The sequence below is a fragment of the Pseudomonas sp. Kh14 genome, from assembly GCF_900291005.1.
GTDB classification, from domain to species: domain Bacteria; phylum Pseudomonadota; class Gammaproteobacteria; order Pseudomonadales; family Pseudomonadaceae; genus Aquipseudomonas; species Aquipseudomonas alloputida.
This window is the reverse complement of the sequence record NZ_OLKJ01000004.1, coordinates 57,317-114,987: the sequence shown is the minus strand read 5'-3', so window position 1 is coordinate 114,987 and position 57,671 is coordinate 57,317. Positions and strand designations below refer to the sequence as shown.

The window sequence follows — 57,671 nt, the reverse complement described above, 5'->3', positions numbered from 1 at the left end:
TGATGCACCGTGACGAGGTGTACCACGTGGTCGACCTCGACGATTGCCGCATGGGCCCAGCGGTGCAAGACCTGTGGATGATGCTGGCCGGCAACCGTGAGGAGCGCCTGGGGCAACTGGCCGAGCTGATCGACGGCTACAACGAGTTCCACGACTTCGACCCGCGCGAACTGGCCCTGATCGAGCCCCTGCGCGCCCTGCGCCAGCTGCACTATAGCGCCTGGCTGGCAAGGCGCTGGGACGACCCGGCGTTCCCGCCCAGCTTCCCTTGGTTCGGCCAGCCACGCTACTGGGGCGACCAGATTCTCGCCTTGCGCGAACAGATGGCTGCGCTGGATGAAGCTCCGCTGAAATTGTTCTAGAAGCACGCCCGCCTCTGTCTACAATAGGCGTCGCTTTATTTAGCAACCTAAGCAAGGATTCTGCATGCACGCCGCAAACCCGCGTCGCGGGTACATACTGGGCTTGAGCGCCTACATCATCTGGGGCCTTTTCCCCCTCTACTTCAAGGCAATCCAGAGCGTCCCGGCGGTGGAGATCATTGTCCACCGGGTGCTCTGGTCAGCACTGTTCGGCTCGCTGCTGCTACTGGTGTGGAAACACCCCGGCTGGTGGCGTGAACTGCGCAACAACCCGCGCCGGCTGGGCATCCTGGCACTGAGCGGGGCACTGATCGCCGGTAACTGGCTGACCTACGTGTGGTCGGTGAACAACGGCCGTATGCTCGAGGCCAGCCTGGGCTATTACATCAACCCGCTGATCAATGTACTGCTGGGCATGCTGATTCTTGGTGAGCGCCTGCGCCGCCTGCAATGGCTGGCGGTGGGCATGGCTACCGTGGGTGTGGCGCAGCAGGTGTGGCAAGTGGGCAGCCTGCCGTGGGTGTCGCTGGTGCTGGCGTTGAGCTTCGGCTTCTATGGGCTGATCCGTAAGCAGGCGCCGGTGGCTGCGCTGCCCGGCCTGGTGGTGGAAACCTGGATGCTGGTACCGCTGGCCCTTGGCTGGCTGCTACTGCACCCGGCAGCGATGAGTGCCCAGGGCGCGTTCTATACCAGCAGCGAGGCGCTGTGGCTGATGGCGGCCGGGCCGGTGACGCTGGTGCCGCTGGTATGCTTCAACGCCGCCGCACGGCACCTGCCGTACACCACGCTGGGCTTCCTGCAGTACCTGGCGCCGACCTTGGTGCTGTTGCAGGCCGTAGTGCTGTTCGACGAGCATTTGTCGTCGAGCACCCTGGCGGCCTTCATGTTCATTTGGGCAGGTTTGGCGATTTACAGCGTCGATGCATGGCTGAACTTGCGCAAACGTAGCTGATCAGAAAACGATCAAAACTCTGCAGGTCATGTAGCGCCTGGCCTGCAGAGACATCTCCATAGGTTATCCACACCCTCGTCCCCGCACTTTGTGCACAAGCCGCTGATAATTGGGCATTTTTTGAGCAAAACAGTACAAGGCACGTGATACCTGGGCTGGAGAGGTACACCCCCAGGTTATCCACAGGGCCTTCCCCGTGATATCGGGATAACCGCAGATGGCCGCTTCGCGACACAAGACCGACATTTGTCCGGTGTACACAGGAACCTGAGGGAGCGGCCTTGTGTCGCGATTGGGCCGCAAAGCGGCCTCGGCAGCCTCTGTTCAATCCTCTGCCCGCAGCTTCAACTCCACCATCAAGTCATCCGCCAAGCTCTCTAGCTTCTGCTGCAGTTCATCCAGCGGCAAGGTCAGCGGCAGCGCCAGCAACGCGTCAGCGTGGAACAACGGCTCACTGCTCATCGGCGCCGGCCGCACTTCTGTGGAAAACCGCTCGACGTTTACCTGCAACTCGGCCAGCAAGCGGGTAATGTCCCGCACGATACCCGGCCGGTCGTTACCCACCAGCTCCATGGCAATCGGCTTCCAGGTGCACGACGGCTCGATCCCGCTCTCGGCAATCAGCACGCGAATGTCATACCTGGCCAGCCCCTGCAGCGAGGCCACAAGCTCGGCGTAATTCTCTGCCGGCACCGCCACCCGCAGAATCCCAGCAAACTGCCCGGCCATACGCGACATGCGGCTTTCCAGCCAGTTACCACTGTGGTCGGCAATGCACTGGGCAATACGTTCGACCTGGCCGGCCTTGTCAGGGGCAATTACAGTCAGTACAAGATGATCCACAAGCCCTTCCTCGTGTCGGACCGCGCCGGGCGGCAGAAAATCGGGGGATCGAGTCAGTATAGGCAAGGCGCGGCAACCTGCCGCAGGGCAATCTGCACAGCCAATCGTGTACTGTTTCAAGATTTATCTGGAACAATCCACCTGTTTTTTGCGAACATACCTACTCCCAGCGTGACCATACGCGACCAACGGGTCGCATAACGGCGCTTTTAGTCTGATTTTGCCCCGCCTACTGCTTCATGTAGTATCCCGTGGCGCGGACTACAAAACGTCGTTTGGATGTCTGCCAAGGCGCCTGTGAAAATACGCACACTGCCCGCCAGCCTGTCTGGCAGGCCGCACCCAGCCGCCCCCGAGCAACCCCGGAGGCATGCACTGGTGCCGTGTTTAGAGAAGCGCTACAGGCTTAATACAGAAGAGCGAAATAGCTGAGCAGAGTGAGGCAAGCAATGACTGGATACGTTCAAGTCGGTGGCCTTCAGGTCGCCAAGGTCCTGTACGACTTCGTGAACAACGAAGCCATCCCCGGGACCGGCATCGTCGCCGAGCAGTTCTGGGCGGGTGCAGAGAAGATCATCAATGACCTCGCTCCAAAGAACAAAGCCCTGCTCGCCAAGCGCGACGAGCTGCAAGCCAAGATCGACGCCTGGCACCAGGCACGCAAAGGCCAGGCCCACGACGCCGCAGCCTACAAAGCATTCCTCCAGGAAATCGGCTACCTGCTGCCACAAGCCGACGATTTCCAGGCCACCACCCAGAATGTGGACGAAGAAATCGCCCACATGGCCGGTCCACAACTGGTCGTGCCGGTGATGAACGCCCGCTTCGCCCTGAACGCCGCCAACGCCCGCTGGGGTTCGCTGTACGATGCCCTGTACGGCACCGACGCCATCAGCGATGAAGGCGGCGCCGAAAAAGGCCAGGGTTACAACAAGATACGCGGCGACAAGGTCATCGCCTTCGCCCGCGCCTTCCTCGACGAAGCCGCGCCACTGGCCGCCGGCTCGCACGTCGACTCCACGGGCTATCGCATCGAAGGCGGCAAGCTGGTTGTTGCCCTGAAAGGCGGCAGCAACACTGGCCTACGCGACGATGCGCAACTGATTGGCTTCCACGGCGACGCCGCCGCGCCCACTGCTGTGCTGCTCAAGCACAACGGCCTGCACTTCGAAATCCAGGTCGATGCCAGCACCCCGGTCGGCAGCACCGACGCCGCTGGCGTCAAAGACATCCTGATGGAGTCGGCACTGACCACCATCATGGACTGCGAAGACTCGGTTGCAGCCGTCGACGCTGACGACAAAGTCATCGTCTACCGCAACTGGCTGGGCTTGATGAAAGGCGACCTGGCCGAAAGCGTGAGCAAGGGTGGCAAAACCTTCACCCGCACCATGAACCCGGACCGCGAGTACGCTGCGCCTAACGGCGGCAGCGTGACCCTGCACGGTCGTTCGTTGCTGTTCGTGCGCAACGTTGGCCACCTGATGACCAACCCGGCGATCCTCGATGCCCAGGGCAACGAAATCCCCGAAGGTATCCAGGACGGGCTGTTCACCAACCTGATCGCCCTGCACAATCTCAACGGTAACACTAGCCGCAAGAATACCCGCAGCGGCAGCGTGTACATCGTCAAGCCGAAGATGCACGGCCCTGAGGAAGTGGCCTTCGCCGCCGAGATCTTCAGCCAGGTCGAAGACCTGCTGGGCATGCCACGCAACACCGTCAAGGTCGGCATCATGGACGAGGAACGCCGTACCACGGTCAACCTCAAATCCTGCATCAAGGCAGCCGCCGAGCGCGTGGCGTTCATCAATACCGGCTTCCTTGACCGCACTGGCGATGAAATCCACACCTCGATGGAAGCCGGCGCCGTGGTGCGCAAAGGTGCCATGAAGAACGAGAAGTGGATCGGCGCCTACGAAAACAACAACGTCGACGTTGGCCTGGCCACCGGCCTGCAAGGCCGTGCGCAGATCGGCAAAGGCATGTGGGCCATGCCTGACCTGATGGCCGCCATGCTCGAGCAGAAGATCGCCCACCCACTGGCCGGTGCCAACACCGCCTGGGTACCGTCGCCAACTGCCGCCACCCTGCACGCCCTGCACTACCACAAGGTGGACGTACAGGCGCGCCAGCGTGAACTGGCTTCACGTACCCCGGCGTCGGTGGATGACATTCTGGCCATTCCGCTGGCTGCCGACACCAACTGGTCGGCCGAAGAGATCCGCAACGAGCTGGACAACAACGCCCAGGGCATTCTCGGCTACGTGGTGCGCTGGATCGACCAGGGCGTGGGTTGCTCGAAGGTGCCGGACATCAACAACGTCGGCCTGATGGAAGACCGTGCCACCCTGCGCATCTCCGCCCAGCTGCTGGCCAACTGGCTGCGCCACGGCGTGGTCAGCCAGGAACAGGTGCTGGAAAGCCTCAAGCGCATGGCCGTGGTGGTCGATCAGCAGAACGCTGGCGACCCACTGTACCGCCCAATGGCGCCGAACTTCGACGACAACGTGGCGTTCCAGGCGGCTGTGGAACTGGTAGTGGAAGGTGGCAAGCAACCGAACGGTTATACCGAGCCGGTACTGCACCGCCGTCGCCGCGAGTTCAAGGCGCGTAACGGGTTGTAAGCAGCATCTGCGCCAGGGGGGCCGTTTTACGGTCCCCCCTGCGCATCATCCAATTTTCAGTTCTTTGTTCACCAGCTCCAACAGCTTGCCCAGATCCACCGGCTTGAGCAGGAAGTCCACCACCCCCAGGTGCATCACATCCACTGCCTCTTCCACATCGGTGTCGCCCGACACCACAATGATCGACAACGCCGCCCGCTCCGACGCACGAATCGTCCTGATCAAGTCCAGTCCACTTTCAGGCTGCATGCGCAAATCGGTAATCATCAAGCCGATACGCTTCTGGTAGTGCAGGTACAACCTGGCTTCCTCGGCCCCATCCGCGCCCACCGCATCGATGCCCCGGCTTTTCAGGTACAGAATCAGCGCCTCGCGGTTAACCGCGTTGTCATCCACCACCAGCACCAACGGTCTGGCTGCCACAGGCGCATTTTGGTTTATCACAGCCAAGGCCTCGCGCTCGGCGTCGCTCAGGATGTCGGTGTGCTCAGGCATGCTCATCTCGTCAAAAAAATTCCGCTTCAGCATTAGGACCGCATTACTCGCGTAACCCGTTTCGCCTTTCGTCGGGTCTTTGACAAGGGCGCTCATAGACTTACGTCCAATGGGCACCACCCCGCCGCAAGCCGACCATGGAGGCAGAGAACAACATGGCCGGTACCTATATATAGATATATATAGTTCGGCATAGCGATACGGTCAGTTTCATGAGCAAAAAGGACGCCTACAGCCAGGCGGGCAAGACAGCGGTACTGCAAAACATTCAAGGCACATTGCAGTTCCTGCAGCGCTTTCCGCCGTTCAACCAGATGGAGCACAGCCACCTGGCCTTCTTGGTCGAGCAGTGCCAGCTGCGCTTCTACGCCTGCGGTGAAAGCATCGTCAAACCTGCCGACGGGCCGGTCGAGCACTTCTACATCGTCAAGCAGGGCCGCGTGGTTGGCGAGCGCCAGCACCTGGCCAAACCAGGTGTCGAGACCACGTTCGAGATCACCAGCGGCGAGTGCTTCCCGCTGGCAGCCCTGCTGGGTGAGCGAGCAACCCGCACCGAGCACCTGGCCGGGGAAGACACCTTCTGCCTGCAACTGAACAAGGCCGCATTCATCCGCGTGTTCTCGATGTCTGAAGTGTTTCGGGATTTTGCCCTGCGCGGTGTCAGCAGCCTGCTTGATCAGGTCAATCAGCAAGTACGCCAGCGCGCTGTGGAAACCCTCGGCACCCAATACTCGCTGAACACCCCCCTGGGTGAACTGGCCATGCGTCACCCGGTGGTGTGCAGCGCCAATACGCCCCTGCGCGAGGCCGTGCGGCTGATGCACGAGCAACAGGTGGGCAGCATCGTGGTGGTCGACCCGCAGCGCTACCCCATCGGTATCTTCACCTTGCGCGACCTGCGCCAGGTGGTGGCGACAATAGATGCAGACCTGGGCGCCGCCATCGACCGGCACATGACGGCCAAACCGTTCTACCTCCCACCCCAGGCCAGCGCCTTTGATGCCGCCATGGCCATGACCGAGCGGCATATTGCCCATGTATGCCTGGTGGAAAACCGGCGCCTGTGCGGGGTGGTTTCCGAGCGCGACCTGTTTTCCCTGCAACGGGTCGATCTGGTTCACCTGGCACGCACCATACGCCATGCGCCCCGCCTGGATACGCTGGTTTCACTGCGGGGCGAAATCAGCCAGCTTGTAGAACGCATGCTGGCCCATGGCGCATCGTCGACGCAGATCACCCAGATCATTACCTTGCTCAACGACCATACCGTGTGCCGAGTCATCGAACTGGCCCTGGCCGAACGTGGCGACCCGGGCGTGCCGTTCAGCTGGCTGTGCTTTGGCAGCGAAGGACGACGCGAGCAGACCCTGCACACGGACCAGGACAACGGCATCCTCTTCGAAGCAGTCGACAGCGCCGAGGCCGACGCCATCCGCGCTCGCCTGCTGCCGCTGGCGCAATACATCAACCAGTGCCTGGCCCAGTGCGGTTTTACCCTGTGCATGGGTAACGTCATGGCCGGCAACCCAGAACTGTGCCTGTCGCGCAGCGAGTGGGCGCGACGCTTTGCCGGGTTTGTTCGCGAAGCCAGCCCGGAGAACCTGCTGGGCTCGAGCATCTACTTCGACCTACGGGTAGTGTGGGGCGACGAGCAAGGCTGCGAGCAACTGCGCCAGGGCCTGCTGGCACAGGTAGCCGACAACCGCATCTTCCAGCGCATGATGGCTGACAACGCCCTGCGCCAACGCCCGCCGGTGGGCCGGTTGCGCGAGTTCGTGCTGACACGCCAGGGCAACGACAAGGCGGCGACTCTCGACCTCAAGGTCCAGGGCCTGACGCCCTTCGTGGATGGTGCCCGTTTGCTCGCTCTGGCCAATGGCATAGCTGCCTGCAATACCCTGGAGCGCCTGCGCCAACTGGTAGCCAAGGGCGTGATCGAACCGTTGGACGGCGCCGCCTATGAAGAGGCCTACCACTTCATCCAGCAAACCCGCATGCAGCAGCACCAGCGCCAGATACGCGACAACCTGCCTTACTCCAACCGGCTCGACCCGGACAGCCTCAACCACCTGGACCGGCGCATCCTGCGCGAGTCGCTGCGCCAGGCCCAGCGCCTGCAAAGCAGCCTGGCCTTGAGGTACCAGTTGTGAGCCTGTTCGCCTGGCTGCGCCCCAGCGCGCCCGAGCTGGACCACGCCACACGCCAGCGCCTGGCCCGGTTGCCCAAGCCCGTGCCGCTGGGGGTATGTACCCTGCGCGAGCAGCGCTGGGTGGTGCTGGACCTGGAAACCAGCGGGCTCAACCCCAACCGTGATCAGGTACTGTCGATCGGGGCGGTGGCCATCGAAGACGGTGCCATCGACTTTGCCCAGCAGTTCGAACGCACATTGCACCGCCCTTTGCAGAAGACCAACGCCAGCGTACTGATCCACGGCTTGGGCCCCAGCGCCCTGGCTGCCGGTTGCGACCCGGCCGAGGCCCTGCTGGATTTGCTCGATTTCATTGGCAACAGCCCGGTGCTGGCGTTTCACGCGCCATTCGACCAACGCATGCTGGCCCGTGCGCTGAAAGAGAGCCTGGGTTACCGCTTGCAGTCGCCGTTTCTCGATATTGCCGAACTGGCGCCGATGCTCAACCCCGACACAGTGCTGCGCGAGGCCGGGCTGGATGACTGGGTAGCGCGGTTTGGCTTGCAGGTTGAAGAACGCCATCATGCCAGTGCCGATGCCCAGGTGACCGCAGAACTGGCGCTGATCCTGTTCAGCCAGGCCCGGCGCCAGCAACTGGACAGCCCGCTGCAGCTGGAGCAACGGTTGCGCGGGTGGCGACGGCGCAAGATGCAGAGTCATGGTTTGTAGGGATAGGCACTGAAAATTCCAAGGCATACCCTTCAGCCTTTTCCATGATGGCAATCCGATAAGCGTCCATTGCACCCACCCCCTCCCCTCTGCAACAATCGCGAATAATTATCGTTAGTTAATGCATTCGTTCCGGGGGGACGCTGCTTGTCTTCTGCACAAAGCCCACACGCCGATCTGGTCGGTGCGCTGTACCGCGACCACCGCGGCTGGCTGCTCGCCTGGCTGCAACGCAGCATGGCCTGCCGCCAACGTGCTGAAGACCTGAGCCAGGACACCTTCGTGCGCCTGCTTGGTCGTGAGCAACTGGACACCCCCCGCGAACCCCGCGCGTTTCTGGCCGCCGTGGCCAAGGGGCTGATGTTCGACCACTTCCGCCGCGCTGCGCTGGAGCAGGCCTACCTGGCCGAGCTGGCACTGATCCCTGAAGCTGAACAGCCCTCGCCAGAAATGCAGCACCTGATCCTTGAAGACCTCAAAGCCATTGACCGCCTGCTCGGCAAGCTGTCGAGCAAGGCTCGCGCGGCGTTTCTGCACAGCCGTCTGGACGGCATGGGCCATGCCGAAATTGCCGAGCGCCTTGGCGTTTCGGTATCGCGGGTGCGCCAGTACATCGCCCAAGGGATGCGCCAGTGCTACGTGGCCTTGTACGGGGAGCCGACGTGAGCAACCTCCCGGTTTCGTCCCGGGTCCTGGAAGCCGCGATTGCCTGGAAACTCAGCCTCGGCGACAGCAGCGGCACGCCTGATGAACGCAGTGAATTCATGCGCTGGCATGCCGCCAGCGAAGAGCACGCACGTGCCTGGCGCCAGCTCGGCGCCATGGACCAGCGCGTTAGCGCGGCGGCTGGCCCGGCACGCCAGGCGCTGCTGCAATCGCGCGCCAGCCTGCGGCGACGCATTGGCAAGGTTGGCGGCGGGCTGGCCGGTACGTTTCTGCTCGGCGCGCTGCTGGCATGGGTCGGCGCCCCGTCGCTGGCACCCAGCTACTGGTTGGCCGACCAGCGCACCGCCACGGGAGAGTTGCGTACCTTGCGCCTGGAAGACGGCACACTGCTGAGCCTGAACACCCACACCGCCGTGGACATCGACTACGCCGGCGCGCAACGGGTGATCGTGCTGCACCAGGGCGAAATCTCGGTCGAAACCGGCCACCAGGACCCGCGCCCGCTGCTGGTACGCACTGAAGACGGTCGCTTGCGGCCACTGGGCACGCGCTTCCTGGTGCGCCGCGAAGCCGGCGGTACGCGCCTGGAAGTGCTGCAGGCCTCGGTCGCCGCCATGCCGCATGACAGCGGCGACGAACAGGTGCTGCGCGAAGGCCAGCAGGTGTTGATGAACGCCAACGGCCTCGGCGAGGTTGGCACGGTGCCTGCCGGTGCCGATGCCTGGACCCGCGGCATGCTGGTGGTCGACAACGTACGGCTGGGCGACCTGCTCGCCACATTGGGCCAGTACCGCAGCGGCTACCTCGGGGTGGATGCCAAGGTCGCCGACCTGCGCGTGACCGGCAGCTTCCCGCTGACCAACACCGACCTGGCACTCGCCTCACTGGTGCCAGCGTTGCCGGTGAAGATCGAGCGGCATACCCAGTGGTGGGTGAACGTCACGTCCAAATAGGCCGGGCCTGCTGGCCAATCTCCACTAGCCGTTCAGCGTTGCCGCCGCCACCGTATTCGCGGGTAAACCCGATCCTACCACGGTGGTGGGCACACATCGGGGTCGTCGTAGGAACGGGTTCACCCGCGAAGAGGCCGGTGCTGGCAAAATACCTTTTTAATAATTCTCAATATTTTTCAGATTCACCCTGACACTTTTCAGATCTCGCTCGGCAAGGAAGCAGCAAGCACTTACCCGTCGAGGAACCGCCGCATGTCCCGTGCCGTTGATCATATCCTGCGCCCCAGCCTGATGGCCCTGGCCATCGGCCTGGCTGCCCCGCTGACCAGCCCTGCCTTGTTCGCCGCCGAGCAATCCACCTCGCGCGCCTACAACCTGCCCAGCGCGCCACTGGCCACCACCCTCAACCAGATCGCCAGCCAGGCCGGCATTGCCTTGGCCATCGACCCGGCACTGGTCAGCGGCCGCACCTCGGCCCCGGTCAGCGGCCAATACGACGGCCTGGGCGCCCTGCAAGCCGCCCTGAGCGGTACCGGCCTACAGTTGCAGCAGAGCACTGCGGGCAGCTACAGCCTGGTGGCCGTGCCGGATGGCACCCTGGCCTTGCCGGAAACCACCGTGAATGCCACCAGCACCAGCGAAAGCGCCTGGGGCCCGGTTGAAGGCTACGTGGCCAAGCGCACCGCTGCTGGCACCAAGACTGACACGGCACTTGTAGAAGTCCCCCGCTCCATCTCTGTCGCCACCCGCGAGCAAATGAAAGACCGCGGTGTACACAGCCTGGATGATGCAGTGCGCTACATGCCAGGCATCGTCTCCGCCAGCTTCGGCAGCGACACCCGTTATGACTGGATGCGCGTGCGCGGCTTCGAGCCAACGCAGTTCCTCGATGGCCTGCCGCTGCCCCGCGGCGTGTACGCCAACCCGAAAGCCGAAACCTGGAACCTCGACCGCCTCGCCCTGCTGCGCGGCCCGGCCTCTTCGATCTACGGCCAGACCCCACCTGGCGGCCTGCTGGACATGGTCAGCCGCCGCCCGCAAGCGGAAAGCGCTCACGAAATCGAGCTTCAATACGGCAGCGACAACCATCGCCAGATCAACTTCGCCAGCACCGGCAAGATCGACGATGAAGGTCGCTTTCTCTATGGCGTCAGTGGCGTTATCCGTGACAGTGGCACGCAAATTGACCACATTGACAACAAGCGCTACAACATTGCCCCAAGCCTGACCTGGAACATAGACGAAGACACGACGCTGACCTTCCTGACCCAGTTCACCCGTGACGATACCGGTGCCACCAGCCAGTTCCGGCCCATCCAGGGCACCAAGATCGACATGCCGTTCGGCAAGATCTCGCACCACAAGAACCTGGGTGACCCGGATTACGAGTTCTACGACCGCACTTACTACGCGCTGGGTTACGCCTTCGAACACCGCATCAATGACGTCTGGCAATTCCGCCAGAACCTGCGCTACACCAAGTCGGACCTGTCGTTCCAGACCATCACCCCTGGCAGCTACAACAAGAGCTCGCCGCCGGTGCAGGACGATGGCACTGTCAGCCGCATGTCCACCAACACCGATGAAGACATCAGCCAGTTCGCGGTGGACAACAACTTCCAGGCGGACTTCGCTACCGGGGATATCGACCACACGCTGTTGATCGGCCTGGACCACCAGCGCATCAACACCAACTACCTGTCGATCTTCGACTTCAACGTGCCGGACAGCAACGTCAACAACCCGGTCTACGGGCTGCCGATCACTCGCCCGGATCGCTCGACCGCGTTTTACGACTACAACCAGAAAACCCGTCAGACCGGCCTGTACGTGCAGGACCAGATGGCGCTTGGTAACTGGCGCCTGACCCTGGGCGGTCGTGAAGACTGGGTGCACACCGGCACCAAGTTCTTCAACCAGGGCGATGCCACCAATACCCAGCGGGACAAGAAGTTCAGCGGCAACGCAGCCATCAGCTATGTTTTCGACTCGGGCTTTGTGCCGTACCTGTCCTATGCCGAGTCGTTCCAGCCGTCCAGCAATGCCAGTGTGTCGGCCTCGGACTCGTTCAAGCCCACCGAAGGCAAACAGTGGGAGCTGGGCGTGAAGTATCAGCCGCCGGGGTCCAACACCCTGTTGTCGGCAGCCGTGTACGACCTGACTCAGAAAAACGTCTCGGTCACCAACACGGTCGGTGGTGTGACCATCACCAGCCAGACCGGTGAAGTGAAAGTCCGCGGCCTTGAGCTGGAAGCGGTTTCCGATGTAACCGACAACCTGAAGGTCATTGCCGCCTACACCCTGGCCAAGTCCGAGGTGCAGGATGGCGATTTCAAAGGTAACCGCCTGCAACTGATGCCTAACCAGCAAGCGTCCATCTGGGGCGACTACACCTGGCACTCAGGCTTACTCGACGGCTTCGGCATCGGCCTGGGCGCGCGTTATACCGGTAATACCTACGGTGACCAAGGCAATACCTACCTGGGCAAGGCCAAGGCCTACACCGTCTTCGACGGGTCGGTGCATTACGACCTGGGTCGCCTGAACGGCAGCCTGAAGGGCGCGTCGGTAGCAGTCACCGCCACCAACTTGCTGAACAAGGACTACCTCTCTACTTGTGACTCGTACTACTGCTACTACGGCGATGAGCGCAGCGTTGTCGCCAGCGCCACTTACAAGTTCTGAGTGAGCTGGGGTCGCCTTGCGGCCCCGGGTTCCAACCGACAACAATCGGTACCGTGATGAAGAGCCCCACCATCCGCCGCTGGTCCTTGATCCACACCTGGAGCAGCCTGGTCTGTACCCTGTTCCTGCTGTTGCTGGCAGTCACCGGCCTGCCCCTTATCTTCCACCACGAACTCGAACACCTGCTAGGCGACGCCCCTGAATTGCGTGAGATGCCGGCAGGCACCCCGCACCTCGACCTGCAGCAACTGGTGCTCAAGGCCGAACAACATCGCCCCGGCGAGGTCATGCAGTACTTCGGCTACGATGAAGACGAGCCCAACGGCGTGGTCGCCATTACCGCCGCCACGGCCGGCACCGACCCCAACCTGTCGCACACCTTCATGCTCGATGCACGCACCGGCGAGGCGGTGGCCATGCCGGCCGCCAATGGTGGATTCATGATGGTGATGCTGCGCCTGCATGTGGACATGTTCGCAGGCCTGCCGGGCAAGCTGCTGCTGGCCTTCATGGGCGTATTGTTCATTGTCGCGATTGTCTCCGGCACCGTGCTCTATGCGCCATTCATGCGCCGCCTGGAATTCGGCACCGTACGCCACAAGAAATCCCGCCGCCTGCGCTGGCTCGACCTGCACAACCTGATCGGGGTGGTCACCCTGGCCTGGGCATTGACGGTGAGCGTGACCGGGGTAATCAGCGCCCTGTCCGACCTGGTCATCGCGGCCTGGCGCAACGACAGCCTGGCTGCGATGGTTGCCCCCTACCGCGACGCCCCGCCGCTCGTCGAGCGCGCCCCAGCCACTCGCCTGCTGGACATTGCCGAACAGGCCGCGCCGGGCATGCGCCCGGACTTCATCGCGTTTCCTGGCACGCGTTTCTCCAGCGAGCACCACTATGCGGTGTTCATGAACGGTGCCACCCACCTGAGTTCGCACCTGTTCACGCCGGTACTGATCGATGCTCGCACCCTTGCAGTGACTGCCGTAGGCAACCGTCCCTGGTACATGGATGCCATGGGCCTGTCGCAGCCACTGCATTTCGGCGATTACGGCGGGCGACCGATGCAGATCCTCTGGGCGTTACTGGACGTGCTGACAATCATCGTGCTCGGCAGCGGCCTCTATCTGTGGTGGGGCAAGCAGCGCAAACCCAGGGAGGCACGCGCATGAGCCACAGGTCACAAGCCACTGCACGCCTCTTCGCCTGGCCAGCGTTGATTGCCCTGCTTGGCTTCCTGGGCCTGTTCGCCGCACTGCTCGGCGACGGTGGCTGGGACGTTCTGGCATGGGCAGGCCTGGGCCTGCCGGCCCTGCTGAGCCTGCGCGGGCTGCTCTGGCGTCGGGGGCGCTAGCCCGCTACCACCCCGCAACCGCAGGTATTGCCAAGCATGGGGTTTTCCTCAACCAAGGAACCACCCCATGCGCCCCCTCGAACAACTGGAACAGATCGACCGACAAATCGGTGACCTGCTCGACGGCATTCCGACCCTCGCCCTTCAACACCCCATCAACCCCGACACACGCACCTGGCTGCACGGCGAACTGGCCAGCTTCTGGACCACGGCCGATGAGCATGGTGAAACCCCCAGACAAAAACTGCTGGCACTGCGCAAGGCGCTGATGCTGGCCGAGGTTGAACTGCGCCTGGGCGACGAGACCTTGGGCTACCGCTCAGCCGATCAACTATGGGCCTGCCTGCAACAGCCACTCCCCTCCCAGCGCAGGCATATGCCCCTGGCCAAAAGGCCACAGGTCTACCGCGTTCTGCTGGAAGGCCTAAGGCCCAACTGGCGAAGCTACCTGCCAGGCACACTGATCATCGTTGCCGGTACCGCCGAAGGCCATATGCTTACGCCTCAGGATGCCGCAGGCGCTGCCTTGCTGTGCAGCCTGTCACAAGGCATAGAGGCTTTCGACTCCCTTGGCGCACTGCACCAGGAGCTTTGCGAACGCCTGGAAGACCCACTCCAGAGCAGACCGCTGCTGCATCTGTACACTGACACGCAGGCGGACCGCGCTCGCCGGTCACAGCGCCTGCGCTATGACTGGTACGCCGACAGCCTGCTGGAGGCCCAGATCGACAGTGTGATAGAAACCCAACGCCAACGCCTGAGTGACACCAGCTTGTGGAGCAACGGCTCACCCGACCAGCACACCCGAATACATAAAGCCCTGGCGCTATGGCCCGAAGTCGGCGCCAAACCCATCCTGCAAACACGCTACTCCCAATTGCTTGAGAAGAATCTGCCCAACTGGCTGCGCAATACATCTGCGCAAGGCCTGAGCCATATGATGCAGGCCATGCAAACGCTGGTGGCAATCGCCGAGCAGGCTGCTGCCCCGGGAGTGCTGAGCCTTAACGACTTCAAGCAACGCAATAGCCTGTTGGCCTGGGCCAACGCACGCCTTCGCGAGCGCCTGAGCCATGACCTGGGGTACGACACAGATCCTCGCGAGATCAAGATCGTCGTCGTACGCGCCCGCCGCACGGGCGCCATCATGCATCCCTTCGCCCTCTCATCCTATGTCACCTATGCAGGCATGCGACGCGTGGGCCACGAGATGGTGGAAATGGTCGAGGAAATCAACACCCTCGAAGAGATCGCCCTCAAGAACTTGCCGTGGTTCGACACCGACTACTGGCTGACTGCCCGGGTAATCCATGCCCACGGCAAAGCCATGCCCGCCGGGCTCACGCCGCAGTATGTCAAGCACATGGTCCGGGAACTGAACGTGGGTGACAGCTACGCAAAGTACCTGCACACCCAACTCATCAGTTCCAGAGCGGGCAAATGGCGCCTGACTGCGCATAGCAAGGTCAACCGTGCACGCATGCACGCTGAAGCAGTCAAGGCGCGCTACGCCGGACACTTTGGCGAAGACCCTTTCGAACATGGCTACAACTGGGTGCGCGCAGTGCTGGACCAACCACACAATGCCTTGCGTGCGCCAGTAGCAGGCTACCCGGTCACTGTTCGGCAGTTGAACATCATGGGCCATACCCTGCAGGGCGTGCTTCTGCTCAACAGCCTCCCCTACAAGTCTCCGGCATGCGTGCTGTACACCCCGGATGCCCCGGATCGCAGGGCCTGGCGCCGTTTTCGCACAACCCGCGAACTACTTCGCACATTGCGCCAACAGCCCGCGTTGAGAGCATACGTAGCCCAGCGCCTGCCATTGCTGCCTGCCGCCACGGTGCAGCGGCTGCTGGACAAGGGGCGCCTGAGCACGCATTTGACCACGCCCGAGGTCAAAGACGACCTTTTCTTCGACTACTACATGGCCGAGGCCCGGGCGCTGATCGCCCAGGCCGATGCCGACAGCATGACGACCAGCGAAGTGAATGCGGAGTCGGTCATGGCGCTGAGCTGGCGTTTGCTGGATTTCATCAGCCTGCTGCTGCCCAACCGCGCGTTGCTGGTGCTGTCGATTGGCCGCATGGCAATCGATATCCTGGACGGCATCGAGGCCTTCAACCAAGAGGATGTTGAAGGGGTGATGCGGCATTCCTATCAGGCGCTTAGCCACCTCAACGATGCAGGTACCAGTTTTCTCGGTTCCAGAGTGCTACGCCGGTCCCTGCGCGGAATACCCAAACAACCGCCACTGCCGCTGCCCGCACGCTTCCAGGCTCAACCGGACAGCAGCAGCCTCCGGTATCGCATAGACGGTATCTACGGTGAGGGTGTATACGAGCAAAGCTCGGCGTTTGGTGGGCTGTCGCTGTATTTCGTCAAGGACAGCAACAACCGCTACTACCAGGTCAGCTTCGACGGCTACCGCTGGCGGGCCATCGACCCTGACCAGCCAGATGCCTATCTGCAGCAACCGCTCAAGCGCAAAGCCGACGGGCAGTGGGTCATCGACTCACCGGTGCTCTGGTACGACGGGCTGCCCGACCTGACGCAATTACTGCAGGACTGCTATCTGCAAACGCCTGTAGCCGGCTTGCCGGTAAACATCGAACAAGGGCTTTTTCAGGCTGACGAGCAGCTGTACCTGGCGCTCGAGAACGGGCAGTTGCCTGTGCGCCGCCACTTGCTGCCGGATCATTACCACTTGCAGATTGCCGTTGCCAGCAACGCCGGCGTGGTGCCGTGGGCGGTGCTGCGCCACGAAAACGGCCAGTGGCTGATACGCGTTCGCCAGGCAGGGCGCAGCAGTGACTGGCTGACACTGCCAGATCAACCACCGCCGGCCCACTGACAGCCGGAACCGGCGGCCTCAGTCGACCAGTTTTGGCAACAACCGATCCAGCCGCTGATGCAAGGCACTGCCATTGGGCCAGTTGCGCAGCAGCCGTGCCCGGTCACGGGCATAGGCCGGGGCGAAGCTGAGCTGGGTGGCGTGCTGGCACATGGCATCGAGGTCGATCAGCGACCACTGGCCGTTGTGCCAGAACAGGTTATGGCCTTTGAAGTCGCCGTGGCTGATGCGTTCGCGAATCAGCTGCTGCATCACGTGCACCAAGGCATCCACCTGCTCCTCGGGCGCATCGCCGCTTTCGACGTAGGGCGCGAAGCATGCCGTCAGGTCCGGGCCGTCGACAAACTCGGTGACCAGGTAAGCACGGCTGCGCAGGCCCAGCACCCGCTGCTCCAGCACCGCGAGGGGGCGTGGCGTGGCGATGTCGAGGAATTCCAGGCGGTGGCCTTCAATCCAGGAATGCCAGGCTCGGCTCGGGCGCCAGAAGCGCTTGAACCAATGTGCGGTGTTCTTGATGTTATAGCGCTTGATCACCAACTGGCGACCATTGACCTCGATGCGCGCCACGCTGGCAGCGCCACCGGTCTTGTACAAATGGCCCTTGTCGATCAGCGCATCGGCCTGCTCCAGTACAGGCTGCATGGCCTGGACCTCACTGCGACGGATCGCCTGCAAGCCCGAGAGGGTGCGCTGGACGCTGAACAGGCTGCACTCGCGGCCAGCCTTGTCCAGATAGTCCTTCTGGCGCCAGTTGCGCACCTTGTCCACCTGTTTCTGCAGCGCTTCCAGCGGCAACGCATGCTCGGCATTGGCCAGCAGGTAATGCACCAGCAGCTCTTCGATGAACGGCTCCAGGCGCTTGGGCAACTGGGCGAAGAACACCCCGAGGTTTTCCAGCACGCGTGGACGCGACAACTGCTGACCGGGCGTTTCGGCCCTGATGCCTGCACCGTCGATCAAGTACAGCTTGCCGGCATGGCGCAACAGGTTGTCCAGGTGCAGGTCTTCCTGCCAAAGGCCCTGGGCGTGCATGTGCGCCACGGCCGTGAGCGCTTCGCCCAGTACCAGGTGCTGCTCGTCCGCCAGCACTGGCAGGTTTTCCACTGCGGCCCAGGCATCGGCCAGGCTTTGGGCACCGTCAAGGAACTCGAACAGCAGCCAGCCGCCCTCGCCTTCCTTGAGGCCGTCGGCCAGTAGCGTCGGTGTGGTCAGGCCTTGTTCGGCCAGCAATTTCACACCCTGCAGTTCGCGCTGGAAATGCCGCGCGGCGTTACCCCCGACCAGCAACTTCGCCAGCACCGGTGTGCCACGCCAGACACCAGCGCCCACATAACGCTGGCCCGGCAGCACGCGCAGCAGGCTGAGCAATTGCAAGTCGGCGCTGCCGGCGGCATCAACCAACGTGATACTCAGGGGCAGCGCCGGGCTGCGCCCGGCATCCTTCAGTTCAGACAAACGCATCAGCGGGCCTCTTTTTCACGACGGCGTTGCGTCAGCCGTTGCAGCCAGGTGTCGACCAGCGCGCCGTCAGCCGGCTGCCCCAGGTAGGTAGCCAGCAAAGTACGTACATCCTGCACGCGCCAGGCCTGCGCGCGGCGCAGCAGCGGTTCCAGGTCCTTGAGGCGGTCACGCATGCCGAACAGCAGCGGCCGGGTCTTTTCCAGGTCGATCAATTGCGCGTCCCAACCCTCGCGGCGTTGACGCAGGAAAATGTGCTTGGGGTAGAAGCAGCCATGCACCTGGCCGGCGCTGTGCAGGGTACGCGCCAGCTGACCACAGGCCTGCAGGATGCCAGTGCGCTCGGCTTCACCCAACCGCGGCCACTGCGCCAGCAGGCTGTCGAGGTCGGCCCACTCGTCCAGAGCGCGGGTCATCAGGATGGCCCGGTGCTTGCCGCCCTGCTTGCGCTCGCCGTAGAACACCGCCTGCAATGCCGGAATGCGCAGCCTCTGGTAGCGACTGATGTTGCGGAATTCGCGGGCGAAGGTGGGCTCGCCGAACGGCCGGTGCAAGGTACGGGTCAGGTAGTCGCTCTGGCGCTTGAGGTAGTAGCCCTTGCCTTCGAGTTCCAGACGGAAGACGCTGCTCCAGCCACCACGGCCGGTGTTGGGTTCGTCCACAGCATCAAGTTGCAGTGCCCACAGCGCCTCGAAGTTGTCCAGGCCATGGCGCTTGAGCAGCGCGAGGTCCGCGCTGGCCAGGTAATCGGTCATTCCCTTCCCTCGAAAAAGCCCAGTACCCGATGAATGCGCTTCTTGTCACGCACATTCAGGCGGTCGCGGCCACGGTATTGCAGATAGAAGCGCAGACGCTGAGTAGCTGACAGGTGGTATTTGGCCACTTTGTCCAGGCATGCCAGGTCCTTGATCATCCGGTGGCGCCACATGAAACCGCGCCAGAAGTCGCCGGTGGGGCAGTCGATGAAGAATAGCGTGCCTTGGTCATCGACCAGCAGGTTGCGCCACTTCAGGTCGTTATGGGCAAAGCGGTGTTCGTGCATGACCCGGGTATGGCGCGCCAGTTGACGGCTGACATGGTCAACCCAGGCGCGGTCGGCCAAGCGCGCATCGTTGTGTTCGGCCAGGGCCGACAGGTCTTCGGTGCGCGGCAGTTCACGGGTGATCATCGCGCCACGGCCAAAGGCCAGGCCGTTGCGCTCCAGGCCCCAGGCCACGACTTCGGCAGTGGGGATACCCCATTTGGCGAACTGCTTGAGGTTTTGCCATTCGGCCTTGATGCGTGGCCGTCCCAGGTACCGGCGCATGTGCTTGCCGGCCCCGGTGTAGCGCTTGACGTAGTAGTTGATCCCGTCACGCTCGATGCGTACCACCTCACTGAGCGGGTCGCGGGTCAGCCGTTCGCCCTGGAGGGCGAACACCGCGTCGAGGCTGCCGAAGTCCGCCGCCAGGTGTTCGTACCCCGGCGCCAGTGTCCAACTCGCCATTAGAGTGCATCCCCATAGCGTTGCTTGCGATCGTAGAGTTTCTGGGCCTTGCGCTCCAGCCAGGCGAGCAGCGCGGCTTCGTCCTTCAGCACCTGCCGCAGCGGACGCTGGAAGTAACCGCGCAGGAAGCGCAGCTTGTCGCGTTGGGTCAGGCCGATGTCCAGGGCCGAAAAGTACAGCGCAGCCAGGTCTTTGTCGCGCCAGCGGCGGCTGATTCTGGCACGGGTTTGCGCGCGGTGCAGGTCGATCACCGACAGCTTGAAGTCATCCGCCGTCACCGGTCGGTCGGTGTGCAGCAGGAAATGGCAGATGTAGCAATCGCGGTGGTTGACCCCGGCGCGGTGCATGCCGCCGGTCATCTTCGCCACCTCGGCGATAAGTGCACGCTTCAGGCGCGGCTCGGGCGGCTGTTTGACCCAGTCGATGCTGAAGTCTTCCAGGCTGATGGTCGGCGCCAGCTCTTCGGTGATGATGAACGAGTGCTGCGCGGCCGGGTTATTGCCGCGCTCGCCGTAGGCGACTGCGGTCATTGTCGGCACGCCCACTTCATGCAGGCGTTGGATCGCCCGCCATTCCTGGCCGGCTCCGAGCACCGGCAACTTGGCGGTGAACAGGTTCTTGAAGATCTCGCCCCAGCCGATGCCACGGTGGATCTTGACGAAAAAGCCCTCGCCAGCCACTTCGGTGCGCAGCGTGCGGCGCCCTTCCAGCTCGCGATAGACCTCGCCTTGCAGCGCCTCCACGGCGTCGAATGCATCACGCCCGGCCCACAGGCGTTTGAAGGGTTCGGCCAATATCAGCTTCATGCGTTTTTTTGCCCCAGGATCACGTCGGCAGCATGCTGCGGCATGCTGTACAGATCGGCGCTATCAGCAAACGCCAGGCCATTGCGCGACCAGCTGGCACGCGCCTGCGGGTCTTCGAGCATGCGCTGCAGATAGCCGTTGAGCTGGTCTTGTTCGAACGGCTCGTCCAGCACCAGGCCGCTGTCGGCCTCGGCAATGTAGTGGGCATAACCGCACACCTTGGACACCAGCACCGGCAAGCCGGCGACCAATGCTTCGAGCAGCACCGTACCGGTATTCTCGTTGTACGCCGGGTGAATCAGCAGGTCGGCGCCCAGCAGGAAGCGCGGGATGTCGCTGCGGCCCTTGAGGAACTGCACTTGGTCGCCCAAGCCCAGGGTAGCGCTTTGCAGCTGGAATACCTTGGGGTCGTCCTGGCCGATCACCATCAGCCTGGTGCGTTTGCGCAGGGCCGACGGCAGCGCAGCCAGTGCCTTGAGGCTTCGGTCCACGCCTTTGGTCTTGAAGCCTGAACCAATCTGTACCAGCAGCAGGTCGTCATCGCCCAGGTTGAATTCCTTGCGGAACTCAGCGCGGATCTCGGCGGCATTGGCCGGCGCACGGCGATCCTGGGAAATGCCTGGCGGCAGCAGGTGGAAGCGTTCTACCGGGGTGCCGTAATGCTTGATGAACAGCGGCTGCTGCACTTCGGAAATCATCAGCACTTCGGTATGGGCGTCCTTGGCGAACACCGCACGCTCGTACTCGGCAAAGTGCCGATAGCGGCCCCAGCGACGGTACAAGCCACCGCGCAGGGTCTGCGCCTTGTCCTCGAAGCAGCCGTCGGCGGCGTAGTACACGTCCAGCCCTGGCATCTTGTTGAAGCCGATCAGGCGGTCGACCGGGCGCTTGGCCAGGTCGGCGGCCATCCAGGCGCTGAGCTTCTCGTTGCGGCGGTGGTTGAAAATCGCCTTCACCGGCGCCACCAGCACTTCGAAGCCCGGCGGAATGTCACCCTCCCAGATCAGCGTATACACACGGATCTGGTGGCCCCGCTTCTGGCATTCCAGGGCAATGCGCATGAAATCGCGCTGCAGCCCGCCGAAGGGGAAATATTTGTAAAGCACGAAAGCCAGTTGCATCAACGGACATCCTCAGCCAGCAGCAACGCGCTCAAACGGCTCGCCACATGCTCGGGATTCAGGCGAGTGAAGCACAGCGGCCACTCGCGTTTCAGATCGAACCGGGCCAGGTCATCGGCGCGCGGTTTGTAGGTGCACTTCTTCTGCAGGCAGGGAGCGCAAGGCCAGTCACTGGCCTGGTGAATCTGGGTCCGTCCGTAGGCGCCAGTCAGGCCCGGGTTGGTTGGGCCAAACAGCGAAATGGTGGGCACATCGAGTGCCGCCGCCAGGTGGCCAAGGCCGGTATCGACCGCCACGCAGGCCTTTGCCGCCGCCAGAACACGAGCGACGCCGGCAAGGTTCAATTTGGGGAGCACCTGGCAGTTGTTCAAGCCTTGGGCAATTCGCTCGGCCCGCGCCTTCTCAGCCGGATTACCCCAAGGCAGGCGCACTTCCAGCTTGCGCCGGCCCATGCGCTCGGCCAGTTCGCGCCAGTAGGCTTCGGGCCAATGCTTGGTCGCCCAGGTGGTGCCATGCAGGAACACCACATAGGGCGCGGCCGGCGGCAGTTGCAGGCGGTCGAGGTCCAGGCCGTAGTTGCCGATGCCTTCTGGCAGGTCATAGGCCAGGGCCATGGCAAACAGTTGGCGTACCCGCTCCACCGCGTGCTGGCCGGTAGCGACCGACAGAGGCCGGTCGTAGAAGCGGCTGGCCCAGCCTTCGCGCGCCGAGTAGCGGTCCAGGCCGGCTACGGGCGCCTTCACGTAACGGGTCAACCAGGCCGACTTGACCAGGCCCTGGGCGTCGATCACAAGGTCGTACTTGCGCTCGCGCACGCGCTGCTTGAACGCCTTCCACTCGCCACTCTTGATGGTTTGCCAGAGGTTCTTGCGCCAGCGACGGATCGCCACCGGGATGACCTGGTCGACCGCGGGGTGCCAACTGGGGATTTCAGCGAAGCCTTCTTCCACCACCCAATCGAAACGGATGCCGGGAATGGCATGGGCGGCATCGGTAAGCGCCGGCAGGGTGTGGATGACATCCCCCAGCGACGAGGTCTTGATGATCAGTACCCGCACTTAGTCGACCTCGGCCACGGTATCGATCAGGTCCGGTCCGCTGAGGCTGTGCAGGGCGGCAATCACTTTGCCCGGTTCCAGCAGACGCAGGCAATTGTAATGGCCGAAGCGACAGGTGCGGTCAAAGCACGGGCTGCACTCGATACCGGTGCGCACCACTTCCACCTGTTCAGCCAGCGGTGGGGTAAAGCCGGGTGAAGTCGAGCCGTACACCGCCACCAACGGACGGTTCAGCGCAGCGGCCACGTGCATCAGGCCGGAGTCGTTGGACACCACGGCATGGGCGCAGGACATCAGGTCGATGGCCTCGGCCAGCGAGGTCTCACCGGCCAGGTTGGACGACTCTTCACGGAGCCCCGGAATCAGCCGGTCGCGGATCTGCTCACCGACCGGGTGATCGTTCTTCGAGCCAAAAAGCCACACTTGCCAGCCTTGGCGAATCATCGCATCGGCCACAGCGGCATAGTGCTCTGCCGGCCAGCGCTTGGCTTCGCCAAACTCGGCGCCAGGGCACAGCGCCAGTACCGGACGGTCCAGTTCCAGGCCGAACTTGGCCAGGGCGGCGTCACGGCTTTGCGCTTCGATCTGCAGGTTGGGGCGCGGGTATGGCTGCGGCAGCTCGGCGCCGGGTGCGTAAGCGAGGGCCATGAAGCGCTCGATCATCAGCGGATAGCGGGCCTTGTCCAGCTTGCGCACATCGTTCAGCAGGCCGAAGCGCATTTCACCACGCCAGCCGGTGCGTTTGGGAATGCCGGCAAAAAAGGGCACCAGCGCCGACTTGAGCGAGTTGGGCAGCAGGATGGCCTGGTCGTACTGGCCGGCCAGGGACTTGCCGATGCGCCGCCGCGTGGCCAGCTCCAGCGCGCCGTGGCCGAGCGGGAAGCTCAAGGCCTGACGCACCTCAGGCATGCGTTCGAGGATCGGCCGGCTCCATTCAGGGGCCAGCACGTCGATCACGCAGTCGGGGTGCTGCTGTTTCAGGCACTGGAACAGAGTCTGCGCCATCACCATGTCGCCGACCCAGCTGGGGCCAATGATCAGTATTCTCATGCTTAGTCCAGAAACGCTCGGGGAGGCTACAGGCTGCGGTACAGCCTGGCCTCCCCTCTTTATATTCAGGCTATGTGGCGGACAGTGTACCACTCACATGGCCTATTCGCGGGCAAGCCCGCTCCCACAGGGATTGCACACTGCTCAGGGCCTGTGCAGTACCTGTGGGAGCGGGCTTGCCCGCGAATAAGCCAACACGGTATCAGCTTAAACCCAACTCACCCCAGATCCGCCGCACTTCACGGCGTTCATCGGCAAACTGCGCCGCATCGATCACCCCGGCCTCCTTCTGCAGGGCCTGGCGGTGGGAGGCCGAGCGGAACGCCTTGTACACTTCACGCAACAGCACCGCGTCACTGGCCGGCATCAAGTTCGCCTGCTCCAGCTCTTCCAGAATGCGGATGTTATCGGTCCATCGAAGTATGGCCGGATGGTCATGGGACCAGGCCAAAGCGGCGTATTGCACCATAAATTCGATATCGACGATACCGCCGGCATCCTGCTTGATATCGAAGGGTACGCCGGCGTCGAAGGCGTTCGCCGCGGTACCGGCAGCCGTAGCCTTGGTACCGAGGTTGTCACGCATCTTGGCGCGCATTTCACTCACCTCGGCGCGCAGTTTTTCCAGGTCGCGGGCCTGGCCCAGTACCTTGGCACGCACACCTTCGAATGCCGCACCCACCTGCTTGCAACCCACCAGCACACGGGCCCGCACCAGCGCCTGGTGCTCCCATGTCCAGGCTTCGTTCTGCTGGTAGCGCTCGAAGGCGCCCAGCGAGCTGACCAGCAGGCCCGAGGCGCCGGACGGGCGCAGGCGCATATCCACGTCGTACAGTTGGCCCGAGTTGGTCTGGGTGGTCAGCAGGTGGATGATGCGCTGCCCCAGACGCGTGAAGAACTGCGCGCTGTCGATAGGCTTCGCACCGTCGGTTTCCGCCTGCGGATCGCCATCATGGATGAAGACCAGGTCCAGGTCCGAACCGTGGCCTAGCTCCAGGCCGCCCATCTTGCCGTAACCGATGATGATGAAACCCGGGTCGCACAGGCTGCCGTCGCTGCGCTTGGGTTGGCCGTGGCGAGCCACGGTCTGGCGCCAGGCCAAGGCCAGCACCTGATCGAGGATGGCTTCCGCCAGCCAGGTCAGGTAGTCGCTGACTTTCATCAACGGCAGGTTGCCGCTGATTTCCGAGGCGGCCACGCGCAGGCTGTGGGCCAGCTTGAAATGGCGCAGCGCCTCCATCTGCTGTTCCAGGTCGTCCTCGGGGATGCGCGTCAGGCGCTCGCGCAGCTCGCTGGCCAATTCTGGCGCCAAGGGCGGGCTGAACAAGCGGCCCTCATTGAGCAGTTCGTCGAGCAGCAGCGGGTAAAGGGCAATCTGCTCGGCAATCCACGGGCTGGCGGCGCACAGTGTCAGCAAACGGCGCAAGGCACCGGGGTTTTCGGTCAGCAGTACCAGATAGGCAGAACGCCTTGCCACAGCCTCGACCAATGGCAACACCCGCTCAAGCACCAGGTCGGGGTTGTCATGCTCCACCGCCTGGGCTAGCAGCCGTGGGATGAATGCGTCAAGTCGCTCACGGCCGATGCGCTGCATCGAGCGCAACTGCGGGCTGGAGCGCAGCCCGGCCAGGCGCCTCAAGGCTTCAGCGGGTTGCTTGAAGCCAGCCTCTTGCAATTGCCGGCCGGCGGCTTCTTCATCCTGCGCCTGCTCCCACAACGGCGACCACTCACCACCCACCACCAGTTCGCCTTCGCCGTCTTCATCATCCGGGTCGGCAATGACCTGGCGGAAATGCCAGTCGATACGGCCACGCCAGTACATCAACTGGTCGTGGAAGCTCTGCCAGTCGGCAAAACCGAGCACATAGGCCACACGTGCCTGATCGGTCTCACCTTCCGGCAACATTTGCGTCTGGCGGTCGGCAATGGCCTGGATGGCGTGCTCGGTATAGCGCAGGAACTCATAACCCTCGCGCAGCTCGGCGACCACTGCCGGCGGCAGGTAACCCTGGCCTTCGAGGGTGGCCAACACCTTGAGCAACGGCCGCTGCTGCAGGCTGAGGTCACGCCCGCCGTGGATCAGCTGGAAGGCTTGGGCGATGAACTCCACTTCGCGAATACCACCGGCACCCAGCTTGATGTTCTCGGCCATGCCCTTGCGCCGCACTTCCTGCTGGATCAGCTGCTTCATGGTGCGCAGCGCTTCGATTGCGGAAAAGTCCAGGTAGCGGCGGTACACGAACGGGCGCAGCATCTCCTGCAACTGCGCGCCGGCCGCCTGGTCGCCGGCCACCACCCGCGCCTTGATCATCGCGTAACGTTCCCAGTCACGGCCCTGGTCCTGGTAGTACTGCTCCAGTGCATTGAAGCTGAGCACCAGGGCACCCGCCGAACCATAGGGACGCAGGCGCATGTCTACGCGGAACACAAAGCCGTCGACGGTAACCGGGTCCAGTGCCTTGATCAGCCTTTGGCCCAGGCGCGTGAAGAACTCCTGGTTGTCCAGCGAGCGCTTCACCCCTTCGGTTTCACCGCCCTCGGGGAAACCGAAGATCAGGTCGATGTCCGACGACAGATTAAGCTCTACCGCTCCCAGCTTGCCCATGCCCAGCACCACCATGTGCTGCGGCTGGCCGCTGCGGTTGCCGATGGGCGTGCCAAATTGCTGGCAATGGCGCGGGTACAGCCATTGGTAGGCTTCGTCGATGGCCGCATCGGCAAGGTCCGACAGGTCACGGCAGGTTTCGCCAAGTTCCGCCTGACGGGTAATGTCGCGCCAGATAATGCGCAGCTGCTGGCGGTTGCGCGCGCGGCGCAGATTGCGCGCCAACTCGTCCTCGCTCTGTGCCGCCTGCGCTGTTGCGGCGATTTGCCCGCGCAGCTCGCCCGGGGCGTAACGCCGCTCCAGCTCGCCGCTGGCCAGCAGGGCGAACAGCATGGCGGGCTCGCGCTGGGCCAAACTGAGCACGAATTCACTGGCAGCAGCCACCTGGTCGAACTGCTGCCGGTGCAGCGGGCTCCAGGCCTGCAGGTCGAGTTCGGGGTGGCCGGCCACGGCGTCGCTGATGAACTGCTGGTTGCGAGTGACCAGCGGCTGCAAGGTGGCAGGCAGATCGGAGGGCAAAGGTAGGCGCATGGTCTATCCTTGATCGGCGTGAAATAGAGGGGAAAAAGCGGCCAAGGGGAAGCCGGACCACGGTTGGACTGTCGTACAAAAGTTGGAAATAGCTGAAAAAAACGAAAACTTGGCAACAAACATCAAGAACCACCCGTTCGCGACACAATGCCAACCAACATGAACGTTTTTCCTCACAAGCCAAGGTGCGACCAAACGTCGCACAAATGTAGTTTTACTACTACTCGTGTCGTGTAAAAGCATGAAATGCGAAAGCAAATGTAGTAAAACTACAACGCGCCGGAAGACACCCCGGTAATCCAAGAATTCACGACGTCTGCCCATAAGGCCAGTCGCAATCTCAGGCAATCGATTCTGGTTGCCTTTCCGCCCTGGAGCAAGCCATGCAAGACCTCGATCCAATCGAAACCCAGGAATGGCTGGATGCCCTGGAGTCGGTCCTCGACAAAGAAGGCGAAGACCGCGCTCATTACCTGATGACCCGTATGGGCGAGCTGGCCACCCGTAGTGGCTCCCAGCTGCCATATGCGATCACCACGCCATACCGCAACACCATCCCTGTCACCCACGAAGCACGCATGCCTGGCGACCTGTTCATGGAACGCCGCATTCGCTCGATGGTGCGTTGGAACGCGCTGGCCATGGTCATGCGTACCAACCTGAAAGACTCGGACCTGGGCGGACACATCTCTAGCTTCGCCTCCAGTGCCACCCTGTACGACATCGGCTTCAACTACTTCTTCCAGGCCCCTACCGAAGAACACGGCGGCGACCTGATCTTCTTCCAGGGCCACGCATCGCCAGGCGTCTACGCCCGTGCCTTCATGGAAGGCCGTATCAACGAAGACCAGATGAACAACTTCCGTCAGGAAGTGGACGGCAACGGCCTGTCTTCGTACCCGCACCCATGGTTGATGCCTGACTTCTGGCAGTTCCCGACCGTTTCGATGGGTCTGGGCCCAATCCAGGCGATCTACCAGGCACGCTTCATGAAGTACCTGGAAGCCCGTGGCTTCATCCCGGCCGGCAAGCAGAAGGTCTGGTGCTTCATGGGCGACGGTGAGTGCGACGAGCCGGAATCCCTGGGTGCAATCGCCCTGGCCGGCCGCGAGAAGCTGGACAACCTGATCTTCGTCATCAACTGCAACCTGCAGCGCCTCGACGGCCCGGTTCGCGGCAACGGCAAGATCATCCAGGAGCTCGAAGGCGTGTTCCGTGGCGGTGGCTGGAACGTCAACAAAGTCGTCTGGGGCCGCTTCTGGGACCCACTGCTGGCCAAGGACACCAACGGTGCCCTGCAGCGCCGCATGGACGAAGTCATCGACGGCGAATACCAGAACTACAAAGCCAAAGACGGCGCGTACGTTCGCGAGCACTTCTTCAACACCCCGGAACTCAAGGCCATGGTCGAAGACCTGTCCGACGAAGAGATCTGGAAGCTCAACCGTGGCGGTCACGACCCGTACAAGGTCTACGCGGCGTATCACCAGGCTGTTAATCACAAAGAGCAGCCGACCGTCATCCTGGCCAAGACCATCAAGGGTTACGGCACCGGTGCTGGCGAAGCCAAGAACACCGCGCACAACACCAAGAAGGTCGACGTCGACAGCCTGCGTCACTTCCGTGACCGCTTCGACATCCCGGTCAAGGATGCCGACCTGGAGAACCTGCCGTTCTTCAAGCCGGAAGAAGGTTCTGCCGAAGCCAAGTACCTGGCCGAGCGCCGTGCCGCCCTGGGCGGTTTCGTGCCACAGCGCCGTGCCAAGAGCTTCAGCGTGCCGACCCCGCCACTGGAAACGCTGAAAGCGATCCTGGACGGCTCGGGCGACCGCGAAATCTCCACCACCATGGCCTTCGTGCGTATTCTGGCGCAGCTGGTCAAGGACAAGGACATTGGCCAGCGCATCGTTCCGATCATCCCGGACGAAGCCCGTACCTTCGGTATGGAAGGCATGTTCCGCCAGTTGGGCATCTACTCGTCGGTCGGCCAGCTCTACGAGCCAGTCGATAAAGACCAGGTGATGTTCTACCGCGAAGACAAGAAGGGCCAGATCCTCGAGGAAGGCATCAACGAAGCCGGCGCCATGTCGTCGTTCATCGCTGCCGGCACCTCGTACAGCTGCCACAACCAGCCGATGCTGCCGTTCTACATCTTCTACTCGATGTTCGGTTTCCAGCGTATTGGCGACCTGGCCTGGGCCGCTGGCGACAGCCGCACCCGTGGCTTCCTGATCGGCGGTACCGCCGGCCGTACCACCCTCAACGGTGAAGGCCTGCAGCACGAAGACGGTCACAGCCACATGATGGCGGGCACCATCCCGAACTGCCGCACCTACGATCCGACCTACGGCTACGAGCTGGCGGTGATCATCCAGGACGGCATGAAGAAGATGACCGAAGAGCAACAGGACATCTTCTACTACATCACCGTGATGAACGAATCCTACCAGCAGCCAGCCATGCCGGCCGGTGTCGAGGAAGGCATCATCAAGGGCATGTACCTGCTGGAAGAGGACACCCGCGAAGCCGCACACCACGTACAGCTGATGGGCTCCGGCACCATCCTGCGCGAAGTCCGCGAAGCTGCGAAGATCCTGCGTGAAGAGTTCAACGTCGGTGCCGACGTGTGGAGCGTCACCAGCTTCAACGAACTGCGCCGCGACGGCCTGGCCGTGGAACGCGCCAACCGCCTGAAGCCTGGCCAGAAGCCACAGCAGACCTACGTCGAGCAGTGCCTGAACGGTCGCAAAGGCCCGGTCATCGCCTCTACCGACTACATGAAGCTGTTCGCCGAGCAGATTCGCCAGTGGGTACCGAGCAAAGAGTTCAAAGTCCTGGGTACCGACGGTTACGGTCGCAGCGACAGCCGCAAGAAGCTGCGTCACTTCTTCGAAGTCGACCGCCACTTCGTGGTGCTGGCTGCCCTGGAAGCCCTGGCTGACCGTGGCGAGATCGAACCCAAGGTTGTCGCAGACGCTATCGTCAAGTTCGGTATCGACCCGGACAAGCGCAACCCACTGGACTGCTGAGGAGTATTTTTAAGTGAGCGAACTCATTCGCGTACCTGACATCGGCAGCGGTGAAGGTGAAATCATCGAGCTGTTCGTCAAGGTCGGTGATCGTATCGAGGCTGACCAGAGCCTGCTGACCCTGGAGTCCGACAAGGCCTCCATGGAGATCCCGGCGCCCAAGGCCGGCGTCATCAAGGAGCTGAAGGTCAAGCTGGGCGACCGCCTGAAAGAAGGCGACGAGCTGCTGGTCCTGGAAGCCGAGGGCGCCGCTGCTGCAGCCCCTGAGGCACCGGCCGCTGCCGCAGCTCCGGCTGCGGCGCCAGCGCCAGCCGCTGAAGCCGCTCCTGCTGCTCCAGCCGCAGCCCCGGCTGCCGCCAGCGTGCAGGACATCCATGTGCCGGACATCGGTTCGTCGGGCAAGGCCAAGATCATCGAAGTGCTGGTCAAAGTCGGCGACACCGTCGAAGCCGACCAGTCGCTGATTACCCTGGAGTCCGACAAGGCCTCCATGGAAATCCCGTCGCCGGCCGCCGGCGTGGTCGAAGAAGTGCTGTGCAAGCTGGAAGACGAAGTCGGCACTGGCGACCTGATCTTCAAGCTGAAAGTGGCGGGTGCCGCCCCGGCTGCCGCGCCGGCACCGGCTGCTGCTCCTGCACCAGCCAAGGCTGAGGCTGCTCCGGCTGCCGCACCTGCCGCTGCCGCCCCGGCTGCTGCCCCTGCACCGGCTGCTACCGCACCGGCCGCTGGCAGCAATGCCAAGGTTCACGCAGGCCCCGCTGTTCGTCAGCTGGCCCGTGAATTCGGTGTCGAGCTGGGTGCAGTTGCTGCCACCGGCCCGCACGGTCGCATCCTGAAAGAAGACGTGCAGGTCTACGTCAAGGCCATGATGCAGAAGGCCAAGGAAGCGCCGGCAGCCGCCGGTGCGACCGGTGGTGCTGGCATCCCGCCGATCCCTGCCGTGGACTTCAGCAAGTTCGGTGAAGTGGAAGAAGTGGCCCTGACCCGCCTGATGCAGGTCGGTGCTGCCAACCTGCACCGCAGCTGGCTCAACGTGCCGCACGTGACCCAGTTCGACTCTGCCGACATCACCGAGCTGGAAGCCTTCCGCGTTGCGCAGAAGGCCGTGGCCGAGAAGGCTGGGGTGAAGCTGACCGTGCTGCCACTGCTGCTCAAGGCCTGCGCCTTCCTGCTCAAGGAACTGCCGGACTTCAACAGCTCGCTGGCGCCAAGCGGCAAGGCCATCATCCGCAAGAAGTACGTGCACATCGGCTTCGCCGTGGACACCCCGGACGGCCTGCTGGTCCCTGTGATCAAGAACGTCGACCAGAAGAGCCTGCTGCAACTGGCTGCCGAAGCCGCTGCACTGGCCGAGAAGGCGCGCACCAAGAAGCTGTCGGCTGACGAGATGCAAGGCGCTTGCTTCACCATCTCCAGCCTCGGCCACATTGGCGGCACCGGCTTCACGCCGATCGTCAATGCGCCGGAAGTGGCTATCCTGGGCGTCTCCAAGGCGACCATGCAGCCAGTCTGGGATGGCAAGGCCTTCCAGCCAAAGCTGATGCTGCCGCTGTCGCTGTCCTACGATCACCGTGTGATCAACGGCGCTGCCGCCGCGCGCTTCACCAAGCGCCTGGGCGACGTGCTGGGCGATATCCGCACCATGCTGCTGTAAGCCAGCACACTGCCCCTCCTTGCGAGGGGCAGTACCCTTTTCGAGCTGCCACGCTCGTACCTCAACCCCGTCGAATGGCGGGGCTTTTTTTTGCCTGGAAAAAGCTCGGAGGGCTTCGCCCTCCTTTCGCGACACAAGGCCGCCCCCCAGGCAATCGCAGTCTATTGTGGGAGCGGCCTTGTGTCGCGATGGGCCGCAAAGCGGCCCCAAAATCTCCAGCCAAACTACAGAATCGGCCACGTCAGCCGATAACCTGTCCACAGCATCAAGCATGGCCGCTTGCCAGTCCTCGGGACATGATGCAACCTTGCCAAATCCGCCGCAGCCACAAGGCAGCGTTCCCTCTTCAAGCGAGTCTTCGATGAAAAGCCAACCCGATGCCGCCAGCCGTGTGGCGGCCGAGGTCGTGACACAGTTACCCGTGCCCTCGCGGCTCGGCATGCTGCGTTTCGAAAGGCTCAACGAAGCCAGCTGGGCCATGCTCTACCTTGACCCAGCCTGTGAGCGCCAGTTCGGCCTGCAAACCGGCGAGCTGTGTGCCCTGATTGACGCGCCCTACGCCAGCCTGATGGAACCCGAAGCACGCTACCGGCTGCACGACGAAATCCAGTTGCAACTGGCCCAGCGCGGCTACTACCGCGTGCGCTACACCCTGCACACACCGAGCACCTCGCTGCGCCTGCTGGAAGCGGGTGAAGCCTACAAGCAACACAACCGTCAGCTGTTGCGCGGCTACCTGAGCGTGCTCGACGACCAGCAGGAAGAGACCGGCGAAACCGGCGCCAGCGACCTGGAGTCACGCAACAACCGCCTGCAGCTGGCCCTGCAGCTGAACCAGCGCACGCAGCAAGAACAGTTGGAGCACCTGGAGCGGGTGCGCGGCCAGCAGGACCTTATCCTGCGCCTCGCCCGCCATCGCTACAGCGCGGACAACTCGCTACTCGAAGCGGCCCAGCTGATCACCCAGAGCGCCTGCGAAATCTACAAGGTCGACTGCGCCAGCATCTGGCACCTGGAAGACCAACGCCTGGAACCGATCATCGCCTGGTACCGCGACGCACAGGAGCACCGCCAGCCCGAAGCCATTGATGCCAGCCGCTTCCCCGACTACCTGGATGCACTGCACGCAAGTCGCGCCATCGACGCTCACAACGCCGGCCACGACCCGCGCACCCGCGCCCTGGCGCAAAGCATGCGCCCGGAAAACAAGGCCATGCTCGACGCCAGCATCCGCGTCGATGGCCAGGTGATCGGCGTGTTGTGCCTGGAGCAAAGCGGCCAGCCAAGGGCCTGGCAGTCGGACGAGATTGCCTTTGCCGGTGAGCTGGCCGACCAGTTCGCCCAAGTGATCACAAACCACAAACGACGGGCCGCGGCCAGCGCCCTGCACCTGTTCCAGCGTGCGGTCGAGCAGAGCGCCAGTGCCTTCCTGCTGGTGAACCGCGACGGCCGGGTGGAGTACGTCAACCCCAGCTTCACTGCCATCACCCAGTACAGTACCGACGAAGTGCAGGGCCGCCAGTTGGGTGAGCTACCGGCACTGGAGAATCTCAGCGAACTGCTGTTCGACTCGCCGTCGAGCCTGGCCATGGGCAACAGTTGGCAGGGCGAGTTCAAGAGCCGGCGCAAAAACCTGGAGCCGTACTGGGGCCAGTTGTCGATTTCCAAGGTGTACGGTGACAACCGTGAGCTGACCCACTACATCGGCATCTACGAAGACGTCACCCAGACCAAGCTGGCCCAGCAACGCATCGAGCGCCTGGCTTACACCGACAACCTCACCAACCTGGGCAACCGCCCGGCGTTCATCCGCAGCCTGGACGAGCGCTTCGCCCGCGATGGCGAAAGCTCGATGTGCCTGCTGCTGGTGGACATCGACAACTTCAAGCGCATCAACGACAGCCTTGGCCACCAGACCGGCGACAAGCTGTTGATCAGCCTGGCCAGGCGTCTGCGCAACAGCCTGCACAGCGGTGGCATCCTGGCGCGCTTTGCCAGTAACGAGTTCGCCGTGCTGCTCGACGACACCAGCCTTGAAGATGGCCAAGGCGTCGCCCAGCAGTTGCTGTGCACCCTCGACAAACCGATGTTCGTCGACAACCAGCTGATCAACGTCACCGCCTCGGTAGGCCTGGCCTGTGCACCGTTGCACGGTGTCGACCCGGCCAGCCTGATGAAGAATGCCGGCCTTGCATTGCACAAGGCCAAGGCCAACGGTAAACACCAGGTACAGGTGTTTACCGAAGTGCTCAATGCCGAAGCCAGCTACAAGCTGTTCGTCGAAAACAACCTGCGCCGTGCCCTGACCCAGAACGAGCTGGACGTGTTCTACCAGCCCAAGCTGTGCCTGCGCAGCGGTCGCCTGCTGGGCCTGGAAGCGCTGCTGCGCTGGAACCACCCCGAACGCGGCATGATCCGCCCGGACCAGTTCATCAGCGTGGCCGAGGAAACCGGCCTGATCATCCCTATCGGCAAATGGGTGGTGCGCCAGGCGTGCTGCATGAGCCAGCAACTGCGCAAGGCCGGCCTGGGCAACCTGCATGTAGCCATCAACCTGTCGCCCAAACAGTTCTCCGACCCGGACCTGGTGGCATCAATCAGCACCATCCTCAAGGAAGAAGCCCTGCCCCCGCACCTGCTGGAGCTGGAGCTGACCGAAGGCCTGCTGCTGGAAGCCAGCGAAGACACCCACCGCCAGCTGGACGAACTGAAGGCCCTGGGTCTGACCTTGGCCATGGACGACTTCGGCACCGGTTATTCGTCGCTGAGCTACCTGAAGAAGTTTCCGATCGACATCCTCAAGATCGATCGCAGCTTCATCAACGAAATCCCCGACAACCAGGACGACATGGAAATCACCTCGGCGGTGGTGGCCATGGCCCACAACCTGAAGCTGAAGGTGGTGGCCGAAGGGATCGAGACGCCGGAGCAGCTGGCATTCCTGCGCCGTCACCGCTGCGACGTGGGCCAGGGCTACCTGTTCGACCGGCCGATTCCCGGGCGCGAACTGGCCGAGCGGCTGAAGCGCTATCCGCGTGGCCCGGTGGCCTGACAGCTGCGTAATCCTCGGGCACTATAGAAGCCATTCGGGCCCTTTCGCGGGCACGCCCGCTCCCACAGAAACACCACAACCTTTGAAACCTGTGCTGTACCTGTGGGAGCGGGCATGCCCGCGAAGGCCCAAACCCCTACCCCACTGAATAAACACAGAGGAACGGCCATGGTCCTGCGTTCGGAAATCCTGGTGAACAAAAACGTCATGCCCACTGCGGAACAGGCACTGCCTGGCCGCGACACGCCAATGAGCCTGCCCGAGTTCCACTACGTCTTCAAAGACACCCCACTGCTCGGCCCGTTCTTCGAAGGCGCCATCGACTTCGCCATCTTCGGCCTGGGCTGTTTCTGGGGCGCGGAGCGCCGCTTCTGGCAGCGTGAAGGTGTGGTCAGCACCGTGGTCGGCTACGCCGGCGGCTTCACCCCGCATCCTACTTACGAAGAAGTCTGCTCGGGCCTGACCGGCCACACCGAAGTGGTGCTGGTGGTGTTCGACAAGGACAAGGTCAGCTACCGCGAACTGCTGGCAATGTTCTGGGAGCTGCACAACCCCACCCAAGGCATGCGCCAGGGCAACGACATCGGCACCCAGTACCGCTCGGCCATCTACTGCACCAGCCCGGAACAGCTGGAACAGGCCAAGGCCAGCCGCGACGCCTACCAGGCCGAGCTGAGCAAGGCCGGCTTCGGTGAGATCACCACCGAAATCGACCAGGCACCGACGGTATATTTCGCCGAGGCCTACCACCAGCAGTACCTGGCCAAGAACCCGGACGGCTACTGCGGCATCGGCGGCACCGGCGTGTGCCTGCCACCCAGCCTGCAAGGTAACTGAAGCATGAGCACGATGACCCTGTTCCACTCGCCGTTGTCGCCTTTCGTGCGCAAGGTCATGGTGGTGTTGCACGAGACCGGCCAGCTTGAGCGTGTGCAGCTGCAGCCGGTGAACATCAGCCCGGTGAGCGGCGACCCGCAGCTCAACCTGGACAACCCGATCGGCAAGATCCCAGCCTTGCGCCTGGAAGACGGCACCGTGCTGCATGACAGCCGGGTAATCTGCGAGTACCTCGACATGCAGCACGTTGGCTTGCCGCTGCTGCCACGAGAAGGCTCGGCGCGCTGGCGTCGCATGACCTTGGTCTCACAGGCCGATGCGATCATGGATGCGGCGGTGTCGAGCCGTTATGAGAGCTTCCTGCGGCCAGAAGACAAGCGCTGGGATGGCTGGCTGCAGGCGCAGGGTGACAAGATCCGCCGGAGCCTGGCCAACCTTGAGCAGGAGCACTTGCCGGAGCTGATTTCCGGCTTCGACCTGGCGGCGATTGGCGTGGCCTGTGCGCTGGGCTATCTGGATTTGCGTCAGCCCGGGTTTGGCTGGCGTGAGCGCCAGCCTGGGTTGGCGGCGTGGTATGCCGAGGTGGTCAAGCGGCCATCGATGGTCGCTACAGCGCCAGTGGCCTGACAGGGCCCCTTCGCGGGTAAACCCGCTCCTACAGGTTTTCCACAGTGTTCGCTATCTGTGGTGGGCTTGTGGGAGCGGGCGTGCCCGCGAAGGCCTCACCTCGGTATCACAGGAAACAACAGCCCGATCCTGAGCGCCAACCAGCGCCCGATCTCTCTATCCTCCCTCATGCCGCCCTCCCCACACGCGCCCAGTCCAGCCGCCGGGTCAGCACCATGAACACCCCAAGCAAGCAGAAACACAACAGCGACCCCATCAGCAGCGCATAGTCTTCGGCACTCAGCAGCCCGTAGAGCAGCGCGTACAACGCCGCCAAACCCGCAGCAAAACCCACCCCTCGCCCCAGGCTGCGCAACACATGGCTCAGGTAGAAGCCGATCAGCAGCACACACGCCGAAGCTGACAACCCATAGGCCAGGCCAAAGCCAATGTGCTCGGACAACGACAACAGCAGCAGATAGAAGAACGCCAGCGCCACGCCCACCAGGATGTACTGCACCGGGTGCACACTCAGGTTCTTCATTACCTCGAACAGGAAAAAGCCGGCAAAGGTCAGGGCAATGAACAACAACGCGTATTTGATTGCCCGCTCACTCTTCAGATATTGGTCCACCGGGTCAACGAAGCTCACGCCGAAGGTGCGTTCACTGAAGTCTGCACACTGCCCACCGACAGCGCACTGGCGCAGGGCGTCTTCAAGGTTGGTAGCAAAGAACGAGGTCTGCCAGTGGGCGCTGAAGCCTTGAGCATCGATCTCGCGGCGGTTGGGCAGGTAACTGCCAACGAAGCTCGGGTGCGGCCAGTTGGCGCGCATGTTCACGCTGCTGGTACGGCCCACGGGTACCACGTGCAACTGGCCGGTACCTTGCAGCGCCAGGTCAAAGCCATAGCTGAACGCTCGCGCCTGTAGCCCGTCCAGCCCCGGCAGGCTGGCGTGCACGCCGCCGCGCATCCAGTCGAGCTGGGTGCCGGGCTCAAACGGCACTTTTTGCTCGTCCATGCTCAGCTCCAGAGCACTTTTGATACCGCGGATATCACTGATGCCCACCACCAGGAACGGCTTGTCGAAGCGGTAGTCGTCAAAGTCCTTGTCGATGCCCCAATGCGCCGGGAGCTTGAAGCGGCCGCTGATACGGCCTTTGGCGTGGAACAACCGCGCCTGGTAGATGCCGCGGGCGCGCAGTTCGGTGTCCACACCCAGGTCGGCGTCGAAGGTTTCCGGCAGGAAGTACAAGTGGCCGGTGATGGTGCTGGTTTCCTGGGTACGCGCACCGTCCTTTTCGATCCAGCGGCGCTGGTACTTGCGGTACGGTACCACCAGCAACGGGCCGCTGAGTTGCTGATCGAAGCTGGTGCTCTGGGCGATATCACGCAGCACGCCGTCGCGCATGGCCTGGCGGTCGTCAATCAGGCCGTTGATCAGCAGTAACGGGATGAGCAACAGCAACATCAGCATGGCGATCATGCCGAGTTTGAAACCGAGGGTCTTGTTCATGTGGCCTCCTGTGGCAGTGGGCGCAGTGTCTGCGCCTTGCGTGGAGGCTTTGTGGAGCGCGTGTGTGATTTACGTGTATTTGGGGTTGCTGTGCAGCCCCGGCTATCTCAGCTAATGCGCCGCAGCGGCAGCCATAACCGCACCCGTACCCCGCCATCGACGTTGTCCACCGCCAAGGCCCCGCCGTGCAGCTGCATCACCTCGGCCACGAAGTTCAGCCCCAGCCCGGTGCTCTTGCGCCCGCTCCCGGGCCGCGGCAGCGAGTAGAACCGCTCGCTGACCCGCCCGATGGCATAGGCCGGTATCGCTTGCCCCTGGTTGAACACACTCAACGCCACGCGTTCGCCAGCGCGCTCCAGGTCGAACAGCAGCGTGCCCCCTTCCGGGGTGAAGTCCAGTGCGTTGTCGAGCAGGTTGGCCAACGCCTGGCGCATCAGGAACGGATCGCAAAGCAAACGCAAAGTGGCAGGCACCCGCTGACGTACCTGCAAACCGGCGCCTTCGATACGCGCCGCATGGGCCAGCAGCAACTCATCGACCAACGCCGCCAGCGCCACCTGCTGCTCGTCCTCCAGCGCCTGCATCTGTTCGACCCTGGCCAGGTTGAGCAGCCGCTCGATCATCTGCTGCAAACGCTCGCTCTCGCGCTCGATATTGCCGGCAAAGCGCGCCCGCTGATCAGCGGGCATGTCCTCGCCCTGCAACAGCTCGGAAGCACCACGGATGGCCGCCAGCGGGCTTTTCAGCTCGTGAGTCAGGGTGTGCACGTAGCGCTCGACATAGGCCTTGCCTTCCAGCTGGGTGCGCATGCGTTCCACTGCCTGTGCCAGGTTCGCCAGCTCGCCGCCCTTGTAATGCGGAAGCTCCGCACGCTCACCTTCACTGACCGCCTGCGCATAACCTGCCAACTTGCGCAGCGAGCGCGCAAGCCACCACGACAGAGCCGCGCCGATCAGCAAGCCCAGGCCGATCAGCCCCAGCCCCAGGGTGAGCAGGCGCCGCTCGGAGCGGTCGATGTAGGGTTGTAATGAGCTATTGGGCTTGGCGACGGTGACGACGCCTATGATCTTGCCGTTGTCGATGATCGGCGCGCCAACGTGCATCACCGAGGTGCTTTCGTCGTTGGGGTCGCTGCGGGTGGAGCGGGCGCCATACTGGCCTCGCAGGGTCAGCAGCACGTCATTCCACTGCGAGTAATCCTTGCCCAGGGCCTCGCCACTGGAGTCCAACAACACGATGCCCTTGGCGTCAGTGACGTAGATGCGGTGGCTGACCTGGTTCTTGGCCAACCCCCAGATCTGTGCGCCCGGGCTGCGCGATCCGTAGGCCTCGAGCACCTCGGGCAGGCGGCCCTGGTTCAGGGTGCCGGCCTTGACGTCATCCCTCAGGATTTCTGCCAGCAGGTTGGCAGTGTCTACCAATGTTTCTTCGGAAGATTGGCGCACTACCGGGCGAATCTGTTCGCGTACGGTATTGAGCAAGAAGTAACCGGCCAAACCGACGAACAGGAAGTACACCAGGAAGATGCGGATACCCAAGCGCATCAGGCGTGCTCCGGGCTATAGCTGTAACCGAGGCCGCGATGGGTCTGGATCGGCTCGGCATCACCCGCTACCTGGCGCAGTTTGGCGCGCAGGCTCTTGATATGGCTGTCGATGGTGCGCTCATAGCCCACGTCGGAGGCCACGCCCAAAGCGTCGAGCAGCTGTTCGCGGCTGAACACCCGCTGCGGTTGTTCGAGCAGGCATTGCAGCAGGCGGAACTCATGCCGGGTCAGCGTGAGCGGCTGGCTGCGGTAGGTGATCTGCATGCGCAGGGTGTCGAGCTGGAACAAGGTGGTTCCGCCGGCAGCCTCGGCCCTCGGGGCCATGCGTTTGAGGATCGCCCGAACGCGCGCTGCCACTTCGCGAGGACTGAAAGGTTTTACCACGTAGTCGTCGGCGCCGATTTCCAGGCCTACTACGCGGTCGATTTCACCGTCCCGGGCGCTAAGAAACATCACCGGTACCTCGGTGAACCGGCGCAGCTGGCGACAGGTTTCGAAGCCACTGATGTCGGGCAGGCCGATGTCAAGGATGACCAGATCGGCCGGGCGCTGGCGCTGCTGGTCGAGGGCGGCACTGCCCAGGGTTACCCACTCGGTGCTGTGACCGTCGGCCTGCAGGGCGTAGACCAGGGTGTCGGCGATGGCAGCTTCGTCTTCGACGATGAGGATATGCGGCATGGCGTCCGGCCTTGCGATTTTGAAGGTTGGCAGTGTAGGAGCGGGCTTGCCCGCGAACACCGGCGAAGCCGGTGCCTGAGACCACATTATGTGTGTTCGCGGGCAAGCCCGCTCTACATTGTATGGCGCACGCTTCAGATCAACAGCCTGGCTTGCCAGCAGTGAACTTCTTCGCCGGGTTGACCGCCGCCTTGAACTCGCGCAGCGCCTTGGAACCCACCAGCAGCGGGTAGTTGAAGTTGCTGCGGTCCACCAGATTCACCTCGACGGTGCGCTTCACATCCCCCAGGCACAACTCCAGGTCGACCACCGGGCGCTTGGAGACCTCTGGCGCATCCCCTTCGTCCTCTTCATCGGCACGGCCCTTGATCTTGCTGATGCGCGAGACCTTGTGCTCGTACACCTTGCCGTCCGAGTCCTTGGTTGCCAGGCGGAAGCGCACCCACTCGTCGCCATCGCGGGTGAACAGCTCGATATCCTTGGCCGACAGCGACGCGGTGAAGGCGCCGGTGTCCATCTTGGCTTTCAGGGTTTCGCCCAGCTCGGGCAGGGCGATGTTCTCGTAACGGCCGTAGAGGGTGGGCTCGGCGGCCATTACCGGCAGCGCCAACAACGACAACAGGGCTAGCAGTGGTTTCACAGGCAGGCTTCCTTGGAAAGGGTCAGTGCTTAGACTGCACTGGCAAGATAGGTTCGCTTTCACAAGACTAAACAACATAACGTGAAACATTTGTTCCCGCCGCCGGGCATTGGACATTTGGCGTAGGCGACCGCCCTGCTTATCATTGCCAACCGTTTATCTCCCACAACAAGAGTCTCTTTATGCGTCGCCTGCTGACCGGCATTCTCACTACCACCCTGCTGCTGCTCAACACCGTGGTGTTGATCTGCCCGCTGCTGGTCTTCGCCCTGCTCAAGCTGGTGTTGCCAGGCCGTGGCCGCGACTACGCGTCGTGGGCGGTGATGTGGGTGGCCGAAACCTGGTCGGAAATCGACAAAGCCATCTTCGCCCTGTGCATCCCTACCCAGTGGGACATCCGCGGCGTGGAAAACCTGCGCAAAGACACCTCGTACCTGGCCGTGAGCAACCACCAGACCTGGGTCGACATCCCGGCGCTGATCGAAAGCCTCAACCGCCGTACACCGTTCTTCAAGTTCTTCCTGAAAAAGGAACTGATCTGGGTACCGTTGCTGGGCCTGGCCTGGTGGGGGCTGGATTACCCGTTCATGAAGCGCTACAGCAAGGCGTTTCTGGAAAAGCACCCGGAGCTCAAGGGCAAGGACCTGGAAATCACCAAGGCGGCTTGCGAGCTGTTCAAGCGCCAGCCGGTGACCGTGGTCAATTACCTGGAGGGCACCCGGTTTACCGAAGCCAAGCGCCAGGAGCAGCAGTCGCCGTATCGCTACCTGCTCAAGCCCAAGGCGGGTGGTGTGGCGTTTGTGCTCGCGGCATTGGGCGAACAGCTGGATGCCCTGCTGGATGTGACCATCGTGTACCCCGGTAATAAGGCGCCGGGGTTCTGGGACTTGCTCAATGGCAGCATTAGCCGGGTGATTATCGACATTCAGGTGCGGGAGCTGGACCCGGCGTTGTGGGCGGGGGATTACGAGAATGATCCTGAGTTCAGGCAGACGGTGCAGGCCTGGGTGAACCAGTTGTGGGTGGCGAAGGATCAGCGGATCGAGCAGCTGCGGGCGGAGATGGGCTGAGACCTCTGCCGCCTGAACTGGCCCATTCGCGGGTGAACCCGCTCCTACAACCGCTACATTCAGGCATGCCCCTTGTAGGAGCGGGTTCACCCACGAAGAGGCCGGACCAGCCATAGCCAGAATCCGATCAAAACCCAGGCTAATAATCAGCATAAGGATTACTTTTTTGTCTTCCCCCACCTAAGTGGATAAAAATCGACCACAGCACAACTACAAAAATGCCTGGATCGATCAATGGCCAACCCACCCAGCTCTAACTCCGCCCAGCTTCGCCGTGTTCTGGGCCTCCCCGCCCTGGTGTTCTTCGGCCTGGTGTACATGGTCCCGCTTACCATTTTCACCACCTACGGCATCGTCACCGAACTTACCGGTGGCCGCACCGCCGGCGCCTACCTGGTCACCCTGGTGGCCATGCTGTTCACCGCCGCGTCCTACAGCTTCATGGTCAAGCGCTTCCCGGTCGCGGGCTCGGCCTATTCCTATACCAACATGGCCTTCGGCCCTAATGTCGGCTTCCTGGCCGGCTGGTCGCTGTTGCTGGATTACCTTTTCCTGCCGATGATCAACTACCTGCTGATCGGCCTGTTTCTCAACATTGCGTTCCCCGCAGTGCCTGCCTGGGCCTTCGTGCTCGCATGCATCACTTTGGTGACAGTGCTGAACGTGGTCGGTATCAACTCGGTGGCCAAGACCAGCAACCTGATCGTCGGCGCGCAGATCGTGTTCATTGGCGTGTTTGTCGCGCTGTCCTGCCAGACATTGGCTGGCCAGCCGCTCGACCTGCTGTCGCCGCTAATCGGCGATGGCAGCAAACCTGGCTTTGGCCACCTGATGGCTGGCGCAGCGGTGTTGTGCTTGTCGTTCCTGGGCTTCGACGCCGTATCGACCCTGGCCGAAGAATGCCGCGACGCACGCCGCGACGTGCCACGGGCGATCATCCTCACCACCCTGTTCGCCGGGTTGCTGTTCACCGTGCTGGCTTACGTCAGCCAGTTGGTGCTGCCAGGCAGCAGCTTCGCCAATGCCGATGCAGCGGCCAACGAAGTGATGTTCAAGGCTGGCGGGCAGTTTCTCACCAACTTCTTCACCGCTGCTTATGTGGCGGGCAGCCTGGGTTCGGCGCTGGCCTCGCAGGCCGCGGTGTCGCGCATCCTGTTCACCATGGGGCGTGACAACGTGCTGCCACGGCGCAGCTTTGGTTACCTGTCGCCGCGCTTTGGTACGCCGGTGTTCGCCATTGCGCTGGTGTCGGCGTTCTCGCTGCTGGCGCTGGTAATCGACCTGTCTACCCTCGCCTCGCTGATCAGCTTTGGTGCGCTGGTGGCGTTTTCGGCGGTGAACCTGGCGGTGGTGAAAACGCACCTGATGGATGATGCCTCGCAGCGCAACTTCAAAGGCCTGCTGAGCTATGGTCTGGTGCCGCTGGTAGGGCTGGGGCTGACCTTGTGGCTGTGGACCAGCCTGTCGGCGCTGACACTGGTGATTGGCCTGTGCTGGTTTGCCTTGGGCCTTGCGTACCTGGCAGTTCTGACAGCAGGCTTCCGCCGCCCCGTCCGCCTGGTGGATTTCTCCGAAGCTGTCTGACCAGATGCAATTTCGCTTTTGTGGGGGCAGCCCTTTCGCGACACAAGGCCGCCCCTACAGAGCTCATCTCATGGCTTGAGGGCTGTCGCTAGAATCCTCAGACTGAAGGCTGGGCCAGTGGCGCTGGGGTAGTCCACAAACTCCCCAGATTCTGCAACAACGACCCGGCAATGCCCTGCTGCCCCAGATACTGCAGAATCAGTGGCGCAAACTGCCCGATCATCCCGGTATCCATCCCCAGCGCCTTGAACGCATTGTCCAGGTCGCTACGGCTTTCCACGTTGTTGCCCAGTGCGTTGCTCAACGCCGACTGGCTTTCGCTGTTCTTGCCGAGCAAATCCCCCAAACCACTCAACCCGCCCAGCGCATTTGCACCGGCCAGCAGGTCCAGGCCCGGCACCGCCTTGGTCAGTTGCCCATAGTCATCGCTGCTAAGGTTGTTGCGCGCCAGTCCCAGCATGGCTCCTGCCCCGCCTACCGCCTGCTCGGCGGTGATGTTCAACTGGCTACCCAGGGTGTTGAGCAGATTGGCCTGCGCTTCGGGTGCCTGTACCTGGCCTTGCTGTTGCTGGTTCTGCATGGCGGACACGGCGTTGGCGGCGTCGCTGAGGTTGAAGGCGAACACCGGGCTAGCGGCCAGGGTCATCAGGGTTGCCAAGGTGAATGCTTTCATCGGGATGGGACCTCGTGGCCGGGATGGCCGGGAAACGAGGGGTTTGACTCGTGGTTTGGGGTTTTGTTCCGACCGCTGATTACCTAGCAAAAATGCTAGTTGTACCATCCGGCAGCGGAGTGCAACGTACACACTCGGTGCAAAGTCTGAGGCTGGATAACATCATGGCTGAAAACGTAGACAGGAAGAATGAAAAAAATCGATCAAATACAATGCAGCCGGGAAAGGCGGCTAATCGATCCTCCATGTATTTTTACCAAACCGGTCAATTATCTAATGAGGTTTCTGCCCAAGGCAACCATAAGGCCCTGCGGGCTCTGGGATTACCAATTGCCCAAATAGAGCAGACGCAACCGACCAAAATATTACAGATCGACCGTTCTAATTCAATTATAGGTTTATCTCAAGACACCATAGCTTATTCGCCTTACGGCTATTCTGACGAACATGTCATGAAGTCGTTGCTGGCCTTCAACGGGCATCGGTGTGACCCGATATCTATGCTGTATCCTCTGGGAAATGGATATAGGTCGTTCAGCCCCTCCCTGATGCGCTTCTGCAGTCAGGACACAATGAGCCCATTCGGTAGGGGCGGCTTAAATTCTTATGCTTATTGCATGGCCGACCCTGTAAACAACACTGACCCTACTGGGCATTTCTTAGTATCGATTTTTAAGCGAAGTCCGATTTCAGCTTTCAATCACTACTCTAAGAAACTTGGGCAACTGAACATAAAAATAACCACGGTCAACGATAGAATCTCCCATTATGACAAGAAGCTCGGCGAGCTAAATGTCAAATTGAGATATTGGAAGAATGAAAGAAGGAATAATAACCACCCTGACAGACACGGGAACCAGCCATCACATGAGGTAGAATCCCTAAAAGTCAAGATAATGAACAACGAATTGAAGCGTAGCGCTGAGATAACCAAGCGGAATTATCTGGATGCTAAGCTCCGAACCAACATGGATAAGTTCATGCAGGCTCAAAATGCACTCTCAGCCTCAGTCTCCGCCACAGACAACAGCCTACCCGGATACCAAGCAGACTCCTTGCCACCAACTGATGAACAGGCGAGAGTTCGGCAAACCAATCAGACTCCAACCCACCGCGATTTCGTATTCCTTGGAAGCGGTTTCTGAAATGTAATCCCAAGCCTCTTAAGCCACTGCGATAATCAGGGCTGCATACTAGTCTCGGCCGGTCGCTTAGAAGTCAGCGACTGGCCTTGACAGGTCGACCAGAAAATCTCATGGCTTTAGCCTTCGATGGCCGTCATACCGAAAGACGAGATGAAAAAACCCCTCGAAAAGAGGGGTTTCATCTGACTCCAAGCCGTTATGCCGCACCCCACATCTTGTGCGGGTCAATCACAAACTTCTTAGGCACACCCGCATCGAACTCGCCATACCCTTCCGGCGCCTGATCCAGGTTAATCACCTGCACACCTACAACCTCAGCAATGTTGATCCGATCCCACATGATCGCCTGCATCAGCTGGCGGTTGTATTTCATGGTCGGGGTCTGGCCGGTGTGGAAGCTGTGCGATTTCGCCCAGCCCAGGCCGAAGCGGATGCTCAGCGCGCCGATCTTGGCAGCGGCATCCACCGCGCCTGGGTCTTCGGTTACGTACAGGCCCGGGATACCGATGTTGCCGGCCACGCGGGTCACTTGCATCAGCGAGTTAAGCACGGTGGCCGGGGCCTCGTGCTTGGCACCTTCATGGCCGTGGCCACGGGCCTCGAAGCCGACGGCGTCGACAGCGCAGTCCACTTCCGGCTCGCCGAGGATGTCGACGATCTGCTCGTGCAGCGGGGTGTCCTTGGACAGGTCGACCACTTCGAAGCCTTGCGACTTGGCGTGGGCCAGGCGGGCCGGGTTGAGGTCACCGACGATTACGCAGGCGGCGCCCAGCAGGCGCGCCGAGGCAGCGGCGGCCAGGCCGACCGGGCCAGCACCGGCAACGTAGACAGTGCTGCCTGGACCAACGCCAGCCGTTACGGCACCGTGGTAGCCGGTGGGCAGGATGTCGGACAGGCAAGTCAGGTCACGGATCTTTTCCATGGCCTTGTCGCGCTCAGGCAGCTTCAGCAGGTTGAAGTCGGCGTATGGCACCAGCACGTATTCAGCTTGGCCGCCGGTCCAGTCGCCCATGTCGACGTAGCCGTAGGCACCGCCGGCGCGCGCCGGGTTGACGGTGAGGCAGACACCGGTGTGCATTTCTTTGCAGGAGCGGCAGCGGCCGCAGGCGACGTTGAACGGTACCGATACCAGGTCGCCGATCTGCATGCGCTCGACGTCGCGGCCCTTCTCGACGATTTCACCGGTGATTTCGTGGCCCAGGACCAGGCCGACCTGGGCAGTGGTGCGGCCACGGACCATGTGCTGGTCAGAACCGCAGATGTTGGTGGAGACCACCTTCAGGATGACGCCGTGTTCGATTTTCTTGCCGCGCGGGTCCTGCATTTTCGGGTAGTCGATGTGTTGCACTTCGACCTTGCCGGCGCCGAGATATACCACTCCACGATTGCCAGACATTGCTTGTACCTCGCTTGATTATTATTTATGCAGCGTTGGTTGAAGCGCCGCCATCCGTGGGCGGCATGTACTACTGGAATGCAGGGAATTGTGGGCCGGATAGGGCCGGACGCACTGACTGGAAGCGACAGGGAGATGCCTTTTAGCGGCAGGGTTGTCGTTGGGGAATATGGGCAAACAGAGGGGCGGCCTGTGCGGGCCTCTTCGCGGCTAAAGCCGCTCCTACGGGGACCGCACCCATCCAAGGGCTGTGCTGTACCTGTAGGAGCGGCTTTAGCCGCGAAGAGGCCGGTACTGGTTATTACAGAACGACAGTCCGGTTGGCGTTCAGGAACACCCGCCGCTCGATGTGATAACCCACCGCGCGCGCCAATGTCAGGCATTCGATATCCCGCCCTTTGGCAATCAGGTCTTCGGGATAGTGGCTGTGATCCACCACCTCGACACCCTGGGCAATGATCGGCCCTTCATCCAGGTCGTTGTTGATGTAGTGCGCCGTGGCACCGACCATTTTCACGCCCTTGTTGTACGCCTGGTGATAAGGCTTGGCGCCCTTGAAACCCGGCAACAGCGAGTGGTGAATATTGATCGCCCAACCATCCAGACGGCGGCAAAGCTCGGGCGACAGTACCTGCATATAGCGGGCAAGAATGACCAGCTCAGCACCAGTCTCCTCGATCACCTGCAGCACCTTGCGCTCTTGCCCGGGCTTGTCCTTAGGGTCGAGGGCGAAGTGGTAATAAGGAATCTTGTGCCAATGCGCCAAGGGTTCGAGGTCCGGGTGGTTCGACACCACCGCGACCACATCCATACCCAGTTGCCCAATACGCTGGCGATACAGCAGGTCATTCAGGCAATGGTCGGCCTTGGACACCATTATCACCACCTTGGGGCGGTGGTTGGGTGCGGTCAGCTCGAAAGCCATGCCGAACGCTTCGCTGCGCTCGGCGAGGCCGGCCCGGAAGCCCGCCTCGTCGAAATCGTCCGGCTGACGGAACTCGACGCGAATGAAGAAGCGTCCCGACTGCCGGTCATCGAAGGAGTGGTGCTCCGTCACGTAGCAGCGTTGCTCGAAGAGGTAACGCGTCACCACGTCGACGGTGCCGAGCATGCTCGGGCAGTCGGCGGTGAGAATCCAGGTATCCGGTGCCCGACTCATGTTCTTGCTCCTTAGGCTTCGATGCTCAGGCCGTATTCGGCAGAAGCGTCCTGCAGCCACAGCCACCAGTAATCGGCGAAGCTGCGGCGAATCACCAGCTCCCAGGTGTCTTCTGCAGTGCGGCGGATCACCAGTTGCGACTTGGCGAACACGGTGCCCACGGCCTTGCCCACCGGGAAGTTGTTTGGGTGAACATCATAGCTGGTGGACTTCATCAGCACGTCGCGCACGTTCGGGCCGCGCAGTTCCAGCAGGCTTTGCCCGCCACTGACATTGACGACCTGAATGTGCTGGCCTTCAAGGGCCGCGCGCAGCTTTTGCTCGACTGCCAGCTCCTGACCGCCGGGCACGATCAGCAACCACTCGTCGGGGCCGACCCATTGCAGCGACATGTCCTTGTTGGCGACCACGGTCAGCGCCACGGGCAGCTCCAGGCCAAGGGCCTTGTGCACGCCGGCGGCGAATTCCGGGTTGTGGCCATCACCGCGCAGGGTGAGGTGGCCGAGGAACTTGCGTTCACGCAGGGTCACCCCTGCGTTCTTGCGGCCTTTGCCTACCAGGCTGGCCAGGTCGGCATGGTGCAGTGGCGACTGGGCTTTGGCCTCGGCGCCGGGGTTTTGCTGGAAGACGTTGATAGCGCTCATTTCTTACCTGCCTTGAATTCTGGATTCGACCACGATGCCTGCGAGAGGCGGCCATCCTGTGGGAGCGGGCATGCCCGCGAATGCGATGTTGAATTCACCGCCCTCTTCGCGGGCACGCCCGCTCCCACAGAGACCTCATTCCACGCCTGACACCGGTTGGACCGGGGCCTTAGACGTTCTGCCGCTCACCCTTCGGATCGAAGAACACCGAAGACACGATTTCCGCCTCGATCACGCTGCCATCTGCCTGCGGCGAGTAGACACGCTCGCCCATGCGCTTGAGGCCGCCTTTGACCACACCCATGGCGAACGAGTAGCCCAGGGAGTTGGACGCGTAGCTGGAGGTGACGTGGCCGACCATGTCCATCGGGATCGGCTGTTTCGGGTCGAACACCAACTGGGCGCCTTCCGGCAGCCACTTGGTCGGGTCGACCGGCTTCAGGCCCACCAGCTGCTTGCGGTTCTCACGTACGCAGTCTTCGCGGTTCATGCCACGCAGGCCGATCCACGAGAACGGCTTGTTGCGGCCAACGCACCAGCTCATGTTCAGGTCGTCCGGGTTCATCGAACCATCGGTGTCCTGGCCAACGATGATGAAGCCCTTCTCTGCACGCAGTACGTGCATGGTCTCGGTGCCGTACGGGGTCAGGTTGTACTTCTTGCCAGCTTCGATGATCTGTTCCAGCACGCCCATGGCGTAGTTGGCCTGCACGTTCACTTCGTACGACAGCTCGCCGGTGAACGAGATACGGAACACGCGGGCTGGCACGCCACCGACGTTGCCTTCCTTCCAGGTCATGAACGGGAAGGCTTCCTTGTCCATGTCGATGTCGGTCAGCTCGCTCAGCAGCTTGCGGCTGTTAGGGCCGGACAGGGTCATGGTGGCCCAGTGGTCGGTGACCGAAGTGAAGTACACCTTCAGCTCTGGCCATTCGGTCTGGTGATACAGCTCCATCCACTGCAGCACGCGGGCAGCGCCGCCGGTGGTGGTGGTCATGATGAAGTGGTTGTCGCCGACGCAGGCGGTTACGCCGTCGTCGAAGACCATGCCGTCTTCCTTGCACATCAGGCCGTAGCGGGCCTTGCCCACATCGAGCTTGGTCCAGGCGTTGGTGTAGATGCGGTTGAGGAATTCGCGCGCGTCCGGGCCCTGGATGTCGATCTTGCCCAGGGTCGAGGCGTCCAGCAGGCCCACGCTGTCGCGCACGGCCTTGCATTCACGCGTGACGGCAGCATGGATGTCTTCGCCGGCTTTCGGGAAGTACCAAGGGCGCTTCCACTGGCCCACGTCTTCGAACTCGGCGCCGTTCTTCACGTGCCAGGCATGCAGGGCAGTGAAGCGCACGGGCTCGAACAGGTGACCACAGTGACGGCCCGCTACCGCGCCGAAAGTGACCGGCGTGTAGTTGGGGCGGAACATGGTGGTGCCCATTTCCGGGATGGTGATGCCGATCGAACGGGCAGCAATGGCCAGGCCGTTGATGTTGCCCAGTTTGCCCTGGTCGGTACCGAAGCCCAGCGCGGTGTAGCGCTTGACGTGCTCGACCGACTCGAAGCCTTCACGGGTGGCCAGCTCGATGCCGGCGGCGGTCACGTCGTTCTGCTGGTCGACGAACTGTTTCGGCCCCTTGGTGCCTTTGTCGTGCGGCACCAGGAACAGTGCCACGGTGGCCTCTTCCTTGCGCGCCACGGTTTTTGGCAGGGTGCCGACAGTGGCCTTGAAACCGGCCTCGGTGGCTGCGCGAACGCCGCCTTCGAAGCCATCGGCAATCACATCGCCCAAGGCATACACGCCGTTGATACCACCGACGCACTCGCGCTTTTGCGGGGCATCGCCCGGCACGAAGCCAAGGATGTCGTCACGCCATACCGGGCGACCGCCCAGGTGCGAAGCCAAGTGCACGATCGGGCTGTAACCGCCCGAGGACGCGATCAGGTCGCACTCGAGGATTTCGCCTGGGCTAGTGACTTTGTGCGCCTGCACATCGATCGCTGCCACACGGGCACCCGTGACGTGCTTGCTGCCTTTTGCCTCGATCACGGCGCTGGAGGTGAGGATGCGAATACCTTTGGCACGCGCTTCTTCAACCAGCGAGCCACGTGGGTTGTGGCGGGCGTCGGCGATGGCGACCACTTGCAGGCCTGCGTCGTGCCAGTCCAGCGCGGCGCGATAAGCGTGGTCGTTGTTGGTAGACAGTACCAGCTTGCGACCCGGCGCCACGCCATAGCGGCGAACATAGGTGGAAACAGCACCGGCCAGCATGTTGCCCGGCACGTCGTTGTTGCCATACACCAGCGGGCGCTCGTGGGCGCCAGCAGCCAGTACCACGCGCTTGGCGCGAACGCGGTGCACGCGGTGGCGAACCTGGCCAATCGGGGCGCGGTCGCCGAGGTGGTCGGTGAGGCGCTCGTGAATGGTCAGGAAGTTATGGTCGTGGTAGCCGTTGACCGTGGCACGTGGCAGCAGGGTCACTTCCGGCAGGCCTTCCAGCTCTTTGACCACGGCGTTGACCCAGTCGGCAGCAGGCTTGCCGTCGAGGGTTTCGCGGGTGTCGAGAAGGCTGCCGCCGAACTCTTCCTGCTCGTCAGCCAGGATCACGCGGGCACCGCTGCGCGCAGCGGCCAGTGCGGCAGCCAGGCCAGCAGGGCCGGCGCCGACGATCAGCACGTCGCAGTGCCGGTTCATGTAGTCGTAGCTGTCAGGATCGTTCTGCAGCGGCGCACGGCCCAGGCCGGCGGCTTTACGGATGTACTTCTCGTAAGTCATCCAGAACGATTTGGGGTACATGAAGGTTTTGTAGTAGAAGCCCGGCGGCATCATGCTGCCGCCAACCTTGCCGAGGATGCCCATGACGTCGTTGTTGACGTTCGGCCAGCCGTTGGTGCTGGTGGCGACAAGGCCCGCGTACAGTGCCTGTTGGGTGGCGCGCACGTTGGGGATCTGGGTAGCTTCGCTGGAGCCGATCTGCAGGATGGCGTTCGGCTCTTCGGTACCGGCGGCGATGATGCCGCGCGGGCGCGAGTACTTGAAGCTACGGCCGACAATGTCGACGCCGTTGGCCAGCAACGCGGCGGCCAGGCTGTCACCGGCATAACCCTGGTAGGTTTTGCCGTTGAAGGTGAAGTTCAGGACCTTGCTGCGGTCGATACGGCCGCCGCTGGCGAGGCGATAGGTCTGGCTCATACTTTTTCCCCTTGGCCTTTGACGGTCGACGCGGCGCTGGCGGCTTTGCCGTTGGCGGTCACTTGCGGCTTCTCGCCAATCTTGTAGGTTTCCAGAATTTCGTAGGTCACGGTGTCACGGGTGACGTTGAAGTACTGGCGGCAGCCGGCAACGTGGTCCCACAGTTCATGGTGAATACCGCGCGGGTTGTCACGGTAGAACATGTAGGTACCCCACTCTTCGTCGGAGCAGGCGTTAGGGTCCAGCGGGCGGGCGATGTGCGCCTGGCCAGAGGCGTGGAACTCTTCTTCGGAGCGCAGCTCGCCGCAGTGGGGACAGAAAATATGCAACATGACGGTGTCTCCGGTTAGTGGGCGACGGCGGCGGCGCCGTGTTCGTCGATCAGTGCGCCGTTGTAGAAACGGTCCATGGAGAACGGCGCGGCCAGTGGGTGCATTTCGCCCTTGGCCAGGCTCGCGGCAAAGACGTTGCCCGAGCCCGGGGTCGCCTTGAAGCCGCCAGTACCCCAACCGCAGTTGAAGAACATGTTCTTGACCGGGGTTTTGGTGATGATCGGGCAGGCGTCCGGCGAGGTGTCTACGATGCCGCCCCACTGGCGGTTCATGCGAACACGCGACAGGTTGGGGAACATCTCGACGATGGCCTGCAGGGTGTGCTCGATCACCGGGTACGAACCGCGCTGGCCGTAGCCGACCCAGCCGTCGATACCGGCACCGATCACCAGGTCGCCCTTGTCGGACTGGCTGATGTAGCCGTGTACGGCGTTGGACATGATCACGCTGTCGATGATCGGCTTGATCGGCTCGGATACCAGTGCTTGCAGCGGGTGCGATTCCAGCGGCAAGCGGAAGCCGGCCAGCTTGGCCATGTGCCCGGAGTTACCGGCGGTGACCACGCCGACGCGCTTGGCGCCGATGAAGCCCTTGTTGGTTTCCACACCGATGACCGCGCCGTTTTCCTTGCGGAAGCCGATCACTTCGGTTTGCTGGATCAGGTCGACGCCCAGGGCGTCGGCAGCGCGGGCGAAGCCCCAGGCCACGGCATCGTGACGGGCAACGCCGCCACGGCGCTGTACGGTGGCGCCGAGGATCGGGTAGCGGGTGTTCTTCGAGCAGTCCAGGTACGGGATTTCGGCCGCAACCTGGGCAGTGTTCAGCAGCTCGCCATCCACGCCGTTGAGGCGGTTGGCGCTGACCCGACGCTCGGAGTCACGCATGTCCTGCAGGGTGTGGCACAGGTTGTAAACACCGCGCTGGGAGAACATCACGTTGTAGTTGAGGTCCTGGGACAGGCCCTCCCACAGCTTCATGGCGTGCTCGTACAGGTGCGCCGACTCGTCCCACAGGTAGTTGGAACGCACGATGGTGGTGTTACGGGCGGTGTTGCCGCCGCCCAGGTAGCCCTTCTCGATCACGGCAACGTTGGTGATGCCGTGCTCTTTGGCCAGGTAGTAGGCCGTGGCCAGGCCATGGCCGCCACCGCCGACAATGACCACGTCGTAAACCTTTTTAGGGGTTGGCGTGCGCCACATGCGCTGCCAGTTTTCGTGGTGGCTGAGGGAGTGCTTGAAAAGGCCGAAGCCCGAGTAACGTTGCATGGTGTGTGACTCCACTCAGCGGTAGACAGGGAAATCTGCGCACAGGGCCGCGACGTTCTTCGCCACATCGGCTTCGACGTCTGCGTCACCGAGGTTGTCGAGGATGTCGCAAATCCAGCCAGCCAAGGCCACGCACTGAGCGACCTTGAAGCCGCGGGTGGTGACGGCCGGAGTGCCGATACGCAGGCCCGAAGTGACGAACGGCGACTGCGGGTCGTTCGGCACGGCGTTCTTGTTGACGGTGATATGCGCACGACCCAGGGCGGCGTCGGCGTCTTTGCCAGTCAGGCCCTGACGGATCAGGCTGACCAGGAACAGGTGGTTGTCGGTGCCACCGGAAACCACATCGTAGCCACGGTCAATGAACACCTGGGCCATGGCCTGGGCGTTCTCGATCACTTGCTGCTGGTATGCCTTGAATCCAGGCTCCAGCGCTTCCTTGAAGCACACCGCCTTGGCAGCGATCACGTGCATCAGCGGGCCACCCTGGGCACCCGGGAATACAGCGGCGTTCAGCTTTTTCTCGATCTCTTCGTTCGACTTGGCCAGGATCAGACCGCCACGCGGACCGCGCAGGGTCTTGTGGGTAGTGGTGGTGACCACGTCGGCGAACGGGATCGGGTTCGGGTACAGGCCAGCGGCAACCAGGCCGGCAACGTGGGCCATGTCGACGAACAGCAGTGCGCCCACCTTGTCGGCGATGGCGCGGAAGCGTGGGAAGTCGAGGGTCTTGGAGTAGGCCGAGAAACCGGCAACGATCATTTTCGGCTTGTGCTCGACCGCCAGGCGCTCGACTTCGTCATAGTCGATCAGGCCGGTGTTGGTGTCGATGCCGTACTGGACTGCGTTGTACAGTTTGCCCGAGGACGACACTTTGGCGCCGTGGGTCAGGTGGCCACCGTGGGCCAGGCTCATGCCCAGGATGGTGTCACCGGCTTGCAGCAGGGCCAGGTAGACCGCGCCGTTGGCCGACGAGCCGGAGTGCGGCTGGACGTTTGCGTAGTCGGCACCGAACAGCTGCTTGGCGCGCTCGATGGCCAGGGCTTCTACCTTGTCTACGTGCTCGCAGCCACCGTAGTAACGCTTGCCAGGGTAGCCTTCGGCGTACTTGTTGGTCAGGCCGCTGCCTTGGGCCTGCATGACGCGCTTGCTGGTGTAGTTCTCCGAGGCGATCAGCTCGATGTGATCTTCCTGGCGTTGTTCTTCGGCATTCATCGCCGCCAGCAGTGCATCGTCGTAACCCTGGATCTGGTCTTGCTTGCTGAACATTGTGTATCTCCCGGCAGCGATCGTTTTTTGTCGTGGGGCACTGTGGCCCTTTGTGGCGATGTTATGACTGGCGGGTTCAGGTCAGATGCCTGCGCACGCCTTGCAATGGCGCGTTTACGACATTCTCTTTGTGCCGCCCATGCGGGCCACTTCGCGGGCGCGCCCGCTCCCACAGTGATTGGCGTTTGCAGGACCATTGTGGGAACGGGCGTGCCCGCGAAGAGGCCGGCACAGTAATGAACAGAAATCGCTGCACGGGTTGTATAGGCAAGTGCTGAATCGATGGTTTAGAGTGCTGATCTGCGTCGTTCACAGGACCGTGCCATGACAGACAAGAGCCAACAATTCGCCAGCGACAATTATTCCGGCATCTGCCCCGAAGCCTGGGCGGCGATGGAGAAAGCCAACCGCGGCCACGACCGCGCCTACGGCGACGACCAGTGGACCGAGCGTGCATCGGAGTACTTCCGCAATCTGTTCGAAACCGACTGCGAGGTGTTCTTCGCCTTCAACGGCACCGCGGCCAACTCCCTGGCCCTGGCATCGCTGTGCCAGAGCTATCACAGCGTGATCTGCTCCGAGACCGCCCACGTCGAAACCGACGAATGCGGTGCACCGGAGTTTTTCTCCAACGGCTCCAAGCTGCTGACCGCGGCCAGCGTCAACGGCAAGCTGACGCCACAGTCGATCCGCGAAGTGGCGCTCAAACGCCAGGATATCCACTACCCCAAGCCGCGCGTGGTGACCATTACCCAGGCTACCGAAGTGGGCACGGTGTACCGCCCCGACGAGCTGAAGGCGATCAGCGCCACCTGCAAGGAGCTGGGCCTGAACCTGCACATGGACGGCGCACGCTTTACCAATGCCTGTGCGTTCCTGGGCTGCAGCCCGGCAGAACTGACCTGGAAGGCCGGTGTGGATGTGCTGTGCTTTGGCGGCACCAAGAACGGCATGGCGGTGGGCGAGGCGATTCTGTTCTTCAACCGCCAGCTGGCCGAAGACTTCGATTATCGCTGCAAGCAGGCCGGGCAACTGGCGTCGAAAATGCGCTTTCTGTCGGCGCCATGGGTCGGGCTGCTGGAAGATGGCGCCTGGTTACGCCATGGCAACCACGCCAATCATTGCGCGCAACTGCTGGCATCGCTGGTCAGTGACCTGCCGGGAGTAGAGCTGATGTTCCCGGTGGAGGCCAACGGGGTGTTCCTGCAAATGCCAGAGCACGCCATCGAGGCGCTGCGGGGCAAGGGCTGGCGCTTCTATACCTTTATCGGCAGCGGTGGCGCGCGCTTCATGTGCTCTTGGGATACCGAAGAAGCGCGGGTGCGTGAGCTGGCGGCGGATATCCGCACGATCATTGGGGGCTGAGCGAGTGCCGGGCCGCCTTGCGGCCCGGCGATCTAGAGCCTGAACCCACCCATCTGCCGCGCCAGGTCATCAGCCAACCCACGCAACGCCTGGCACTCCTCGCGGCACCCTCGAACCTCCGCCGCCGTCTCACGCGCCAAATCGGAAATCCCCTGCACCGTGCGGTTGATTTCCTCGGTCACCGCCGACTGCTCCTCGGTAGCCGTGGCCACCTGATGGTTCATGTCGCTGATGTGCTCCACCTGGTCAGTAATCGCGCTCAGCGATGCCCCGGTGCGCTGGCTCGACTCCACACCACTGCCGGTCGCCTGCTGCCCTGCCTGCATTGAACTCACCGCCGAACCTGCACCCAGCTTCAGGCGCTGGATCATCTGCTGCACTTCATCGGTGGACAGTTGTGTGCGCCGGGCCAGCGTACGTACTTCATCGGCCACCACAGCAAACCCGCGCCCCATCTCCCCTGCCCGCGCGGCCTCGATGGCAGCGTTCAGCGCGAGCAGGTTGGTTTGCTCGGAAATGCTGCGGATTACCGCGAGCACTTCATCGACCGAGGCGACTTCGTCGGCCAGCTGGCTGACCGCATCGGCCGCCTTGCCAATGTCGCCCGACATGCCCTCGATGCCACGAATGGATCGTTGCACCACCTCGCGGGCCTGCAACGCCTCGTCTCGTGCCGACTGGGACGCCTGGGCCGCATCGCCGGCATTGCGGGCGATGTCCTGCACGGTCAGGCCCATCTCGTGTACAGCAGTGGCGACCATCTCGGTCATCTCCTGCTGGCGCCCTGAACGCTCGGCGGTGTTGTCCACCACCTGGGTTACCTGCTCCACGGCCCGCCGCAGCCGCTCGGAGGTACTCAACACCTCGCCGATCAGGCTGCGTTGGCTGTCCAGAAAGCGGTTGAAACCACGTGCCAGGTCACCCAGCTCATCCTGACGCGTATCGTCCAGCCGATGGCTGAGATCACCCGCCCCACCGCCAATCTGAACCAATGCGGCGGTAACGCGGCGGATCGGCCGCACCAGGCCACGCGCCAGCAGTACCACCAACAGCAGTGACACCAACGCTACGGCGCCACCGATCAGGCTGGTCAGCCAGACGGCCTGATGCATTTGCGCGTAAATTTCTGACTCTGGCACTTCGGCCACAAGGGTCCAGTTGAGGTCGCGCAGCGGCAGGCCGAGCGCCAGGTAGCGCTCACCGTCACGGCTAAAGCGGCTGCTACGCAGGCTCTCGTCTCCGGTCATGACGCCTTTGGCTGCGTCCGCGCCAAGCTGCTCGGCAAGCTGGCGCTTGCCACTGAAAGCAGCATCGGGATGCACCTGGATCAGGCCATCGTTGCGCACCAGGAATACCTTGCCGTGCTCGCCAAAGCTGAAGTCGTGGATCAGCTTCGATAACTCGGTCATGCGCAAGCCCATGCCGGCCACACCCACCAGCTTGCCTTCCTTTTCCACGCGATAGTCGATGAACAGAGCCAGTTCGCCGGTGGCACCATCGATGTCGATGTTGATGAACCGTTCGGCGCCGCTGTCGATGTAACCGTAAAACCACTTGTCCTTGGGGTTGCTGCGGCTGAGGGTGCGGTCCAGGCCGTTCTCGTTGTAGTAGTGGCCGGTTTCAGTCGAGGCAAACAGCGTAGTAAAGGCGTGGTTGCGCTGTTTGGCGGCGGTCAGGTATTCGATGAATTGGGGTACCTGTGCGGGATCTTCACCGGCAGCAAGCCAGTCGCGCAGCAGGGTGTTACCGGCAATGTCCGCGGCAGCGACCAACGGTTGGCCCAGCATGCGCTCGATGTCGTTGCGGATAGCCTCGATGCTGGCTGGCAGGGCAGTGTCGACCAGGTAGCGGTCGGTGAGGCGGTTGAGCGCCACGGTGAAGATAATGACCACCACCAGGATGCTCGCCAGCAGGGCAGCGCCCATGCTGGTGATCAATTGCAACTGGATGCTCTTACGCCAGATACGCATGCCCCTACTCCCCGTACATTATTGTTTTGCGGAAAGTGTATACACTTGCGTATCCAGTTAATCCAGTGATCTGAAGCAATCAGATGCACCGTGGAGGAGCGGGTTTACCCGCGAATGCGGTGTTGAAGCCACTGACGCATTCGCGGGTGAACCCGCTCCTACGGGGGGGCGGTGTAAGGCCTTATTGCTCAGCGATGGTCCGCACGATGGCATCCACCGTGGCGTCGATCTGCGCTTGAGTTCGCGCAAGGGTCTGCTGATGCTCCTTCTGCAGTTCGACCTGTTTGGAGCACAGGT

General features: G+C 62.4%; 44 protein-coding genes (2 of these 44 running past the window's edge). 20 read left to right on the top strand and 24 right to left on the bottom strand.

Features of this window, described 5'->3' with window-relative positions; all coding sequences use genetic code 11:
• Positions 1-362, top strand: the 3' end of a protein-coding gene (locus FQ668_RS01060) for a serine/threonine protein kinase (RefSeq protein WP_144179833.1). It extends 613 nt beyond the left edge of the window; only the last 362 of its 975 coding nucleotides appear in the window; its start codon lies beyond the left edge, outside the window; its stop codon occupies positions 360-362.
• Positions 363-426: 64 nt separating this feature from the next.
• Positions 427-1,314: an EamA family transporter RarD gene (gene rarD / locus FQ668_RS01055; RefSeq protein ID WP_019437061.1), complete on the top strand. Its 888-nt coding sequence runs from the start codon at positions 427-429 to the stop codon at positions 1,312-1,314.
• Positions 1,315-1,638: 324 nt separating this feature from the next.
• On the opposite strand, the gene FQ668_RS01050 is transcribed toward rarD, so the two are convergent.
• Entirely contained in the window at positions 1,639-2,157 is a 519-nt protein-coding gene (locus FQ668_RS01050; RefSeq protein WP_014589417.1) for a glycine cleavage system protein R, read from the bottom strand.
• A 449-nt stretch (positions 2,158-2,606) separates the two neighbouring features.
• On the opposite strand from FQ668_RS01050, the gene FQ668_RS01045 reads away from it, so the two are divergent.
• The gene (locus tag FQ668_RS01045; RefSeq protein ID WP_014589416.1) at positions 2,607-4,784 is read left to right on the top strand and encodes a malate synthase G; all 2,178 of its coding nucleotides are present in this window, start codon (positions 2,607-2,609) and stop codon (positions 4,782-4,784) included.
• Between the two features lie 45 nt (positions 4,785-4,829).
• Here FQ668_RS01045 and FQ668_RS01040 read toward each other — a convergent pair whose 3' ends face one another.
• Positions 4,830-5,375, bottom strand: coding sequence for a response regulator (locus FQ668_RS01040; protein ID WP_019437059.1), 546 nt, complete (start codon positions 5,373-5,375; stop codon positions 4,830-4,832).
• A gap of 116 nt (positions 5,376-5,491) precedes the next feature.
• Between FQ668_RS01040 and FQ668_RS01035 the strand changes: the two genes are divergently transcribed.
• The 8 genes from FQ668_RS01035 (at position 5,492) to FQ668_RS01000 (ending at position 16,645) form a co-directional block, all read left to right on the top strand.
• Complete coding sequence (locus FQ668_RS01035) at positions 5,492-7,429, top strand: putative nucleotidyltransferase substrate binding domain-containing protein (RefSeq protein WP_014589414.1); 1,938 nt, start codon at positions 5,492-5,494, stop codon at positions 7,427-7,429.
• The gene (locus tag FQ668_RS01030) at positions 7,426-8,136 is read left to right on the top strand and encodes a PolC-type DNA polymerase III (RefSeq protein WP_014589413.1); all 711 of its coding nucleotides are present in this window, start codon (positions 7,426-7,428) and stop codon (positions 8,134-8,136) included. Before FQ668_RS01035 ends, FQ668_RS01030 begins: the two co-directional genes overlap by 4 nt.
• A gap of 147 nt (positions 8,137-8,283) precedes the next feature.
• Positions 8,284-8,802, top strand: a complete 519-nt coding sequence (locus FQ668_RS01025) for an RNA polymerase sigma factor (protein ID WP_010951704.1) — start codon at positions 8,284-8,286, stop codon at positions 8,800-8,802.
• Positions 8,799-9,755 (top strand): FecR domain-containing protein, encoded by a 957-nt coding sequence (locus FQ668_RS01020; RefSeq protein ID WP_014589412.1) that lies wholly within the window; start codon positions 8,799-8,801, stop codon positions 9,753-9,755. The genes FQ668_RS01025 and FQ668_RS01020 overlap by 4 nt, the downstream gene beginning before the upstream one ends.
• A gap of 252 nt (positions 9,756-10,007) precedes the next feature.
• On the top strand, positions 10,008-12,440 hold the full coding sequence (locus FQ668_RS01015; protein WP_076402461.1) for a TonB-dependent siderophore receptor: 2,433 nt from the start codon (positions 10,008-10,010) through the stop codon (positions 12,438-12,440).
• Between the two features lie 56 nt (positions 12,441-12,496).
• On the top strand, positions 12,497-13,609 hold the full coding sequence (locus FQ668_RS01010) for a PepSY domain-containing protein (protein WP_014589410.1): 1,113 nt from the start codon (positions 12,497-12,499) through the stop codon (positions 13,607-13,609).
• Positions 13,606-13,791, top strand: a complete 186-nt coding sequence (locus FQ668_RS01005) for a hypothetical protein (protein ID WP_011953272.1) — start codon at positions 13,606-13,608, stop codon at positions 13,789-13,791. The genes FQ668_RS01010 and FQ668_RS01005 overlap by 4 nt, the downstream gene beginning before the upstream one ends.
• 67 nt (positions 13,792-13,858) lie before the next feature.
• The gene (locus tag FQ668_RS01000; protein WP_014589409.1) at positions 13,859-16,645 is read left to right on the top strand and encodes a DUF6543 domain-containing protein; all 2,787 of its coding nucleotides are present in this window, start codon (positions 13,859-13,861) and stop codon (positions 16,643-16,645) included.
• Between the two features lie 18 nt (positions 16,646-16,663).
• Here the strand turns inward: FQ668_RS01000 and FQ668_RS00995 are convergent, their stop codons facing one another.
• The 8 genes from FQ668_RS00995 to glnE all read right to left on the bottom strand — a co-directional run bounded on the left by FQ668_RS00995 (position 16,664) and on the right by glnE (position 26,760).
• The gene (locus FQ668_RS00995; protein WP_144179831.1) at positions 16,664-18,106 is read right to left on the bottom strand and encodes a lipopolysaccharide kinase InaA family protein; all 1,443 of its coding nucleotides are present in this window, start codon (positions 18,104-18,106) and stop codon (positions 16,664-16,666) included.
• Positions 18,106-18,858, bottom strand: coding sequence for a lipopolysaccharide kinase InaA family protein (locus tag FQ668_RS00990; protein WP_019437056.1), 753 nt, complete (start codon positions 18,856-18,858; stop codon positions 18,106-18,108). Before FQ668_RS00990 ends, FQ668_RS00995 begins: the two co-directional genes overlap by 1 nt.
• Positions 18,855-19,589 (bottom strand): lipopolysaccharide kinase InaA family protein, encoded by a 735-nt coding sequence (locus FQ668_RS00985; protein ID WP_014589406.1) that lies wholly within the window; start codon positions 19,587-19,589, stop codon positions 18,855-18,857. Before FQ668_RS00985 ends, FQ668_RS00990 begins: the two co-directional genes overlap by 4 nt.
• The gene (gene rfaP, locus FQ668_RS00980) at positions 19,589-20,395 is read right to left on the bottom strand and encodes a lipopolysaccharide core heptose(I) kinase RfaP (RefSeq protein ID WP_014589405.1); all 807 of its coding nucleotides are present in this window, start codon (positions 20,393-20,395) and stop codon (positions 19,589-19,591) included. The genes FQ668_RS00985 and rfaP overlap by 1 nt, the downstream gene beginning before the upstream one ends.
• Positions 20,392-21,516: a glycosyltransferase family 4 protein gene (locus tag FQ668_RS00975; protein ID WP_144179829.1), complete on the bottom strand. Its 1,125-nt coding sequence runs from the start codon at positions 21,514-21,516 to the stop codon at positions 20,392-20,394. The genes rfaP and FQ668_RS00975 overlap by 4 nt, the downstream gene beginning before the upstream one ends.
• A complete protein-coding gene (waaC, locus tag FQ668_RS00970) occupies positions 21,516-22,574 on the bottom strand; it encodes a lipopolysaccharide heptosyltransferase I (RefSeq protein WP_014589404.1) in 1,059 nt (352 codons plus the stop codon). The genes FQ668_RS00975 and waaC overlap by 1 nt, the downstream gene beginning before the upstream one ends.
• Positions 22,575-23,624 carry a lipopolysaccharide heptosyltransferase II gene (gene waaF / locus FQ668_RS00965; protein WP_010951695.1) on the bottom strand — a complete coding sequence of 350 codons (1,050 nt, stop codon included), beginning with the start codon at positions 23,622-23,624 and terminating at the stop codon, positions 22,575-22,577.
• Between the two features lie 202 nt (positions 23,625-23,826).
• Positions 23,827-26,760, bottom strand: a complete 2,934-nt coding sequence (gene glnE, locus FQ668_RS00960) for a bifunctional [glutamate--ammonia ligase]-adenylyl-L-tyrosine phosphorylase/[glutamate--ammonia-ligase] adenylyltransferase (RefSeq protein ID WP_014589403.1) — start codon at positions 26,758-26,760, stop codon at positions 23,827-23,829.
• A 383-nt stretch (positions 26,761-27,143) separates the two neighbouring features.
• Here glnE and aceE point away from each other — a divergent pair, with 383 nt between their 5' ends.
• From aceE to FQ668_RS00935, 5 genes are all read left to right on the top strand, one after another.
• A complete protein-coding gene (gene aceE, locus FQ668_RS00955) occupies positions 27,144-29,789 on the top strand; it encodes a pyruvate dehydrogenase (acetyl-transferring), homodimeric type (RefSeq protein WP_019437055.1) in 2,646 nt (881 codons plus the stop codon).
• Between the two features lie 13 nt (positions 29,790-29,802).
• Positions 29,803-31,443: a dihydrolipoyllysine-residue acetyltransferase gene (gene aceF / locus FQ668_RS00950; protein WP_003255652.1), complete on the top strand. Its 1,641-nt coding sequence runs from the start codon at positions 29,803-29,805 to the stop codon at positions 31,441-31,443.
• Positions 31,444-31,804: 361 nt separating this feature from the next.
• Positions 31,805-34,495, top strand: a complete 2,691-nt coding sequence (locus FQ668_RS00945; RefSeq protein ID WP_014589401.1) for a bifunctional diguanylate cyclase/phosphodiesterase — start codon at positions 31,805-31,807, stop codon at positions 34,493-34,495.
• A gap of 168 nt (positions 34,496-34,663) precedes the next feature.
• On the top strand, positions 34,664-35,332 hold the full coding sequence (msrA, locus tag FQ668_RS00940; RefSeq protein WP_014589400.1) for a peptide-methionine (S)-S-oxide reductase MsrA: 669 nt from the start codon (positions 34,664-34,666) through the stop codon (positions 35,330-35,332).
• 3 nt (positions 35,333-35,335) lie between these two features.
• Positions 35,336-35,959 carry a glutathione S-transferase gene (locus FQ668_RS00935; protein WP_019437095.1) on the top strand — a complete coding sequence of 208 codons (624 nt, stop codon included), beginning with the start codon at positions 35,336-35,338 and terminating at the stop codon, positions 35,957-35,959.
• 166 nt (positions 35,960-36,125) lie between these two features.
• Here the strand turns inward: FQ668_RS00935 and creD are convergent, their stop codons facing one another.
• The 4 genes from creD to FQ668_RS00915 form a co-directional block, all read right to left on the bottom strand.
• Positions 36,126-37,454 (bottom strand): cell envelope integrity protein CreD, encoded by a 1,329-nt coding sequence (gene creD, locus FQ668_RS00930; protein WP_076402457.1) that lies wholly within the window; start codon positions 37,452-37,454, stop codon positions 36,126-36,128.
• A 107-nt stretch (positions 37,455-37,561) separates the two neighbouring features.
• The gene (creC, locus tag FQ668_RS00925) at positions 37,562-38,998 is read right to left on the bottom strand and encodes a two-component system sensor histidine kinase CreC (RefSeq protein WP_014589397.1); all 1,437 of its coding nucleotides are present in this window, start codon (positions 38,996-38,998) and stop codon (positions 37,562-37,564) included.
• A complete protein-coding gene (gene creB, locus FQ668_RS00920) occupies positions 38,998-39,678 on the bottom strand; it encodes a two-component system response regulator CreB (protein ID WP_019437093.1) in 681 nt (226 codons plus the stop codon). Before creB ends, creC begins: the two co-directional genes overlap by 1 nt.
• 139 nt (positions 39,679-39,817) lie before the next feature.
• Complete coding sequence (locus FQ668_RS00915) at positions 39,818-40,318, bottom strand: ATP-dependent zinc protease (RefSeq protein ID WP_014589395.1); 501 nt, start codon at positions 40,316-40,318, stop codon at positions 39,818-39,820.
• Between the two features lie 182 nt (positions 40,319-40,500).
• Here FQ668_RS00915 and FQ668_RS00910 point away from each other — a divergent pair, with 182 nt between their 5' ends.
• Positions 40,501-41,388 carry an acyltransferase gene (locus FQ668_RS00910; RefSeq protein ID WP_014589394.1) on the top strand — a complete coding sequence of 296 codons (888 nt, stop codon included), beginning with the start codon at positions 40,501-40,503 and terminating at the stop codon, positions 41,386-41,388.
• Positions 41,389-41,622: 234 nt separating this feature from the next.
• Positions 41,623-42,972 carry an APC family permease gene (locus FQ668_RS00905; protein WP_119714214.1) on the top strand — a complete coding sequence of 450 codons (1,350 nt, stop codon included), beginning with the start codon at positions 41,623-41,625 and terminating at the stop codon, positions 42,970-42,972.
• 97 nt (positions 42,973-43,069) lie between these two features.
• Here the strand turns inward: FQ668_RS00905 and FQ668_RS00900 are convergent, their stop codons facing one another.
• Positions 43,070-43,645: a DUF2780 domain-containing protein gene (locus tag FQ668_RS00900; RefSeq protein ID WP_144179827.1), complete on the bottom strand. Its 576-nt coding sequence runs from the start codon at positions 43,643-43,645 to the stop codon at positions 43,070-43,072.
• Between the two features lie 164 nt (positions 43,646-43,809).
• Between FQ668_RS00900 and FQ668_RS00895 the strand changes: the two genes are divergently transcribed.
• Positions 43,810-44,790, top strand: a complete 981-nt coding sequence (locus FQ668_RS00895; RefSeq protein WP_230678090.1) for an RHS repeat-associated core domain-containing protein — start codon at positions 43,810-43,812, stop codon at positions 44,788-44,790.
• Positions 44,791-44,986: 196 nt separating this feature from the next.
• Here the strand turns inward: FQ668_RS00895 and fdhA are convergent, their stop codons facing one another.
• The 7 genes from fdhA to FQ668_RS00855 form a co-directional block, all read right to left on the bottom strand.
• On the bottom strand, positions 44,987-46,186 hold the full coding sequence (gene fdhA, locus FQ668_RS00890) for a formaldehyde dehydrogenase, glutathione-independent (RefSeq protein ID WP_011953256.1): 1,200 nt from the start codon (positions 46,184-46,186) through the stop codon (positions 44,987-44,989).
• A gap of 301 nt (positions 46,187-46,487) precedes the next feature.
• Positions 46,488-47,345 (bottom strand): formyltetrahydrofolate deformylase, encoded by an 858-nt coding sequence (gene purU, locus FQ668_RS00880; protein WP_003255675.1) that lies wholly within the window; start codon positions 47,343-47,345, stop codon positions 46,488-46,490.
• Positions 47,346-47,356: 11 nt separating this feature from the next.
• Positions 47,357-47,989 carry a sarcosine oxidase subunit gamma gene (locus FQ668_RS00875; RefSeq protein WP_014589391.1) on the bottom strand — a complete coding sequence of 211 codons (633 nt, stop codon included), beginning with the start codon at positions 47,987-47,989 and terminating at the stop codon, positions 47,357-47,359.
• Between the two features lie 169 nt (positions 47,990-48,158).
• Entirely contained in the window at positions 48,159-51,173 is a 3,015-nt protein-coding gene (locus FQ668_RS00870) for a sarcosine oxidase subunit alpha (RefSeq protein WP_019436926.1), read from the bottom strand.
• Positions 51,170-51,505 carry a sarcosine oxidase subunit delta gene (locus FQ668_RS00865; protein WP_019436925.1) on the bottom strand — a complete coding sequence of 112 codons (336 nt, stop codon included), beginning with the start codon at positions 51,503-51,505 and terminating at the stop codon, positions 51,170-51,172. The genes FQ668_RS00870 and FQ668_RS00865 overlap by 4 nt, the downstream gene beginning before the upstream one ends.
• 14 nt (positions 51,506-51,519) lie before the next feature.
• On the bottom strand, positions 51,520-52,770 hold the full coding sequence (locus FQ668_RS00860) for a sarcosine oxidase subunit beta family protein (protein WP_003255680.1): 1,251 nt from the start codon (positions 52,768-52,770) through the stop codon (positions 51,520-51,522).
• A 15-nt stretch (positions 52,771-52,785) separates the two neighbouring features.
• Positions 52,786-54,039, bottom strand: a complete 1,254-nt coding sequence (locus FQ668_RS00855) for a serine hydroxymethyltransferase (protein ID WP_003255681.1) — start codon at positions 54,037-54,039, stop codon at positions 52,786-52,788.
• A gap of 324 nt (positions 54,040-54,363) precedes the next feature.
• Here FQ668_RS00855 and FQ668_RS00845 point away from each other — a divergent pair, with 324 nt between their 5' ends.
• Positions 54,364-55,404, top strand: a complete 1,041-nt coding sequence (locus FQ668_RS00845; protein WP_014589389.1) for a low specificity L-threonine aldolase — start codon at positions 54,364-54,366, stop codon at positions 55,402-55,404.
• 32 nt (positions 55,405-55,436) lie between these two features.
• On the opposite strand, the gene mcpH is transcribed toward FQ668_RS00845, so the two are convergent.
• Positions 55,437-57,374: a methyl-accepting chemotaxis protein McpH gene (mcpH, locus tag FQ668_RS00840; protein ID WP_014589388.1), complete on the bottom strand. Its 1,938-nt coding sequence runs from the start codon at positions 57,372-57,374 to the stop codon at positions 55,437-55,439.
• 181 nt (positions 57,375-57,555) lie between these two features.
• Positions 57,556-57,671, bottom strand: partial view of a cell division protein ZapA gene (locus tag FQ668_RS00835; protein WP_003255684.1) — the final stretch only. Its footprint extends 187 nt past the window's final position; the window shows 116 of its 303 coding nt (coding positions 188-303); its start codon lies off the right edge, out of view — the gene reads right to left on this strand; its stop codon occupies positions 57,556-57,558.

Coding starts and splice junctions, on each gene's coding strand:
- FQ668_RS00910 (WP_014589394.1), top strand. CDS start 40,501: ATGCGTCGCCTGCTGACCGGCATTCTCACTACCACCCTGCTGCTGCTC.
- FQ668_RS01035 (WP_014589414.1), top strand. CDS start 5,492: ATGAGCAAAAAGGACGCCTACAGCCAGGCGGGCAAGACAGCGGTACTG.
- FQ668_RS00945 (WP_014589401.1), top strand. CDS start 31,805: ATGAAAAGCCAACCCGATGCCGCCAGCCGTGTGGCGGCCGAGGTCGTG.
- creD (WP_076402457.1), bottom strand. CDS start 37,454: ATGAACAAGACCCTCGGTTTCAAACTCGGCATGATCGCCATGCTGATG.
- FQ668_RS01010 (WP_014589410.1), top strand. CDS start 12,497: ATGAAGAGCCCCACCATCCGCCGCTGGTCCTTGATCCACACCTGGAGC.
- FQ668_RS00935 (WP_019437095.1), top strand. CDS start 35,336: ATGAGCACGATGACCCTGTTCCACTCGCCGTTGTCGCCTTTCGTGCGC.
- FQ668_RS00895 (WP_230678090.1), top strand. CDS start 43,810: ATGGCTGAAAACGTAGACAGGAAGAATGAAAAAAATCGATCAAATACA.
- FQ668_RS01040 (WP_019437059.1), bottom strand. CDS start 5,375: ATGAGCGCCCTTGTCAAAGACCCGACGAAAGGCGAAACGGGTTACGCG.
- FQ668_RS00865 (WP_019436925.1), bottom strand. CDS start 51,505: ATGTTGCATATTTTCTGTCCCCACTGCGGCGAGCTGCGCTCCGAAGAA.
- aceE (WP_019437055.1), top strand. CDS start 27,144: ATGCAAGACCTCGATCCAATCGAAACCCAGGAATGGCTGGATGCCCTG.
- FQ668_RS01045 (WP_014589416.1), top strand. CDS start 2,607: ATGACTGGATACGTTCAAGTCGGTGGCCTTCAGGTCGCCAAGGTCCTG.
- waaF (WP_010951695.1), bottom strand. CDS start 23,624: ATGAGAATACTGATCATTGGCCCCAGCTGGGTCGGCGACATGGTGATG.
- FQ668_RS00875 (WP_014589391.1), bottom strand. CDS start 47,989: ATGAGCGCTATCAACGTCTTCCAGCAAAACCCCGGCGCCGAGGCCAAA.
- FQ668_RS01000 (WP_014589409.1), top strand. CDS start 13,859: ATGCGCCCCCTCGAACAACTGGAACAGATCGACCGACAAATCGGTGAC.
- creB (WP_019437093.1), bottom strand. CDS start 39,678: ATGCCGCATATCCTCATCGTCGAAGACGAAGCTGCCATCGCCGACACC.
- FQ668_RS01015 (WP_076402461.1), top strand. CDS start 10,008: ATGTCCCGTGCCGTTGATCATATCCTGCGCCCCAGCCTGATGGCCCTG.
- FQ668_RS00985 (WP_014589406.1), bottom strand. CDS start 19,589: ATGGCGAGTTGGACACTGGCGCCGGGGTACGAACACCTGGCGGCGGAC.
- FQ668_RS00905 (WP_119714214.1), top strand. CDS start 41,623: ATGGCCAACCCACCCAGCTCTAACTCCGCCCAGCTTCGCCGTGTTCTG.
- glnE (WP_014589403.1), bottom strand. CDS start 26,760: ATGCGCCTACCTTTGCCCTCCGATCTGCCTGCCACCTTGCAGCCGCTG.
- creC (WP_014589397.1), bottom strand. CDS start 38,998: ATGCGCTTGGGTATCCGCATCTTCCTGGTGTACTTCCTGTTCGTCGGT.
- mcpH (WP_014589388.1), bottom strand. CDS start 57,374: ATGCGTATCTGGCGTAAGAGCATCCAGTTGCAATTGATCACCAGCATG.
- rfaP (WP_014589405.1), bottom strand. CDS start 20,395: ATGAAGCTGATATTGGCCGAACCCTTCAAACGCCTGTGGGCCGGGCGT.
- rarD (WP_019437061.1), top strand. CDS start 427: ATGCACGCCGCAAACCCGCGTCGCGGGTACATACTGGGCTTGAGCGCC.
- FQ668_RS00900 (WP_144179827.1), bottom strand. CDS start 43,645: ATGAAAGCATTCACCTTGGCAACCCTGATGACCCTGGCCGCTAGCCCG.
- FQ668_RS00870 (WP_019436926.1), bottom strand. CDS start 51,173: ATGAGCCAGACCTATCGCCTCGCCAGCGGCGGCCGTATCGACCGCAGC.
- purU (WP_003255675.1), bottom strand. CDS start 47,345: ATGAGTCGGGCACCGGATACCTGGATTCTCACCGCCGACTGCCCGAGC.
- FQ668_RS00995 (WP_144179831.1), bottom strand. CDS start 18,106: ATGCGTTTGTCTGAACTGAAGGATGCCGGGCGCAGCCCGGCGCTGCCC.
- FQ668_RS00845 (WP_014589389.1), top strand. CDS start 54,364: ATGACAGACAAGAGCCAACAATTCGCCAGCGACAATTATTCCGGCATC.
- FQ668_RS01005 (WP_011953272.1), top strand. CDS start 13,606: ATGAGCCACAGGTCACAAGCCACTGCACGCCTCTTCGCCTGGCCAGCG.
- FQ668_RS00975 (WP_144179829.1), bottom strand. CDS start 21,516: ATGCAACTGGCTTTCGTGCTTTACAAATATTTCCCCTTCGGCGGGCTG.
- fdhA (WP_011953256.1), bottom strand. CDS start 46,186: ATGTCTGGCAATCGTGGAGTGGTATATCTCGGCGCCGGCAAGGTCGAA.
- FQ668_RS00990 (WP_019437056.1), bottom strand. CDS start 18,858: ATGACCGATTACCTGGCCAGCGCGGACCTCGCGCTGCTCAAGCGCCAT.
- FQ668_RS00855 (WP_003255681.1), bottom strand. CDS start 54,039: ATGTTCAGCAAGCAAGACCAGATCCAGGGTTACGACGATGCACTGCTG.
- msrA (WP_014589400.1), top strand. CDS start 34,664: ATGGTCCTGCGTTCGGAAATCCTGGTGAACAAAAACGTCATGCCCACT.
- FQ668_RS00860 (WP_003255680.1), bottom strand. CDS start 52,770: ATGCAACGTTACTCGGGCTTCGGCCTTTTCAAGCACTCCCTCAGCCAC.